The sequence below is a fragment of the Pseudomonas sp. CHM02 genome (genome assembly GCF_000612585.1).
Lineage (GTDB): Bacteria > Pseudomonadota > Gammaproteobacteria > Pseudomonadales > Pseudomonadaceae > Aquipseudomonas.
Genome location: NZ_JFCA01000048.1, coordinates 1 through 51,799, shown reverse-complemented (window position 1 = coordinate 51,799; position 51,799 = coordinate 1). Strand labels below are relative to the sequence as shown.

Sequence of the window (51,799 nt, the reverse complement as noted above, 5' to 3'; positions counted from 1 at the left end):
GCGCCAGGCGCCGACTGAGCCAGCTGGTCCAGCGCTATCGCCGGCAAGCCGGCTCCTACGGGTTTTGCGGCGCGAGTTACTGTTGGTTCTGGCCCAAGATCAGACGACCTTCTTTGTCGACAGGGATCTGGCTGCCAGGGTCACGCTCCATGCGCACAGTGCCTTCCTTGCCATCCAGGTTGTAACGCACGTCATAGCCGACCACCTTGTCGCTGATGTCGTTGACGGTGTTACAACGGGTTTGCGTGGTGGTATAGGTATCGCGGTTCTGCATGCCTTCCTGAACCTTGTTACCGGCATAACCACCACCGACCGCGCCGGCTACGGTAGCCAGCTTCTTGCCATTACCGCCACCGACCTGATTGCCCAGCAGGCCACCGGCCAGCGCCCCCACGACGGTACCGACGATCTGGTGTTGATCCTGAACCGGCTTCTGCCGGGTCACGGCGACGTCCTTGCAGACCTCGCGAGGCGTTTTGATCTGGGTTTTCACCGGCTGCACCGCCAGCACTTGCGCATACTCAGGGCCGCTTTTTACCAGGCTGTAGGTGGCAACAGCACCCCCGGCAGTCACACCGACAGCACCCAATACCGCACCAACCAGCAACGACTTGTTCACGTTGAACCTCCTGACCATCACAAGCGGACCGAAACGTCCGCGCTATACCCAGCCTTGGAGCAAAAAAAAAGGCGCGAGTTCAATACTCGCGCCTTTCTTGTCACAGCGATCAACAAGCGCCCATCAAGGGCGGTCGTCGACCTCCTTGCCGGTAGCGGCTGGAGGAATCAGGTCTTCGCTGTTGAGGTTCAGCCAGATCAGCACCACGTTGGCGATGTAGATCGACGAGTAGGTACCCGCCAGAACGCCGATGAACAGCGCCAGGGAGAAGCCCCACAGGTTGTCGCCACCGAAGATCATCAGCGCAGCAATCGCCAGCAAGGTGGAGATCGACGTTGCCATGGTCCGCAGCAGGGTCTGGGTGGTGGAGATGTTGATGTTCTCGATCAAGGTTGCCTTGCGCAGTACACGAAAGTTCTCGCGAACCCGGTCGAATACCACGATGGTGTCGTTGAGGGAGTAACCAATGATCGCCAGCACCGCCGCCAATACGGTCAGGTCGAAGGTCACCTGGAAGTACGCCAGGATACCCACGGTCACGATCACGTCGTGGATCAGCGAGACAATGGCGCCGACACCGAACTTCCACTGAAAGCGGAACGCCAGGTAGATCATGATGCCGACCAGCGCCATCAGCATGCCGAGGCCGCCCTGGTCGCGCAGCTCTTCACCGACCTGCGGGCCCACGAACTCGACGCGCTTGACCGACGCCGGGTTATCGCCGCCGACCTTCTGCAAGGCCTCGGCTACCTGGTGACCCAGTTGCGGGTCTTCGCCCGGCATACGCACCAGCAGGTCGGTCGTTGCACCGAAGCTTTGCACGATGGCTTCGTGATAGCCGGCCTTGACCAGCTCGTTGCGCACCAGGGTAACGTCGGCGGGCTTCTCGTAGGTCAGCTCGATGAGCGTACCGCCGGTGAAGTCCAGACCGTAGTTCAGGCCCTTATGGAACCAGCTGAACAACGCCAGAACGGTAAGGAGCACAGTGACGCCGAACGCAATGTTGCGAACGCCCATGAAGTTGATTGTACGTAACATGGCAGCCCCTTAAATCCACAACTTCTTGAAGTCACGTCCGCCAAAGATCAGGTTGACCATTGCGCGGGTCACCATGATGGCCGTGAACATCGAGGTAAAGATACCGAGGGACATGGTCACCGCAAAACCTTTGACCGGGCCGGTGCCCATGGCAAAGAGAATCCCGCCGACCAGCAGAGTGGTCAGGTTGGAATCGAGAATCGCAGTAAATGCCCGGCCGAAGCCTTCATTGATTGCACGCTGTACGGTCATGCCCGCCGCGATCTCTTCACGGATCCGCGAGAAGATCAGAACGTTGGCGTCTACCGCCATACCCATGGTGAGTACGATACCGGCGATACCTGGCAGGGTCAGCGTAGCGCCCAGCAGCGACATCAGGGCCAGCAGCATCACCATGTTGCCCGCCAGGGCCACGGTGGCGATGATGCCGAAGAAGCGATAGATGGCGATGATGAACAGGGACACGAACAGCATGCCCCACAAGGCCGCATCGATACCCTTGGTGATGTTGTCGGCACCCAGGCTCGGGCCGATGGTACGCTCTTCAGCGAAGTACATCGGTGCAGCCAGGCCACCGGCACGCAGCAGCAGGGCCAGTTCCGACGACTCGCCCTGGCCGTTCAGGCCGGTGATACGGAACTGGGCACCCAGCGGCGACTGGATGGTCGCCAGGCTGATGATCTTCTTCTCTTCCTTGAAGGTCTGGACCGGTACGTCTTTTTCGACGCCGTTGACCATCTGCTTGGTGTAGGTGGTGATCGGGCGTTGCTCGATGAAGATCACTGCCATGCTGCGACCGACGTTGCTGCGCGTGGCGCGGCTCATCAGTTCGCCACCATGACCATCCAGGCGGATGTTCACTTCAGGGGTACCATGCTCGCCGAAACCGGCCTTGGCGTCGGTGACCTGGTCACCGGTGATGATCAAGCCACGCTCGATCAGTGCAGGAGGACGGTTGCCTTCGCGGAACTCGAACTCTTCGGCAGTCGCGCGGGTAGCACCCGGCTCAGCCGCCAGGCGGAATTCCAGGTTGGCGGTCTTGCCCAGGATACGCTTGGCTTCAGCGGTGTCCTGCACGCCCGGCAGCTCAACCACGATGCGGTTGGCGCCCTGGCGCTGAACGATCGGCTCGGCCACACCCAGCTCGTTGACGCGGTTACGTACCGTGGTCAAGTTCTGCTTGATGGAGTATTCGCGGATTTCCGCCAGCTTGGCTGGGGTCATCGCCAGACGCAGTACAGCCTGGCCGTTGAGGTCAGCCGGTACGATGTCGAAATCGTTGAAGTTCTTGCGGATCAGTGCACGGGCCTGTTCGCGGGACGCTTCGTCAGAGAAGCCCAGCTGGATGGCACCGTTGAGCTGCGGCAGGCTGCGATAACGCAGGCGCTCTTTACGCAGCAGGCTCTTCACGTCGCCTTCGTAGACCTTCAGGCGGGCGTCGAGGGCTTTGTCCATGTCGACTTCCAGCAGGAAGTGCACACCACCGGACAAGTCCAGGCCCAGCTTCATCGGGTGCGCGCCGATCTTGCGCAGCCAGGTCGGCGTGGTCTGTGCCAGGTTGAGCGCGACCACGTAGTCGTCACCCATGGCCTTGCGCACGACATCTTTGGCCGGCAATTGGTCTTCTGCCTTGGTCAGGCGCAGCAAGCCGCCCTTCGCATCAGCCGCCAACGTTGCCGCCTTGACCTGGATACCCGCGTCAGTGAGCGCTTTGCTCGCGCGGTCCAGATCAGCCTGATTGACCTGCAGCGAAGTGCTGGCGCCCGTGATCTGGATCGCCGGGTCATCAGGATAGAGATTGGGAGCGGAATAAATAAAACCGATCGCCAGCACCGCCAGGATCAGTACGTATTTCCACAGAGGGTATTTGTTCAGCATCACGCCGCCCGCTTATAACGCGGGGCGCCTTGCGCGCCCCGTCGATTGGTAAAGGTTGTTACTCAGATCGCTTTGAGCGTGCCTTTTGGCAGCGTGGCGGCGATGGCGCCCTTCTGGAACTTCATTTCTACGGTGTCGGAGACTTCCAGTACCACGAAAGCGTCGGAAACCTTGGTGATCTTGCCAGCGATGCCGCCGGTGGTCACAACTTCGTCACCTTTTTGCAGGCTGCCGAGCAGGTTCTTCTGCTCTTTGGCGCGCTTGGCCTGTGGACGCCAGATCATCAGGTAGAAGATAACCAGGAAGCCGACCAGGAAAATCCACTCGAAACCACCGCCCATAGGACCGGCAGCGGCAGGCGCAGCGGCGTCAGCCATGGCGTTAGAGATAAAAAAGCTCATTTAGCACTCCAGTTGCAAATAGTGAATCTTAGGGTCGGAAAACTCAGTCCAAGGGCGGCACAGGGAGCCCGCGCTTGGCATAGAAGGCATCGACGAAGGCGGCCAATGTACCCTGTTGAATAGCCTCGCGCAAACCAGCCATCAGGACTTGGTAGTGACGCAAATTGTGGATGGTATTCAACATGCTACCCAGCATTTCCCCACACTTGTCCAGATGGTGCAGATAAGCACGGGAGAAGTTCTGGCAGGTGTAGCAGTCACAGGTGGGATCCAGCGGCGAATCATCATGGCGATGGAACGCGTTACGGATCTTCAGCACGCCTGTATCGATGAACAGATGCCCATTGCGGGCATTACGGGTTGGCATCACGCAATCGAACATGTCCACACCGCGGCGCACACCCTCTACGAGATCTTCCGGTTTGCCAACGCCCATAAGGTAACGAGGTTTGTCAGCCGGCATCAGGCCTGGCAGGTAATCCAGCACCTTGATCATTTCGTGCTTGGGCTCGCCCACCGACAAACCGCCGATGGCCAGGCCGTCAAAACCGATCTTGTCGAGGCCTTCCAGCGAGCGTTTGCGCAGGCTTTCGTGCATGCCGCCCTGGACGATACCGAACAGCGCCGCCGTGTTGTCGCCATGGGCATTTTTCGAACGCTGGGCCCAACGCAGGGACAACTCCATGGAAATCCGCGCGACGTCTCCGTCAGCCGGGTACGGCGTGCACTCGTCGAAAATCATCACGATGTCGGAGCCCAGGTCGCGCTGCACCTGCATCGACTCTTCCGGGCCCATGAACACTTTGGAACCGTCCACCGGCGAGGCGAAGGTCACGCCCTCCTCCTTGATCTTGCGCATGGCGCCCAGGCTGAACACCTGGAATCCACCCGAGTCGGTCAGGATCGGGCCTTGCCACTTCATGAAGTCATGCAGGTCGCCATGCTTCTTGATCACTTCCGTGCCAGGGCGCAGCCACAGGTGGAAAGTGTTGCCGAGGATGATCTCGGCGCCGGTGGCGACGATGTCACGCGGCAGCATGCCCTTGACGGTGCCGTAGGTGCCCACGGGCATGAACGCCGGGGTCTCGACGGTGCCGCGCGGAAAAGTCAGGCGACCACGACGGGCTTTGCCGTCGGTGGCGAGCAATTCAAACGACATACGACTCATAGTTGTTCCTCTGGGCCGCGTGGCGCCGGGTTACGGGTGATAAACATCGCATCACCGTAGCTGAAAAAACGGTACCCATTGTCGATGGCGGCTTGATAAGCGGCCATGGTCTCGGGATAACCGGCAAATGCCGACACCAGCATCAACAGCGTGGATTCCGGCAAATGGAAGTTGGTGACCAGGCAATCGACCACATGGAACGGCCGGCCTGGGTAGATAAAGATGTCCGTGTCGCCACTGAACGGCTTGAGCACACCATCACGCGCCGCACTCTCCAGCGAGCGCACGCTGGTGGTGCCCACCGCGATCACCCGCCCGCCGCGTGCCTTGCACGCTTGAACCGCGTCCACGACGTCCTGGCTGACTTCCAGCCACTCGCTGTGCATATGGTGGTCTTCGATGTTATCCACACGCACCGGCTGAAACGTGCCGGCCCCCACGTGCAGGGTCACATAAGCGGTCTCGACACCTTTGGCGGCAATCGCGTCCAGCAGCGGCTGGTCGAAATGCAGCCCGGCAGTCGGTGCAGCGACGGCGCCCAAGCGCTGGGAGTACACCGTCTGATAGCGCTCGCGGTCCGAGTCTTCGTCGGGGCGGTCTATATAAGGAGGCAACGGCATATGGCCGACACGCTCCAGCAACGGCAACACCTCTTCGGCGAACTTGAGCTCGAACAGCGCATCATGACGCGCCACCATCTCGGCTTCGCCACCGCCATCGATCAGGATGCTCGACCCCGGTTTCGGCGACTTGCTGGAGCGCACATGGGCCAGCACGCGGTGGCTGTCCAGCACCCGCTCCACCAGAATTTCCAGCTTGCCGCCGGAAGCTTTCTGGCCAAACAGCCGCGCCGGAATCACCCGGGTATTGTTGAACACCATCAGATCGCCTGGGCGCAAATGCTCAAGCAAATCAGTGAATTGACGGTGTGCGAGGGCACCACTCACCCCGTCCAGGGTCAGCAGTCGACTGGCGCGACGCTCGGCCAAAGGATGGCGAGCGATCAGCGAATCAGGGAGCTCAAAAGTAAAGTCAGCAACGCGCATGATGGGGTTCGTCTAGCAGGGCCGGGAAGTCTAGCGGAAATAGTCAAAATTGACCATGAAACGTGATTGACCAACGGTAATCACCTCTCTATACTTCGCCGCCATTGAGCCCTGATGGCGGAATTGGTAGACGCGGCGGATTCAAAATCCGTTTTCGAAAGGAGTGGGAGTTCGAGTCTCCCTCGGGGCACCATCTTAAAAAAGACCTTGAAATTCAAGGTCTTTTTTTTCGTCTTTAGAAAAGTGGGCGGTCAGCTGATTCCTCACTCACCGCCCATTACCACTTGGAATACGGTCCAATGTGGGAGCTGGCTTGCCTGCGATTACGCCAGCCCCAACACCCTCAAACCACCTGCCTACACACCAACCGAATCCCCCTCCTCTGTCACCCCATTCGGCAACATCCCATTCGCCAAATCATCCACCACCGCCTTCCCCATCTCTCCCAAATAATGCGCCGCCCAGGCATACCGATCCGCGCTGTTATCCATCGCTGCATCCAATGCCAGCATTTTTGAACAGTGGAGAAGATCGGATGCATGCTCCAGGGCATCACGGATGGGCACGCCGGAATTGACGCGGAATTGACGATGGAGGTCAGGCTGTTTGCCGCAGTTGGAGAAGGTGATGATGAAGCCTGACCGGGCGCCAGGCCCGACAGACAGGTGTCCCGCGATGACCAAATTGTATCGCGAGCCACATGCCCACTCAGAAACCGATCACCGATACAAAGGCAGTCCTTGCGCTGTGCGCCGCTACCGACGCTGCCACCCCCTCATTTCAAAACCAACAACCGATAAACCCCTGCCTCACTCTCAATCCCATGCGTGTCATGCGTAAATCCTGGGAAAGACTGGTCGAAGCTCTCAAGCGCCTTCAAATACGCCAACAGCGGCCCATCCGACGGCCCTGCGTTCTCCCCCGGCATCAGCAGTGGAATGCCTGGCGGATACGGCACGATGCCCGTTGCAGCTACGCGTCCGGCGGCCCCCTCCAATGTCACCTGCTCGACCTCGTTTCTCACCAGTTTTTCGTACGCCTCCACCGGGCTGAACTCCGCTTGTGGCAGTGTGCCGAACGCCTGGGCCATGGCTGCGGTGGTTCTGGTTTTTTTCATGGCTACGAAGATCTCTTCGGCCAGGTCCTTCAACCCCATTCCCGTGTAACGCTGCTGGTTGGCTGCGAGCAGATCTGGCAGGCACAGCTCCAGTTCCAGGTTGGTGTCGTAGTCACGCTTGAAGTCCAGCAGTGCGTTGACCAGCGTGCCCCACTTGCCTTTGGTGATGCCGATGGAGAACAGAAAGAGGATGGTGAAATCGGTGGTTTTCTCGACCACGATGCCCTGGCGTCCCAGGTACGCGCTGAGCACACAGGCCGGGATGCCGAAGTCGAGCAGGTTGCCGTCGTCGCCCATGCCGGGGCTCAGGATCGACACCTTGATCGGGTCGAGCATGCAGTAGCCGTCTTCGATGTCGCCGAAGCCGTGCCAGACCTCGTTCGGGTGCAGCACCCAGCAATTGGGGTCGGCCTTGAGTTTGGCGGGGTCGACCTCGTGGAACGGAATCGAAGTCGCGCCCACCGGCACTGACGGCGGCTGCCAGCAGGAGAAAAACCAGTCATCGTTGCTGAGCATGTCGCTCTGCATGCGCGAAATCACCTGCCGAAACGCGATGGCTTCTTCAATGGATTCGTTGGTCAAAATCTGCCCGCTGGGGGCTTCCATCATCGCTGAGCTGACGTCGCACGAGGCCATGATCGCGTAGTTGGGCGAGGTCGAGGCGTGCATCATGTACGACTCGTTGAAGCGTCCGTGGGGGATCGGGTTGCGCCCGTTGCGCACATGAATCATCGAGGCCTGAGACAGCGCCGCCAGCAGCTTGTGGGTCGATTGCGTGGCGAACACAGTGGGCTTGGACGGGTCATGATCGTCGGGGCTGCCGTGCATCGCGAAGCGATCCTTGTACAACGGGTTGAAGCGCGCGTAGCCGTACCAGGCCTCGTCAAAATGCAGGCGGTCGACGCTTTTCCCCAGCAGTTCTTCAACCCGTGTCACATTGTACGTCAGGCCATCGTAGGTGGAGTTAGTGATGATGGCGTGCACAGGCGTCGGGTCAATGTGGCCTTTCACCAGCGGGTTGTTGGCAATCGCCGCTTTCACGCTGTCGGCGCTTAAGGTCTGCGGCAGGATCGGGCCAATGATGCCGAAGCGATTGCGAGTGGGCACCAGGTAGGTCGGGATAGCCCCGGACAGCGTCATCGAGTGCTCGGCAGACTTGTGACAATTGCGGTCGCACAGGGCGATCTGGTCGCGGGTTACGCTGGCCATCAGGATCACGCGGTTGGACATCGACGAGCCGTTGGTCACGTAGTACGTGCGATGAGCGCCGAACACCTTCGCCGCATAGCGCTCGCCCTGGCCGATGGGGCCACTGTGGTCGAGCAACGAGCCCAGTTCGCCGACGGAAATCGACAGGTCGGAACGCAGCAGGTTCTCGCCAAAAAACTCGTAGAACGCCCGGCCTGCGGTGCTCTTCAAGAATGCCGTACCGCCGGCATGGCCTGGCGTGTGCCACGAGTACTCATAGCTGCGGGCGAACTTGAGCAGCGCGCCGAACATCGGCGGCAACACGGCCTGACGGTAGCGTTCGATGGCTGCCATGATCCGCCCGCTGAGGAAGCGGCTGGTGTCTTCCGGCAGCCAGATGAAGTCGTCGGCGTGCTGCATCACGATCAGCGGCACGCTCGATGCAGTGCTGCGATCGCTGATCAGGAACACCGGCACACGGGTGTTGCGTTCGCGCAGGGCAGTAAGCAGCCCGATGCATTCCTGATGATCGTCACTGTCGTCCATTTCCCAACTGAGCAGCACGCACTGGATCGCAGGGTCAGTGCTTAAGATCGACTTGGCGTCACTGAGGCTTTCCGAAGTCAGCACGCTGATGGAGCGGTCTTCTACATCGCTGATCAGCTGAATCAATGCCCGACCGAAAACGCTGCGTTTGTCGGGCTGCTTGCTGACCAATAGCGCCAGCATGCCGAGCAGGTGTTTGTTTTCCGTCATGGTTGTGTCTCCAAGGTGGCTTGGTTCACGCGATTGAGCGTCAGGTCGTTCACGGGAATGGGTTCGCCTACGATATGTTGAGCGGCGACAGTCTGCGTCGGAACGCTGTTATTCAGGGCCTCCAGTTTGATCAGGCGCGTGTTGACGAAGCCGAACAGCGTGTAGCCGATGATGGTCGCCACGCCGCCGAGCATCAGGGCCTGCTCCCCGGAGCTGTAAAGCGCCAGGTAGCTGTAGGCTGCGGCGATCCAGGCCACGATGTTGGTGATCAGTGCCTTGTTCGCTGGCACGTTGGACACTTTTTGCAGAGTCATCAGCGTGGCCATCGACAGGATGTACGGCACCAGGTTGGTCACCACTGCGAGGTTCACCAGGGTGTCAAATTGTTTGGCAAGATCGGGGCTGATGGTCATGAGAGCCATGACCGTCTGCATCGCCAGCAGGATCAGCATGCTGATGATCGGTACCCCGTGCTTGTTCGCCTTGGCGAAGATCGGCAGGAAATAGCCAGTGTCTGCAGAACTCTTGAACACCTGTGCGACCGTGAACTGCCAACCCAGCAGCGAACCGATGCACGCCAGTACCATCAGTCCCATGATGATGTTGCCGATCATGGGGTTGAACATCTTGGCAAACACCAGACCAAACGGCGCAGTGGACGCCACTAGCTCGGCGTTATCGACGATCCCGGCGATGACGTTGGTCGAAAGGATGTAGATCACCGCTGCGCCCAGGGTGCCGCCGAGTACCGCGATGGGTACGTTCTTCTCGGGATTTTCCACTGCGTCGCCGTTGGCGCACGCGGACTCAAGGCCGAGAAACGCCCACAACGTGATTGCCACCGACGCGCCGGCGGCTTCGTACCAGGTTTTGTCGTGAGGATTCCAACCTGCTGCGTACACGCTGCTGTCGAACCAAAACCAGCCGACAGTCGACACCAGCACCACCGGCGCAATAACACCCCAGACGGTCACGGCGCCGATCTTGCCGGTGATGCTTGCCCCACCGAAATTAGCGAAGGTGGTGATCCACAGCAACGCGATAGTAGCCAGACCGACTTCCAGCGAGCCAAGTTTTATGCCGAACAACGTTTGGATATAACCTACCGCGGTGATACTGATGGCGACGTTGGCGATCAGCAACGACAAACCGTATGTGTAGTTAGTGATGTAGTTACCGGACTTGCCGAAGGTGTATTCGGCGTACCCGCCCATGCCGCCGGTCTTGCGGCTGAGCATGCCGCAGCGCGCAAACGCATAGGCCAAGGCCAGCGACCCGGTTGCCGTGATAAGCCAGGAAAGGATGGAAATGCCGCCGACTTCGGCGAGTTTGGTAGGCAACAATACAATGCCGGAACCCAACATGTTGACGGCCGTCAACATCGTCAGTTGCCCCACACTCATCTTCTTCGCGTTCGACATGCAGGCGTCCTTTTATGGATGAAGTAAAAGTAATAGACGCAAACGTGGAAATGGCAAGGCAGCGAGATTGAGCGGTTTTTGCCACTCCCCTAGCTTCTCGTCAACAAATGCGAATGGGATGGCTCTCCAATTCAAACGGACACGTATGACCGATCTGCCAGTCATCTACCACGGCGATGACCTGCCGTGCTCATCATAAATAGCTCCTCCCAAGCCATTCATTGATGTAACAACCATTTGCCGTGTAACACGCATAGCGGCAAACCTGTCACAGCGGTGTAACGTCATAATAAGTAATTTAAAATCATTAACTTATCTAATCATGAAACATGAGTAACACCCGTAACATGGTTTTATCAGGGTATCCCCCTGGCGCCGTTAGTATTGCTCCTTCAGCGAAGCAAGGTGGGTCATCTCTTGGCTACGGTTCGATGGTAGGGCCCCTGGAGCATTCTTGAAGGTACGGGGTAGGAAATCCGCAGGATCGTGTGAGCGCAAAGTCACCCAGCTTAGTGAACAGATGAACCAGGTGAACTTCAGTTCACCTGTGCATTTGACCTACCGTTTGATCCCTTTGTGAGCACCATTACCAATCCGGTAACGATGCCCTCTTTTCTTCAAGATCCTTTCAATTTCAACGTTGAAATTTCAGTAAGCTGGAACCCACGAGTCTCCCTCGGGCACCATCTTAAAAAAAAACCTTGAAATTCAAGGTCTTTTTTTCGCCTGTAGAAAAGCGGGTGATCGGCAGAGTTACCGATCACCGCCTGCTCTGCCTTGAAACACAGTCTCCTTTGGGAGCCGGCTTACGAGTGCTCACGCCAGCCCCCTCCAATCAGAACGTGTACTTAGCCGTGACCGTAAAGTTACGTGGGTCACCATACACATCGTATGGGCTCCACGTGGAGTTACTGGCAATCCCTTGGTAATACTTTTTATCGAACAGGTTGTTGATGTTCAGCTGGGTGTCCAGGTGTTTACTGACCCGGTAGCCAGCCATCAGCCCCACCAACGCATAGGCCTCCTGTTCGATATGGTAGTCGCCGAAAACGTTGCGGCCTTTATTGAAGGTACTGCTCTGGCTGTAGAAGTTTGCACCGACACGCAGCTTGTTCAGATCACCCTGCAGATGGTACGTGGTGCTGGCCTTGAACATGTGACGAGGCACGTCAGTGTCGAACAGGGTGCCTTCCTTGGAACTGTCCGCATCCTTTTTGTACTTCGCCTGAGCGAAGGTGTAACCGGCGCCGACCTGCCAGTTTGGCGTCAGTGCACCGTTGATCTCCAACTCGATACCCTGGCTGCGAACTTTGCCGGCGGCTTCGTAACAGCCATAGGCGCCGACAGGGATAACCCGGCAGGTGCTGGCGTCTGCCACTTCCGCCGCGCGGTTCAGCTGGTCGATCTGGAACAGCGAGGCACTGGCGTTCAGCGCGCCACCGAAGTATTCGCCCTTGATACCCACTTCGTAGTTTTCGCCGGTGATGGGCTTGATCCCGGCGCCGTCGCTGTTCTTTTCGCTCTGGGGCTGGAAGATGTCGGTGTAGCTGGCGTAGACGGAGTGGTTGTCGTCCAGGTCGTAGATGACGCCGGCATAACGGGTGACGTGGCGCGTTTCCTTGGTTTTGCCCGAGGTGTAGTACTGGTCGTTGGTCTCGTTATAGATTGAGGTCGAGTCGTACCAGTCCAGACGCGCCCCGAGAATGACTTTCAGCGGGTCGGCGAGGTTCCAGCGCGTGGTGACGTACAGGCCCTCTTGATCGACCTTGTCGTTGATGGAGTAGATATCTGGAACGAACGGCCTGGGCGTATTCGGGTTGAAATGGTTGATGTCGATATTATTGATGAAGGTCGTGCCACCCACGGCCTCGGTCTTGAGTTGGCGCTTGCTGGCGCCGACTACCAACTCATGCTGGCGCCCCATCAGAGCGAAGGGGCCGCTGGCGAAGAAATCATAGGTGGACTGGTCGTAGTCACGCCCTTGGTTGAACACTCGTTGCCGGTAGGTCGCGTCGTTGTTACGTTCCAGGACCGCGCCCACCAACTTGAAGTCAGACCAGTTTTTCGAGGCCCCCACATGCAGGCGCCAGTCGTTGTCGAAACGCTGGTCCAGCTCGACAAACAGCGTTTTATTATCGATGTCCTGGTGCGACCAGCTATAGCCGAACGATTTGGAACGGGAGAAGCCCATGTGGCTACCGTTCGGGTTCACCGGCAAGCCGCCCCAGTTGATGTTGTTATTGTCGTTCTGATCGGATGCACCGACGGTCAGGGTAGTGCTGTCGGTCAGGTCAAACTCGGTGACGCCGTAGAACACGCCGCGCTCACGCCCTGCGTAATCCTGATAGCTGTCCTTGTCGTGGTAGGCACCCACAAAACGGCCACGCACGCTGCCGCTGTCAGTAACCGGGCCGGACACATCCAACTCACTGCGATAGTTGTCCCAACTGCCGGCACTGCCGGTGATACTGGCCTGGAACGCCTTGGTGGGACGCTTGCGCACCATGTTGATGGCTGCCGAAGGGTTGCCGGCGCCTTGCATCATGCCGGTGGCGCCACGGACCACTTCGACACGGTCGTAAGGCGCCAGGTCGGCAGTGGCGACCCAGTCGGCGTTGTAAGTGGTCGGCAGGCCATCGAACATAATGTTGGTGATAGGGAAGCCACGGGCGAAAAACTCGCTGTTGGCCGGGCGCGCAGCCGACATTCGCAGCCCAGGGGTGGCCTGGACGACATCATCGAGGCTGCGCATGGCCTGGTCATCCATGCGCTGGCGCGTGATCACCGTCACGGATTGCGGGGTCTCGCGCAGGGACAGCGGCAACTTGGTGGCGGTCTGCATGGCCCCTGTGGTGTAGGAACCACTGTCCTCGGTGGCGACCCCGAGGCTCAGGCCGTTGATGGTGGTAGCGCCCAATTCAAGGGCATTACTCTCTGGGGTGCGAGCAACCAGCAAATAGTTGCCGCTGGCGGTCCGAGTTACCGCCAGGCCACTGTCAACGAGCAGACGGTTGAGGCCTTCCTGTACGCCATAATCACCACGCAGCGCCGGTGCGCGTTTGCCTTGCACCAACTGCGGGTCAAAGGGAAGGCTGATACCGGCAACCTGGGCGAAGCGGTTGAGCGAGTCTTCAAGCGGCCCGCCGGCCAAATCGTAATGACGGCTGTCGATGTTTTCTGCTTGCACCGCAAAACTGGCCAAGGGCAGGCTGGTCACACCAGCCAGCAAAACACTACGCAGGGTAAGCGCAAGGGCACTGCGCTGAAGCGGCCGGGGGGGAGTAAAGGCAGGGGACATGGACGCTGAGCTCCTTTCGAATGACTGAATGTATTTCCTGTCTGTCGAAGGGCTCGGAGAAACCCGTAAATGTTTTTGCGATTTTTTCTCATCGCGTTTAACGGGCAACGATGCGGGTCCAGAGCGGGGTAAAACGTTCAACACGTACGGGCAACGAATCGCTCAATGCACTCAGGGCCCGGTCAATGTCATCGAGTTGGAAGACGCCGGATACTTCCAGTTGCGCAATATCCGGATCACAGCGCAGCCAGCCGTGACGATAACGCGCCAGTTCGGCGGCAAGGTCGCGCAGCAGCATGCGTTTAGCCACCAACTGGCCACGTGTCCACGCACTGGCGTTAATGCTGCTTACGTCGACACGGTGACTGCCATTGGCATCGATCACATATTCCTCGGCGGCAGCGATCAAGACCGGCTCGCCTTGGCCATGAATAGCCACCACACCGTCCTCGACACGCACTCGCGTGCCTTGATGGTCGTCACGCACGGCGAAAGCGGTACCGATGGCCTGCAAACGTGCGTGCGGGGTGCTGACCCAGAAGCTGCGGCGCCCGTCCGGCGCGGCGCTGTCTTTGCCGGTATCGATGAAAATTTCGCCACGGCGCAGTGCGATCAGTCGGCGTTGGGCGGTGAATTGAACGTCCACGACACTGGCGGTGTTCAATTGCAGGCGAGTGCCATCATTGAGCATGAACTGGCGCCGCTCGCCCACCCCAGTGGCATAGTCCGCTCCCCAGGGCACCCACGTGCTCTCACGCAACGACCAGCCGGCAACGCCACTGACCACAAGCCCCATCCCCAGCAACTTGATCGCGTGACGCCGGCTGTGGCGACCACTGTTCAGGCTTTGTAGCGTATCCAGCGCTACTGTGCCGGGCAGAGCGGCCAACCCCTGGAAGGTCGCATCGCTTTTGCGCAGCGCTTGCCAGGCGGCCTCATGCATGACATCGGCTTGACGCCAGCGTTGGCAGGCCTCCAGCAACTCTGGATTCGAGCCACCGGACTCGATTCTGACCAGCCAGCCGATGGCCTGGTCGAGCACAGAATCTGGAAGTTCGGGAAGAGCGTGAAGGCTCATTGTTGGGCCAGGTAGCAATGGCGAATGGCGCTGGCCATGTACTTCTCTACCGAACTGAGACTGACGGCCAGGCGCTCGGCGATTTCCTTGTAGCTGAGGCCCTCGAGGCGCGACATCAGGAAGGCCATGCGCACCTTGGGAGGCAGGCCCGTGAGTAATGCATCTACGCGAGACAGCGTCTCCAACAGAATCAACTGCGACTCGGGCGATGGCATCTCGGCTTCCGGAAGATGCGCAATGGCCTGCAAGTAAGCCCGTTCAATCCGCTGCCGGCGAACGCGATCCACCAATACGCCACGTGCCACAGTACTCAACCAGGCACGAGGCTGCCGCAGTTCCTGCAATTGTTCCGGCCTGCCGAGGATCTGCACAAAGATATCGTGGGCCAGGTCGGCAGCGTGGTCGCCATGGCGCATTCGCTTGCGCAACCAACCCAGCAGCCACGCGTGATGATTGACATACAAGGTGCGAACATCGACGTGAGGCACAGGGGGAGTGGATGGCGACGACACGGAAAGCCTCGGCCTGATAGATAGATGCATTTGAGAATTTATCTCATCCTAGTATCGGCGAGTTGCAGCCTTCAAGTAAAGAATGCGTTTATTCCTGTCTTTACGAGACTGCGCCGATATCAATGCCGCTGGCCCTATTCAGCCTTGTAGCCGACACCTGCACCCGGGTCTTTTTTTTCGACCACAGAACAGTGATCATCCCCTCCCCCACACCCCGAGGAACCGAAACCATGGAATTGACGCTGGAAGCGGTTGCGCTCTTTGCACTGAAACTCGCGCACGAGACGGACGGCGGCAGCCCGGTTTTGCGGGATGATCCGGTGATGGATGGGTATGAGCGGGAAGTATTTGGGTTGTTGGTGCGGCAGCGGGATTTGGCCGTTATTCAATCCAAACTCGCGGAATGTGTCGATCAAGCACTTGAGGCATTGGGCGGGGTCGATACGGTGATGGGCCGCGAGCTGCAACGGCTGGCAAGTGACGTGCAAAACGCTGCTCAGTTGGATGAACTGCGCGGGCCACTAACCAACCTGAAGGATTACCTCAAAGACATCCAGTAAGGCGCCCTACCGCCGCCCTTCCACCGCCATCCGCACCGCCAGCCCCATCAGCACCGACCCCATCAGCCAGCGCTGCACCACTTGCCAGCTGGGCCGGGTGACGAAAAACACCGCGATCGACCCCGCCATGGTGGCAATCGTCGCGTTGACGCTCACGCTGATGAAAATCTGCGTAAAGCCCAGCACCAGGGATTGCGCCAGCACACTGCCATGGCCGTTCGGGTCGATGAACTGGGGCAGCAACGACAAATACATCACTGCCACCTTGGGGTTGAGCAGGTTGGTCACCAGGCCCATGGTGAACAGCTTGCGCGGGCTGTCCTTGGGCAAGTCCCGCACCTGGAACGGCGAGCGCCCGCCCGGCCGTATGGCCTGCCAAGCCATGTAAGCCAGGTACAACGCACCGCCGAAGCGCAGCGCGTCATAGGCAAACGGCACCGCCATGACCAAGGCCGTGATTCCCAAGGCCGCGCACACCATGTAGACCAAAAAACCCAACGCCACGCCGCCCAGGGAAATCAGCCCGGCCGCGCGCCCCTGGCAAATCGAACGGGAGATGAGGTAGATCATGTTCGGCCCGGGCGTGAGCACCATGCCGAGTGAGATCAGCGCATAGGCCAACCAGTTGGACAGTTCGGGCATTGCTGGGCTCCTGGGGTGTTATTTTGTCGACGTGAAACATTTGGCCACGGTTGTCGGCTTGGCCCCCATGGTAGGGCGTTCAAAATGCGCGCGTTAGATACAGATCCGCGAGCAAAACGGCATACACCCAAGAGGCAGGACATGATCGACTTCAACAACAAAGGCTTCTTCAAGCTCAAGCAAAACAACGAATACGCCGAACGCGTCGCCGCCCTGCTGCTGGACGACGAAGAAGTGGTCGACGCCTACAAGGCCATGCGCGACGGCGTGGTGTTTACCACCAAGCGGATTATTGCGGTGAACGTTCAGGGGATTACCGGCAGCAAGAAGGACTTTACGTCGCTGCCGTATAAAAACATCGTGGCGTATTCGGTGGAGACGTCCGGCACGTTTGATTTGGACTCGGAGTTGGAGATTTACTTTTCGTCGTTGGGCAAGGTGAGGTTTGAGTTCACGGGGAAGACGTCGATTGTGGAAATCTCACGGTTGATTTCCAAGCATCTGCTGAGCTGATCGGCGGGCAAAAAGACCTTGGCGTCCGAGGTATTCTTTACTGCACACGCGCTATTGTTTTACGGGTTTTCAGGCCCAGTCACCCTCAGTCAAAGTCACACCTTCACATATAAAATTTATAGCATGACCTCATAAGGCCCAAGCAGCTTGCTCGTCTGCACCAACCCCTGCCGCATCAACATCTCAAGATAATTCCCCGCCTCCATCGGAGGACGCTTCAACGCCCTCCTCTGCTTCTGCGCCGCTCCCAGCACCGCCGCCTGATCCAGATCCCAAAGATCCGAAATAAAGTCATCTGGATACATCGGCTCAATGTCATAAGCAGACAGGATGTACGGCGGGAAGTCTTTCAAATTGAAGGTCACAATAACCTCAGCTTTACTCCGAATCGCCGCCGCCAGCACGTGACGATCATCAGGATCGGGCAGATCCAAGCTCGAACACAGATCCTCATATCCCGTAACCAAAGCGTCAGGTATAGCCTTGTCCATCAGCGCTGACGTGCAATTCACTTGCTCCGCCGTCAGATCGGGCCGGTTCTTGAGTACGTTGCGCTTCCACTCCTCATGAATCTGGCGGGTCCATCTCGCTCGATACAGCCCTGACAAGCCAAGCCACATCAGTAAATCCCGAAGCGCCGCCGGGTAGAGAACACAAGCATCGTATACAGCAGTAAAAGGCGAGCACCTCATCCGTCATACCCCATTCCCAGCTCCTGTGCTTGTTGTGCTAGCGCTTCCATCGCCACCTGACTTTCCTCATCACGCCGCTGCTTAAATGCCATTAAATCCGAAAACCGGACACGCCGATGCCGCCCCGTTTTTGTAAAAGGAATAGCCCCCTCCTCCAACATCTTCACCAAATGCGGCCGTGAAACGTTAAGCAGGTCAGCGGCCTCCTGCGAGGTCAATTCGGCGTGCACCGGGACGACCTTGACAGCATTGCCGATAGCCAACTCGCCCAGGATATCGACCAGCAAGCGCAGTGCTGAGGTGGGGAGTACCAGACTGTGAGGCTTGTCTTCTTTGTCGAAGATGTCGATGCGCTGGGTTTCAAATTTGGTCGACAGCAGCGAGGCCAACTCGCGCTGGCCTTGTACGGCGGCTTCGACTTCCTTTTCCAGCGGAGGAATGGTTTTAGGGAGGTGATTGGCGATCATGATGCAACTCCGGTGTCTCGACATTCAGTTGAGACCAAACCTAAACGAAACAAACGAAAATCGCAATATTCGAAAAATTACCATCGATCGATACCGGTTCAGCTCCTACTTCCGCTTGGTAAGCTCATCACCCCGCCGCCTTCGCAGAAGCCTGCGGTACCAACCCACCCCACCCGTCACCGTCCCTACAACAACCACCCCATTCCCCACCAGCCAAAGCCCAAAATTCCGACTCTGCTCCGCATCTCCCTCATAAAACGGCCCGAAATACGCCGATACCACCACTACAACCCCGTTAAACACCCCAAGTGCCACGGCAACCACCAGCACAACAAACACAACCCCCTTAACCACTTTCAGGCAACCTTCCAAAACCATATCTCCCTGGACTCGTGATAATCCGAGAACGTCCCTTCAATCGAAAATCCCAGCTGAATACGCGGATAGCTCAACCAGTCCGTCAACCGCCGCCCGTTCCATAGGTCGATGTGATCACCACTGCGATTACCAAACGTTTCGTTTCCCCGGCGCCAAAAGTCTTTGAAGAAGATGATGCCTTGATGCCCAGCCAACTCATCTTCGAAGTTTTCGGGTTTTATCTTCTTCACGCTTCGTAAACCGGGAATGATGCTGCGGCTTAATGCACTGGCCATTTCCTCTGCCGCCAGTATGTGCACCTCGCTTTTGGGATGCTGCCAACAATAGCGCACGCTGCTTAATCTGCTCAGGTCGACGCCAGATCTACGCAGTGCCACGCCAAGATTGATCGCGCATTGATCACTGAAATTCTTGGCGCCGTTGGTTCTGCATGGCGCGGCGTCGCCAAAGATTTCCGGGTGGTTTTTCCATAGGGTGTTGAATGTCAGCATTCGGCTTTTCCATCGCGTATTTTTTCCGCGACCGTAGCAAACGCCATGCAACTCAAGAGGACTCCAGAGCGAATCCAGAACGGTCCTACGCAAGACGTAGGTTTTGGTTGCAGGACAAAACGCACACGCCTGTCGCATGTGGATAAAAGAACTCAAACGCTCGCCTTCTACAGCGCTGACAACCTGTTGCCTTTTCCCACGCCAGCCATCGAACAATGCCAATACCTCCCATCGCTCCCCCCTCGTAGGCTCACCTCCTCGCACAAGGAAGTGAGCCGTCATGCCAGAACGCTTTTACCCACCCACCGAAGAAGAGTTACGCAAACGACGCATCCTGACGCCGCAGCCGTCGCGTGTGCCGTATTCGCCATCGGTTAATTTTTTAGAGCCATCTCCTGCCCCAGCCCCCACGCGAGCCAAACCTCCCGGCTGCGTCTTCATCAAGCCTTGCCAACTGCCTGATGGCATCACTCATTACTTCAACCCGGCCGGGTATGTGCCGTTGGAGCTGATCAGGGAGTACGGCCACTTAAGCCTGCTGGGTGGGCGTGAGGTGGATAGCAGGGGCGCGGTTGCCTTGCGCAAGATCGGCGGCAGCACATTGCCCGCTGGCTTGGGGCAGTTGGCGTTGCGGTCGGCAGTTTGGGAGTCGGCGGCGACTGCCGTTGGATCGGTCGCCGGTGGCCTGTTGACGGGGTTGGTGGCGCTGGCCTGGCCGTCGGAGCTGGGTGATAGCGCGCTCTACAGCGAGGAGCAGTTGCGTTCGATGCAACGGGCGCGGTCGCAGATGCGGTTGCATATCGAGCAACGCGAGGACGGCACGCTCAAGGGGTATGGGTTCTACACGGGCAACCATGCCGATTGGCAGATGATTGATGTGGTGCAGTTTCAACACCGTGACGATCAGTTTGTGGCGGATTTGGACGAGGGTGTGGAGCTGATCTGGACGCCCGCCGTTGATCCAAGTGACACGCTGGGTATTCCAGCCTTGGAGGCTGCGCCGCAAGCGCCGGTGATCTGGATTTATCCGCCGACGGAGAAGGCCGCGCAGATTCTGGTGAATCCGATTTATCCACCGGAGTATCGGGATTTTATTCTGGTGTTCCCGGTGGAGTCGGGGGTTCGGCCGCTGTATGTGGTCGTCAGTGTCAAGGCTGGGGATCACAAGTACCACAAGGCGCCTAATACCGAAAAAATAACTGGCTTTGCAGGCCTGATCAAAGCAAAACCCATGACTCCCAGACAGGGAGGCGCCGGGTTAAGAGAGCGTTGGATTGAGGAAAAAGGCCGGAGAATCTATGAGTGGGACTCTCAACATGGAGAGCTGGAAGTTTATCTAGCAAGTGATGGGAGCCATTTAGGTGCGTTCAGCCACGTAACCGGCGAGCAGCTAAAAGGACCGAAGAAAAAACGAAATATCAGAAGATACCTGTGAGGGCTACATGGGACTAAAAGTGAGATTGGAATGGTTCGACAGAACCACACAGCAGCTACGTGGCGCGGAGGACTCGGCAGATATGGGAGACGATTACTCCGCGATTTCCGAGCTTGGATTGTCGACAGCCGAAGATGTCAATAACGGGATGTTTGAGCTGCGGAGGGAGTGGCTACCACTGATACAGGCACGTTTTTCTCATGAAATTGCTCTTTTAGAAAGCGACTACTTCATCGCGTTTGATTACGAAGATGCAAACGAATAACACAAACTCCGAGAATTCAGCTTAATGCGCAGACTGTCACTCACAAACAAAAAACTCCGCAACATCCCCAGGCACCTCAGAGCTCTGACCCGCTGGGCAGACAGCTTCGAAGGCTGTTTTTACGAAGAGTTACCGCTGCGACCCGACTATATAAACCTAAAAATCCCAGTTATTGAAAACCTTGTTGAAGGCAATCAAACCACACCGGAAATTCTGGCGCATTGCGCTCAACAGATGATCAAGGTTGCAGGTCACTTGGTTGAAGCACGATCAGACGGTGACCCTGAGTGCTGGATTGTCGCCTGCATCATGGTCCCGGACATGTTCTCAAGCCGAGTCTGTGTCTACACCGACAAAGCCCGCCTTCTCGGCCACACTCAGCCCTTTGACTACGAGTACTTTCGCCAAACACGCATCATCGGCCGAAGCCTTGCCCGCGAATGGGGGTTGGTCGTTCCGCCGGGCCTCCACGAAGTTGGCTTTCACTTCATCCACGAGGACGAAGAAGGAACCGTCTTCGAGTCAGAGCATTGGTACTTCGGCGAAGTCAGCACGACCGATGAAGACCCTGGCGCAGAGCGCTGGAAGTATCAAACCTTCAGGTCCTTCCAAGCACAGCATCCACATTTGTTTGGTCCGTCCACTTAGCTCGCCTTCATCTCACTCCCCACCCCACCAATCAACACACGATTCCCCGGATCCGTAATATCAAACACCTGCAGCGCACACGCCGAAGGCTCCAGCTTGAACTGAAACTCCACCAGGTAGACCTTTGCCTTCTCCGGGCTGAAGGTGCTCATCACCGGCCCACAGCTGTAGTAAACCCCGTTGCCCCGGTTGTTCGCCGTGCTGGCGACGGTGAGTTGCTTGCCAGGATCGGCTTGGATTTCCAGCTGTGGAAAACGCTTGAACCCTGCACTGGCAACGGTTTGGTTGAGCTTGGCGATCCAGTTGAAGACGCGGCCTTCGCCCGTGTCCATCACGGTGCCGAGGGTTTCCATGCGTTGGTCGGGGTCGCCTTCGCGGCGGATCGAGAATTCCACGGGGGCGGTGCCGCCGTAGGCTTTCATGATGACTTTGGCGTGCTCTGCATCCACGGCCACGGTTTTCTGGCGAAGTTGGACGCCGTCCTTGAACAGGCTGGGCGATGAGTCGCGTTGGTTGGATTGGCAGGCGCATAGGGCGAGGGTAACGAGGGAGAACAGCGCGATTCGCTTCACGGGAGGATGTCCTTATCAAGGTGAGAGTGAGTGATGACTGGACCCGAGCTTGAACGGAATTTTCCGCAGTTTAAGCGCCGCTGCCGGGCTTGAGGAGGGCTGCGATGCTAGCGCTGCGGTATGGCAGGCCTCCCGAGGTAATCCCATCGCAGCCTCGCCGGGGCTCGACAGCTCCCACATTTGATCGGCGTCGCTTTGCGCTCCCCTTAGGGCGCGTTAAACACCAATCGCGCGCACAACCCACCCTGCTTGCGGTTATGCAGCGCCAACCGGCAGCCGATCTTGCCGACGATCATCTGCACGATCGCCAACCCCAACCCCGCACCATTGGCATTGCCCCTGCTGTAAAACCGCTCGAACAGGCGCTCCATGTGCATCTCATCAATCCCCGGGCCTTGGTCTTTCACGCTCAGGCAATGAGCGCCAATCACCACTTTTACTTCGCTGCCCACTGGGGAAAAGTTGAGGGCGTTGGTCACCAGGTTCTGGAACGCAATGGCCAGCGCCACCGGCTCGGTTTCGACCCAGCAATCTTCATTACCTTCGAGCACCAGTTCCACGCCTTTTTCCATGGCCAGTGGGGTCAGCTCGGCGAGTTCTTCGCGCACCAGCTCGGTCAGTTGCACACGCTCACACACGGGGTTGTTCAGTTGCGGCTCGATGCGCGCCATGGTCAGCAATTGACTGCCGATGCGGGTGGCGCGGTCGACGCCGCTGACCAAAAATTCCAACGCCTCGCGACGCTGCTCCTCGGTGACGGCCGTCTGCGCGTTCTGGGCATGAATGCGCAGGATCGCCAGGGGCGTGCGCAGTTCATGGGCGGCGTCGGCGATGAAGCGGCGTTCGCGTGCCAGCAGTTCATCGACTTGAACCAGCAGCCGGTTAAGCGCGGTTTGCATGGGTTCCAGGTCGGTAGGCAGAGGCTTGAGGTGCAGAGGCTGCAACGTGTCGGTGTTGCGCCCACGAATCGACAACACCATGGCGCGCAAGGGCTTGAGGCCCCAGCCGATGGTCAGCCAGATCAACAGCGCCAGCAGCGGCACGCCGATCAGCGTGGGCCAGAGGGTGTGGCGCATGATGCGCTGGATCACGTCCTGGCGAATGTCGTCACGTTCGCCCACCCAGATCAGCAGGCCCTGTTGCGGGTCGGCGAGAAGGAAGGCGCACCAGTCATTGCCGTTGTCCATCAGGTCGTGGGAACCGAGGGTCGTTGGCGGTGCCGCCAGCACCGGTGCTTCGGAGGAGCGCACGAGCAACTCACCCGCGCTGTTCCATACCTGGAAGGTCAGGCGGGTTTCATAGGGATGGGCCACGCCGTCCTCGCCCACGCGACTCATGGCATGGTCGAACGCCTGGTACAAACGCGCCCAATCCGCCTCCCCAGGATCACGTTGGCGCAGCACGCCTTGCAGCAAGCGCGCACTCTGGGCGAGTTGGGCGTCGTAGACTTCTTCGATTTCGTGGTGGCTGTCGCGCAGCACCAGCCAGCTGATCAAGGCATCACCCGCCAGGATCAGCAGTAATACGGGGATGAGGATGCGTGCACGAACCGAGGTCATGGCTTGAGCGCCAGCACATAGCCGACACCACGCACGGTGCGGATCAGTTCGGTGGATAACTTTTTACGCAAGTTGTGGATCAGCACTTCCAAGGTATTGCTCTCGACCCGATCCTGCCAGCCATACAACGCACGCGATAAACGTTCGCGGGTCACGACTTTGCCAGGACGGACCATCAGCTGATGCAACAGTTGGTATTCCATGGGGGTGACGATGATGTCGGCGTCCAGATAGCGCACTTGCTGGGTGGCCGGATCGAGGCTGACGCCGGCGTGTTCCAGCATCGGCTGGGCACGGCCTTGGCTGCGGCGCAACAAGGCACGCACGCGGGCCTTGAGTTCCTCCACATCGAAGGGTTTGATCAGGTAGTCGTCTGCGCCCGCATCCAAGCCGGCAATGCGTTCGGCGGTACCATCGCGGGCGGTGAGGATCAGCACCGGCACGTCGTGCTGGTCGGCACGCAGTTGCTGCAATACGTCGAGGCCATCGAGGCGCGGCAGGCCGAGGTCGAGCAGCAACAGGTCGAAGCTTTCCGTGCGCAGGGCATGCAGGGCCGCGAGGCCATCCTGCAACCAATCGAGGGTATAGCCTTCGGCGCCCAACGCCACGCGAATCCCCTGGCCGAGGGCACGGTCATCTTCGACGAGGAGTAGGCGCATAGCAGAATCTCTGTAGGAATCGGCGGCATCATGCCGGGTTCTGGCCCAGGCTATTTCGGCAAAGATGTTACGGCGCATTACCAACTAAGGTTGCGCTAAGGTTGGTTTTGCACTGTGAAACCTCCCACATCTGCTGAGAGCTTTTCCATGCGCAAAATTCTCCTGCTGTCCCTGATTCTCGCCAGCCCCATGGCCATCGCCGGCCCGCAGTGCACCACCGCGGAGCGCTCGCAATGGCAAGACGAAAAAGCCTTCCAGGACAAGCTCAAGGCCGAAGGCTACACCATCAGCAAGTTCAAGGTCACCGACGGCAACTGCTACGAAATCTATGGCTTCGACAAGGACAAGCGCAAGGTCGAGATCTACCACGACCCCGTCACCGGCAAAGCCGTGAAGACTGAGATCAAGGGCTGATGCCAGGCGAATCCCTGCGCCTGTGGGACCCGCTGGTGAGGCTGTTTCATCTGTCGATCGCCGGGGTCTTTGTCGCCAATTACTTCTTTAACGAAGCAGGCGATGACTGGCATGTCTGGCTGGGCTACTACGCCATGGCCTGGTTGCTGGTACGAGTGATATGGGGATTTGTCAGTCCGCACAGTGCCCGTTGGGCGGACTTCTGGCCGACGCCGAAACGCCTGAATGCCCACCTGCGCTCGCTGCTCAATGGTCGGCCGCAACACCGCCTGGGGCATTCGCCGATTGGCGCGCTGGTGATGCTGTTGATGTTGCTGGCGCTGCTGACCATCGGCACCAGCGGTTTCCTGATGCAGGAAGTCGACGCTCTATGGGGTGCCGATTGGCCGCTGCAAATTCACGAGACCGCCGCCAATGCGCTGCTGGGGCTGGTCTGCGTGCATGTGCTGGCCGCGATCTTTGAAAGCATCCAGGTGCGGGACAACCTGCCGTTATCCATGCTCACCGGTCGCAGGAAGCGCCTGCCGGATGAGCGTGCGCAGTAATCCTTTTTATCCACAGGTCCCCTATGCGCTCCGCCTTATTGATTTTCAGCCTGCTGGGGGTATTTTTTGCCGCCTGGCAGAGCCATCCGCCCCACGTATTGGCACCGTTTGCCCAGGCCAGCCCGAACACCGCAAAAGTGGCGGCGCCTGCGCAGTACAGCAGCCGGTTCGTGTCGACCCAGCTCACCGACTTCGTGCACTCCTCGTCCGTCACCGCCCTGCCTGGCGGCGACTTGATGGCGGTGTGGTTCGCCGGCTCGCGCGAAGGCGCGGCCGATGTGCAGGTACGCACCGCGCGCTTTGATGCAGGCAGCGGCGAATGGGGCGCCGAGCAGGTGCTGGCCACGCGTGAAAGCACCCGCGACGGCACCCAGCGCTATATCCGCAAGCTGGGCAACCCGGTGATCGCCCTGGGCCCGGATAAACGCCTATGGATGTTTTATGTGTCAGTGTCAGTCGGCGGCTGGGCCACCAGTGCGATCAATCTGATGGTGTCGGACGACATGGGCGCCAGTTGGTCGGCACCGAGGCAACTGGTCACCTCGCCATTCTTCAATATCAGCACCCTGGTGCGCGCCGCGCCGGTGTTCCATGCCGACGGCTCCATCGGCCTGCCGGTGTACCACGAGTTCATGGGCAAGTTTGCCGAATACCTGTATTTGAGCGCCGATGGAGCGGTGATCGATAAATTCCGCATCAGCCGCGGCAAGCACTCACTGCAGCCGACCATCGTGCCGCTGGATGGCAAGCGCGCCGTGGCGATGTTGCGCTATGCCGGCGACACCCATCACCGCGTGCTCGCCAGCCGCACCGAAGACGCCGGGCAAACCTGGAGCGAACCTTACCCGCTGGAGCCGGCCAATCCCAATTCCTCGCTGGCGGCGGTGGGCACGCAGGACGACGGCTTGCTGGTGGCCCTTAATGATCTGCAGGATGGCCGCTTCAAGCTCAGCCTCTACGGCACCGACGCCCAGCTCAGCCAATGGCGCACGGTGGCAGAGCTGGACCAGTCACCCGACCCGCTCGGCCAACCATTCTCGCCCGAGGCCTATAAAGAAATCATCGGCGAAGGCTTCCGCGCCTCCAGCGGCGCCAGGCGTCTGCCGCTGGAGCAACGCTTTCTCAGTAACCTCGATTACCGCGTGTGCAAACCCCAGGGCTGCGATTTCGAATACGAGTACCCGTATTTCAGCCGCAGCCCGGACGGCATGTACCACCTGGTGTACTCGTGGAATAACACCTTTATCAAACATGTCAGCTTCAACGAAGCCTGGCTGGCGGAGCGGCTGTGATGGCTTCTTTATGGCAGGCCCATTTGAGTTTTGTGCTGCTGGGGTTTGTGCTGTCGAGTGCGTTTCGATTCAGCGCACCCTGGCGCCCGTGGTGGTTACCGCTATTGGCCGCGGTGAGTTTTATCCCGGTCAATGAGCTGCCGCTGGCGGCGTATGTGCGCAGCTTTACCGATGACCTGGCGATCAGCACGTTGGTGTTGCTGGCGTGGGTCGCACTCGGTCGTTTGGGCGTGGTGCAGTCGATCAGCCGCCAACATCAGGTGCAGATGTTGCTGCTGTTTGGGGTGTTAAGCCTGGTGTTGTACCCGGCGACGCTGGGGCTGACTTATTTCGACCCCTATCGCTGGGGCTTCAACCCGCGACCGATGATTATGCTGGTAGGTGCCTTGGCGCTACTGATGGTATGGCTGCGCAATGGCTTGGCGGTGTGGATGCTTGCGGTCGGCACCCTGGCCTTCGCGCTGCGGCTCAAGGCGTCGGAAAACTACTGGGATTACCTGGTTGATCCGCTCTTGGCGGGCTACTGCGTGGTCGCTGGATTAATGCAATTCAAACTGTGGGAGCGGGCTTGCTCGCGAATGCGGAGTATCAGGCGGCATATCTGGCACTGAACCACCGCTTTCGCGAGCAAGCCCGCAGTTGATGTGTGGTGTTTTTGAGAATGGGGAAAATAATGGGTGCGTTGCAATCACGCCGCCTGCGCTACGGCGTGGGCGCGATCGGGTTGGTATTTGCCTTGCTGGCCGCGCTGCGGCTGGTATTTGTGCTGGGCTTTTCCGGCCTTGATTTGAGCACCCCGGCACTGCTGGAAACCCTCGGCATCGGCCTGCGTTTCGACCTGCGCCTGGCGGTGCTGCTCCTGCTGCCGCTGGCGCTGCTCGCCTGGATTCCACGCTGGAACCTGACAACACGCCCCGCCCTGCGCTGGCTGGCCCGAACCTATCTGATGGTCGCACTGGCCGTGGTCGGCCTGGTGTACATCATCGACTTCGGCCACTACGCCTACCTCGGTGTGCGCATCAATGCGACCGTGCTGCGTTACCTGCAAGACGCGCAGATTTCACAACAGATGGTGTGGGAAACCTATCCGGTGCTGTGGATAACCGCGTGCTGGCTGGGAGCGGTGGCCTTATGGGTGTGGGCGTTGATTTGCCTTGAGCGGTTGACGCTGGACCGCGCCCCCAGCACCAGCAGCAAATGGTCACTGGCGGCTGTTTCTGTCATCGGCGTGGTCGGCGTACTGCTGGCCCTGCTCGGCCGCGTCGCCAACCTCAACCTGGAGAACCCGGTGCCTCTGCGCTGGAGCGACGCGTTCTTTTCCGGCAACCCGCAGGTGGCCGCCGTGGGCCTGAACCCGGTGCTGTTTATGTACGACACACTCAAGGTCGGCCAATCGCAGTTCGATGAGGCCCAGGTGCGTGAGCATTACCCTCAGGTCGCCCAGTACCTGGGGGTCGACCAGCCCGATGCCGAGCAACTGAACTTCATCCGCGAACAAGGCGTGCAGCCCTATCGGCTGGCCGGCGGGCGCCCGCCGAATGTGATCTTCGTGATGCTCGAATCCCTCGGCACCAGCGCCGTGGGAGCCTATGGAAATCCACTCAATCCCACGCCAAACCTGGACAAGCTGGCCACGCAAAGCTGGTTCTTCAAACACTTTTACGTGCCCGTCACCGGTACCGCCAAGACCGTGTGGGCGAGCATCACCGGCGTACCGGATGTCACCCGCCAGGAAACCGCGACGCGTAACCCGTTGATCACCCGGCAACACACGCTGATCAACGCCTTCGAGGGTTACCGGAAGTTCTACATGATCGGTGGCAATGCCGGCTGGGCGAATATCAATGCCCTGATCCGCCAGAGCATCGACGGCGTGCAGCTGTTTGAAGAGAGCCACTGGCGCTCGCCACGGGTGGACGTGTGGGGCATTTCCGACCTGGACCTATTCAAGGAAGGTGACGCATTGCTGCGCGCGGTCCCGAACGACCAACCCTTCTTTGCTTACCTGCAAACCTCCGGCAATCACCGTCCATTCACCATCCCCAAGCACAACGATGGCTTCCAGGTCAGCAACGTGACGCTGGAGCAGGCCCAGGCCGCCGGCTCGCGCAGCGTCGAGCAATACAATGCGGTGCGCCTGCTGGACTACAATATCGGTCGGCTGATGGAAATCGCCAAGGCGGACGGTTACTACGACAACAGCATCTTTGTGTTCTTCGGCGACCACAACACGCGCATCAGCCAGATCCCGCACATGGCACCGGCCTTCGAACAGTTGGGGCTTGAAAGTAACAACGTGCCTTTGCTGATCCACGCGCCCGGCCTGCAACCTCGGGTGATCGAAGAAGCTGTCGGCCTGGCGGACTTGCTACCCACCGTGGCCGGCATGGCGGGCGTGCCGTTCACCAATGGCGCCATGGGCCGGGATATCCAGCAGCCGGCACCGGAAGGCGAGCGCATGGTGCCGTTGGTACTGCGGGAAGGTACCTTCCCGATCATCGGAGGCGTGACCAAGGACTTCCTGCTGCAGATGCAGCACGACGGTACCTCACCGACTCTGCATGACCTGGCGTCGCCTACCCCGCGAGACGACGTGGCCGCACAGCATCCCGAGGAGTTCCAGCGTTTGCAGGACCTGACCCGGGGGCTGCACGAGAGTGCGCGGTTGATGCTGTTCAGGAACGTGCGGGAATGATTATTTCGACTGGAACGTCTCAAGGTACGCCAGGATGTTTTCAATCTTCTCCTGGTCACTGATGCCCCAGAAAATCATCCGCGTACCACTCACCACCTTCTTCGGCGCCTCGATATAGGCGGCGAGTTTGTCGCGGGTCCAGACCACGCCGGAGTTTTTCATCGCATCGGAATACTGATAGTCCGTGGTCGTCCCCGCAGGTCGCCCGATGATGCCGTTGAGTTCCGGACCAAAGCCGCCGCGTGCGCCTTCGCCGATGCTGTGGCAGCCGCCGCAGGTTTTGGCGAACAGCTTGCCGCCCGCTTCGGCGTCACCGGCGGCGACGGCCGGACCGGTGTTGAGGATCAGGGCAAGGGTGAACAAAGCGTACTTCATCAAGGGCTCCACAGCGGGCAACGGTGGATTGATTATGCCTGTATCAACGTCACTCTGCCGCTTCTGACAACAACCCGGGAAGCGCTCTAAAACGACCACCCATCGCCCCACACACATCCAATCGAACCTATTTCAATCCACCCCACTCCACCTTACTGAATCCCTGATGGAGGAGTAAGGATCATGGCTCAGCCATCGATTTTGGTACTGGAAGACGACGAAATCATTCGCGCGTTAATGGTCGATGTACTGGAGGACTTCGGCGCAGTCGTTACGTCGTTTCCTTCGGCGGATGAGGGGATGATTTACCTGGAGCGAGGCGATGATCCGGTCGACCTGATTGTCAGCGATATCCAGATGCCGGGTTTGCTCAATGGCTATGACTTGAGCAAGGTGGTGGCCCACCGTTGGCCTACGGTGCCGGTGGTGCTGACCTCGGGAAATACCAAGCTGGCGGCGCAACTGGGTGGCTCGGTGCGGTTTTTGCCCAAGCCATGGAGTACTGAGCATCTGATCGAGTGCGTGCAAACGGCGCTGAACCCACAAGGTTCGTCCATGCACTGATAGCGTCGCAATATCACTTAAGCGAACTTCGCGCAGGCCTTTAGGGTCACTATGGGAGCAAGGAGCGACTTTTGCTGATCCGCCGGTCAACCTTTTCGCTTTGTGCGTTCAGATGATGGCCGTGAGTTGTGTAGAATCGTCGCCCATTTCCACGCGTCATTCATGGCCGAGAGGCCCACAGTTCGAGCTTATTGAATGCATTCACAGGCCCCTGACGTTGGTGCGCCCTCATTGCTGGAGTCGTTGCGCGCAGGCACAGCCCGGCTGCACGTAGCGTTGGAAAAACGCCTGCCGTTTTTCTCCGAGCGCCTGGATGCCGACTGGTACCGACGCTTGCTCCGGGCGTATTACGGCTTTTATGCGCCGATGGAAGCCGCCTTGTACGAAAGTGATTTGATCCCTGAGGGCTTTGACCGGGTCATGCGTGTGAAAACGCCCACCCTGATGAACGACCTTCACGCCCTAGGCCTGAATGCCCCCGCCATTAACGCGCTGCCCCGCTGCGCCAACCTGCCCCCGCTGGCTACCCCCACTGCCTGCCTCGGTGCGCTGTATGTACTGGAGGGTGCGACCCTGGGCGGCCAGGTGTTGCGTCGGGAAATGGCCCAGCGACTGGGCCTGGACGCCGACAACGGCGGTGCGTTCCTCAACGTGTATGGCACCGAGACCGGCCGTCGCTGGAAGGATTTTCTCGATTACCTGGCCCGCATGCCGCTGGACGCACCCGCCAGACAAGACGCGGTGGATGCAGCCCGTTCGACGTTCAGCTGCTTTGAGCAATGGCTCGACAGCCAGGAGGTACTGCTATGAAAACCGAAGATTTTGAAGAGCTGCTTGCCAACTGTGCCGACGAGCCCATCCGCTTTCCGGGGGCGATCCAACCCCACGGCGTGCTGCTGACGTTATCGGAGCCGGCGCTGAAGATCATCCAGGTCAGTGCCAACATCGGCACCCTGTTCGGGCATGCGCCCGAGACGCTGCTCGACCAGCCATTGCACACCCTGGTGGGTGCCGAGCACGCCCGGGCCGTTGCCGTCATGGCCGAGAACAACACGTTTTTCGATGCTCCACCTTTGCACGTCACCTTTAACGGCGCGGAGTTCGAAGGCCTGCTGCACCGCCATCAAGATGTGCTGGTGCTGGAATTCGAACCGCTGCTCAAAGACTTCCGCCCACGGGCACTGAACGGTCGCACCAGCGACCTGGGCAAGATGCTGCAGCGTTTACAGTCGGCGAAAACCCTGCAAGCGCTGTACGAAATCAGCGTGAATGAAATCCAGGCCATGACCGGCTACGACCGCGTGCTGATCTATCGTTTCGAAGAGGAAGGCCACGGGCAAGTGATCGCCGAAGCGTCGGCGCCGTCCATGGAACTGTTCAACGGGTTGTTTTTCCCGGCGTCCGACATCCCTGAACAAGCCCGCGAGTTGTATCGCACCAACTGGCTGCGCATCATCCCGAATGCGGCCTACGAGCCGGTGCCGCTGCTGCCCAAGCTACGCCCGGACACCGGCCAGCCGCTGGACTTGAGCTTTGCCACGCTGCGCAGTGTCTCGCCGATTCATTGCCAGTACATGCAGAACATGGGCGTGTTGTCGTCCATGAGCATCTCGCTGATGAAGGGCGACAAACTCTGGGGCCTGATCAGTTGCGGCAACCGCGAACCCCTGCTGGTGCCGAACGACCTGCGCACCGCCTGCCAGACCATCGGCCAGGTGCTTTCTCTGCAGATCAGCGCCATGGAAGCCCTGGACCTCAGCCGTCAGCGCGACGAGAAAGTCGAGACCCTGGCCCGGCTGGATCAGGCCATGAAAGCCTCGCAAGAAAACGTGTTCGACGGCCTGGCCCGGCAACCGCAATTGCTGATGGACCTGACCCTGTCCGGTGGCGTGGCGATTATCGAAGACAAGCAACTGCACCGCTACGGCAACTGCCCGGAGCCGGCGCAGATCCGCGCGCTGCACAAGTGGTTGCAAGAAGGTGGCGAGCCGGTGTTTTCCAGCCATAACCTGGCCTCGGTATACCCGCCGGCGACGGAGTTCCAGCAGGTGGCCAGCGGCGTATTGGCCATGAGCCTGCCCAAGCCTGTGGATAACGGTGTGCTGTGGTTCCGTCCGGAAGTGAAAGAGAACATCAACTGGAGTGGCGACCCGAAAAAGCCGCTGGACCTGGAAAATTCCGACGCTGGCCTGCGCCTTCGCCCACGTACGTCGTTTGAAATCTGGAAAGTGGAAATGGCCGGCATTTCCACCAAGTGGAGCCATGGCGACCGTTTCGCCGCCAACGACTTGCGTCGCTCCGCGCTGGAAAACGACCTGGCGCGCCAGGTGCTGCGCGAACAACAAGCCGTGCGCGCCCGTGATGAGCTGGTAGCGGTGGTGTCCCACGACCTGCGCAACCCGATGACGGTGATTTCCATGCTGTGCGGCATGATGCAGAAGGCCTTCAGTTCCGATGGTCCACATACTTCGCGGCGGATTTCTTCGGCCATCGATACGATGCAACAGGCTGCCGGGCGCATGAACGTGCTGCTGGAAGACCTGCTCGATACCTCGAAAATCGAGGCCGGACGCTATGTGGTCAAGCCAGTGGCACTCGACGTGAGCCAAATGTTTGATGAAGCCTACTCACTGCTGGCACCTCTGGCGATGGAGAAAGGTATCGATCTGTCGTTCAATGCCGAGCCTGGCCTGCAGATCAATGCCGACCCCGAGCGTCTGTTCCAGGTGCTGTCGAACCTGATCGGCAACGCTATCAAGTTCACCCCGCGCCAGGGCAATATCGGCATCAGCGCCATGAGCAATGGCGAGGAAATCGTTTTCTCGGTGCGCGACTCCGGCGAAGGTATTGCGCCAGAACAACTGCCGCACGTATTTGATCGCTATTGGACCCAGGCGGAAAACAACCCCACCGGCAGCGGCCTGGGGCTGTATATCACTCAAGGCATCGTTCAGGCGCATGGCGGCAAGATCATCGCCGAGAGTGAAGTGGGGCGCGGCAGTGAGTTCCGCTTTACCGTGCCGAAGGTCATCGAAGACTCGCATACCTGATGCGCCAAGACCGTGTGGCAGGTGTGGGAGCCGGGCTTGCCTCATACGGGCAACACCACCACCGCCTCCAACCCACCGCCCTGGCGTTCTGTCAGGGTCAACGTACCACCGTGCTCCAGCACGATCGCCCGCGCGGTAGAAAGTCCCAGCCCGACACCGCCGGTGCTTTTGTTGCGTGACCCTTCAAGGCGATAGAACGGCAGGAACACCCGTTCCCGATGTTCGGCGGGAATGCCCGGGCCACGATCGAGCACACGAATCACCACCGCTCCCGGCTTCTGCTGCAGCTCGATCTGCGGCGCCACGCCGTAGTGGATGGCGTTGTCCATCAGGTTGGTCATCACCCTTTTCAGGCCCAGGGGCCGGCCGAAGTACACCAGGCGTGGCGGGCCGCTGAACGTGAGGTCAATGGCCTGGTCGCGGTAGTCGTCGATCAGGGTTTGCAGCAATTCCGCCAGGTCCAGTTGGGTCGCCTGCTCCAGGCGTGCGTCGTCGCGGAAGAACTCCAGGGCGGTGTTGATCATGGCCTGCATTTCATCGACATCGCGAAACAACCGTTGCTGCTGGTCAGCATCTTCGATGAACTCACCGCGCAGGCGCAGGCGGGTCAGCGGCGCGCGCAAATCATGGGAGATCGCCGCGAGCATTTGGGTGCGATCCTGGATGAAGTGCCGCAACTGCGCCTGCATGCTGTTGAAGGCGAGGATCGCCTGGCGGATTTCGTGAGGACCCACCGGCTCTATGGGCGGTGCGCGAAAGTCGGCACCGAAGCGCCGTGCGCCTTGGGCGAAGTGTTGCAGCGGACGGGCCAGGCGGCGGGTCGCGACCAGGGTGACCAACGCGGTGGAAACCAGCAACAACAGCACCACGATCAGGCTGCGCGCCCCATCATTCAGCCCCCAACTGCGCGCCCGCGCACTGAACATCAGCCAGGACTGATCAGTCAATTGCATCAACAGCACATAGTGGCCGTTGCCGTCCGGCCAGTCGGACGGTTCGTAGGCTTCCATGGGCCGGGTCGGGCCCTGGAGCAGGTGCTTGAACACCTGCTCGCCCGAGTGGAAATCCGGGTCGTCGAGCACCGGCAAGTCAAACGCCACGCGCTGCGCGGCCCACGTCACGCTGAACGACTCATCCCCCACCACCTGGACAAGACGCGGTCGCTGCGCCGGCTCGGACGCTTCCACCACGCGCACCACCACGGCTATCTTTTCCAGCAAGCCGGTTTCGGTCAACGGTGGCCGTGCCCATACGCCTGCCAACTGCACGAACAAGGCGTTGAACGCCAGCGCGGTGAACATCGCAATCAGGATGGTCAGGGCAATCCAGCGGGCCACCGTGTCGCGCGGGCGGCGACTCATGAGCGGGTCACGCTGGCGGTGAACTGGTAGCCACCATTGCGCACCGTGCGAATCATCGCCGGACGTTTGGTATCGAATTCCAGCTTGCGGCGCAATCGGCTCACTTGCACATCGATGCTGCGGTCGAAGGCATCATGGCTGTGGCCCCGTGCCAGGTTGAGCAGTTGCTCGCGGGTCAGCACACGCTGGGGGTGTTCGGCAAACACCAGCAGCAGGTCGAATTCGCCGGACGAGAGCGGGATCATCACCTGGTCGGGCGAACGCAATTCACGCCGCGTGAGGTCCAGTTGCCAGCCGGCAAAACGGATCAACGGGCGCGCGACCTCCCCCATCGGCGGGCGACTTTCACCCGCCCGGCGCAAAACCGCGCGCACCCGCGCCAGCAACTCGCGAGCGTCGAAGGGCTTGCTCAAATAGTCGTCGGCGCCCATTTCGAGGCCCACCACGCGGTCGCTGAGTTCGCCCATGGCCGTCAGCATGATCACGGGCGTGGCGTATTGCTGGCGCAGGCGCTGGCACAGCAGCAGGCCGTTATCACCGGGCAGCATCAGGTCGAGGATGATCAAGTCGGCCGGCTGGCGCTCCATGGCCGCCCACAGTTCGGCACCACTGGCAGCGGTCTCGACCACGTAGCCGTGTTGCAGGAAAAATTTCTTCAGCAGCGCGAGGACTTCAAGGTCATCGTCCACGATCAACAGGTTGCTCACCGGCGTCTTCACTGGGTTGGGTCGAGGTGCCATCTAAAACCATTCGGCACGGCCCGTCATATATTTCAATCGTGCAATAAAGCGTCAATGGCGCAATAAACCAGACATCTTTGCGCAAGGCGCGAATGCCAGCATCGGCCTCCCTTTTGCGGAGACTGTGCCCATGCGCTCGCTGACATCCCCCCAGCATCTGGCCCGCCAGGCCGTGCTGCTACTGACTGTGTCTTATCTGACCGGCTGCGCAAGCCCGGCGCCTGTGACACCCACCACCCGTTGCGCGCAGGTGGATTACCCGGTGTATGACCCGGCCGAACCCATCAACCGTGGTGTGTTTGCGTTTAACCGCGCAGTGGATGACTACGCCCTGGCGCCGGTGGCGCGGGGTTACCGATACCTGCCGGATTTCTTCCAACAGGGTGTGCATAACTTCGCGAGCAACTTCAGCGAGCCAAAGGTGTTTATCAATGACCTGCTGCAGGGCAACCCGCGACGCTCGGTCAACACCCTGGGCCGTTTCGCTGTGAATACGACGGTGGGCGTGGTGGGGCTGTTCGATGTGTCGGATCGCCTGGGCATCCCGCGCCACAAGGCCGACTTCGGCCAGACATTCGGTGTGTGGGGCGTGGGCAATGGACCGATTGTGGAGTTGCCCTTGCTGGGTACCAGCAACAGCCGGGATGCGGCAGGCAAAGTACTGGGCTTCCTGGTTTCGCCGCTGGGGGACAGCGATACGGTGCAGACCCTGGGCACCGTCAACCTCGTAGGCGGCACGGTCGATACGCGGGCATCGCTGTTGCCGCTCACCGACAGCCTGCAAAAACTGCCGGATTACTACAGCGCGTTACGCAACGTGGTGGCACAAAATCGTACGGCGTTTGTGCTGGAAGGCAAGGAGGGTGCGACGTCACCGCAGGCAGGCGATTGCACAAAAGGCGCGAGCGACGACTTCTAAGTCAACCGCGAGGTGCAGTCATATCTTGCAGCAGGGCGTTTATAGCCGGGCGGGTTTGACCTCTATAAGTTTGGCGTCGCTTCGCCCCAAACAGCGAAGCATCCTCTACTGACTAGAAGGAAACGCCTATGCTTGGCGCAATCAACCACACACTGGGCAACGTTCAATACCCCACGCAGCAGGATGATGCAGGGCCCCAGCGCAAGAAGCGCAGCATTGAGGACACACACACGCAATTGAACGCCGATTATTCTGCAAGCACAGAGGACAATGACCGACGACGCAAAACCGGAGGTGGGCTAGATAGCCTGGGTCAAGGCAATCTGCTTTAAAACGCATTATACGAAGGGCTGTGCACAGCTCTTCGTATTCCCGTTAACAAAACACTGACATTCACTGCGATAACCTTGCCGGTTCAATCCAGCCTGGAATCGTTGCCTGCATGCCGTACCTCGACACACTGCCCGCTGTATTGGCCGGCCCACTGCTGCGACGCCTTGAACCTCGGCGCCTGGTGTTGTGGCTGGTAGGCAGTCGAGCACTGGCGTTGACACTGAAGCTGCACCTGCCCGCGCAAACGCGGGAGATCACACTCGACCAGTGCCAGGTCGTACCCGTGGGCCGCCAGGCATTTATCCACCTGATCGATGTGTCGCTGGACGACGCCTTGCCCCTGGACGTGGAGATCAGCTACGACCTGTTGTGTGACAACACTGGCATCGCTGACTGGGCGCCGCACCTGCTGTACACCAATGCCCAACTGCCGAGCTTCGTCTTGCACAGCCGTATCCATCAGTTGGTACACGGCTCATGCCGCAAACCCCATCACAGCGCCGACGAAGGCCTGCTGTGCGTCGACCGCCTGCTGGCTGACGCGCCCACCCCAGCCGAACGCCCCGCCCTGCTGATGATGAGCGGCGACCAGGTGTACGCCGACGATGTCGCCGGGCCAATGCTGCGGGCGATTCATGCGCTGATCGAACGCCTGGGCCTGTTCGACGAATACCTGGAGGGCGCCGTGGTAGACGACAGCGCCAGTCTCTATGGGCATCGCGCCAGTTACTACCATCGCGCCGACTTGCTGCCAGCACTGGAGAGCAACGAAACCCTGCGCGAACGCTTCTTTGGGGGAGTGAAAAAGCCCATTTTCACCAGCAGTACCGCCGACAATCACCTGGTGACCTTCGCTGAAGTCATCGCGATGTATGTGCTGGTGTGGTCGCCCACGCCCTGGACGCTGATCACGCCCAAAGCGCCGCAACTGAGTCCGGAAGAACAGCAACGTTATGCCCGCGAGCAGGTGCAGATCGACCGATTCCGCGACGGCCTGCCAGGCGCCGCGCGGGTTTTCGCCCATCTGTCCACCTTGATGATCTTTGATGATCACGACATCACCGACGACTGGAACCTCAGCGCCCAGTGGGAAGAAACCGCCTACGGCCACCCGTTCTCCAAACGCATCATCGGCAACGCCTTGATGGCCTACCTGCTGTGCCAGGGCTGGGGCAACCAGCCGGATGCATTTGGCGAACTGGTGGGCCAAATCCAAGCGCTCACCCACCGAGCCCACGCCAACCACATGGGGGCCGCCGCCCAGGATGAATTGATCGAAGCGCTGCTCAAATTCCAGCAATGGCATTACGTGCTGCCCACCACCCCCGCCCTGGTGGTGCTCGACACCCGTACCCGCCGCTGGCGCAGCGAGTTCACCCTCAAGCAACCCTCCGGCCTGCTGGACTGGGAAGCCTTGAGTGAACTGCAACAGGAACTGCTCGACCACCCCTCGGCCATCATCGTCTCGCCCGCGCCGATCTTTGGCGTCAAGCTGATCGAGACAGTGCAGAAAATCTTCAGCTGGTGCGGGCACCCGTTGCTGGTGGACGCGGAAAACTGGATGGCCCATCGCGGCGCAGCCCAGGTGATCCTCAATATATTCCGTCACTCGCGCACACCGGGTAATTACGTGATTCTCTCGGGGGATGTGCACTACTCCTTCGTCTACGAAGTGCTGATCCGCCATCGCAACGCCGGCCCCAGGATCTGGCAGATCACCAGCAGTGGCATCAAGAATGAATTTCCGCCGCGCCTGCTGGAATGGTTCGACCGCCTCAATCGCTGGCTCTATTCACCCCGCTCGCCCCTCAACTGGTTCACCCGGAGGCGCACCATGCAAGTGGTGCCGCATATACCGGAACATGCCGAAGCCGGCGAACGGCTATGGAATTCGGCGGGAATGGGCCAGGTATTTTTCAACGAGCAGGGCCAGCCTGAGGCGATTTACCAGCACAACGCGGATGGCAAGGCGCGAACGAAGATGGTAGCTCCGCGCAAATAGCCAATAGCCACTGTCCGCTAGCCATTCACCTGCCCTATTCAAAGCCGCCAAGCCCCGTTGTACAGTAGCGCCAGCCACGGAGTATCGGCGTCAACATCGGCTGGTCTTGGATACCAGCCCAGGCAAGGAATGCGAAGATGGACGATACCTCCGACAACAATCCGTTGAAGCAAGATTTCTCTCACTTCAACGCCGACATGCTGCACACCGTTCTGGAGTTGGTCAGCGACGGGATCTGGGATTGGAACGCCAATACCGGGTTCGTGTATCGCAGCCCAGGCTGGTATGAAATGCTTGGCTATCACCGGCATGCACTGGAGAACAGCGTGTTCACCTGGGAGAACGTGATTCACCCGGACGATTATCCCCAGGTGATGAAGCGGTTCGACGACTACATCCACCGTCGCGCCCCGCACTACCAAGCCGAGTACCGTTGCCGCAAGAAAGACGGCAGCTACCTGTGGATAGAAGACCGCGGCTACGTGATCGCACGCAATACCGACGGCTCAGTGGCGCGCATGGTGGGTGCCCACCGCGATATTCATCTGCGCAAATGCTCCGTCGAACAACTGCAACGACGCAATCAATCCCTCGAGGCGCTGGTGGCTGAACGCACGCACGAACTGTCGCGGGTCAACCAACAGTTGCAACGTCAGTTGGATGAAAACCGCGCCCTGGCCGAACGGGATGCGCTCACCCTGGTCGCCAATCGCTACCGCCTGGAAAAAGTCTTGCTGGAAGAGTGCGACCGTGCCCAACGTTTTCGCCTGCCGTTGGCGTTGATCGCGATGGACATCGATGACTTCAAGCCGATCAATGACCGTTACGGCCATGGCGTGGGCGACCAGACGCTGGTGCACGTCGTCGAATGCCTGGAGCGCTGTATTCGTCCTCATGACCTGCTGGCCCGATGGGGTGGCGACGAGTTTGTGCTGATCCTGCCCAAGACCTCGCTGGAGGTCGCAACGGCACTGGCGCAGAGCCTGCGCCAGTCGTTGAGGAACACTGCGCACAGTGGCAACTTCAAGGTCACCCTGAGCCTGGGCGTTGCCGAGCGTCAACCGGATGAAGACCCCGCAGCCCTGATGGCGCGGGCCGACCAGGCGTTGTATCGCGCCAAGGCTGGGGGGAAGGATGGGGTGTCGACATGACCCCCCCAGCGTGTTATCGAACCGGCGGCGCGTACTGGATACCGCCGTTGTTCCAGAGCGCATTGAGCCCGCGCTTGATCTTCAGCACGCTGCCCTGGCCGATATTGCGTTCGAACACTTCGCCGTAGTTGCCCACCTGCTTGACGATCTGCACCACCCAGTCCTTGCGCAGTTTCAGGTCCTTGCCATATTCGCCATCGGCACCCAGCAAACGCGCAATATCCGGGTTCCTGGTGGTCTTGGCCTGCTCTTCGACGTTCTGCGAGGTAATACCCATTTCCTCGGCATTGAGCATGGCGAACAGGGTCCACTTGACGATGCTGAACCATTCGTCATCGCCTTTGCGCACCAGCGGCCCCAGCGGTTCCTTGGAGATCACTTCCGGCAGCACCACGAACTCGTCCGGGTGGGCCATCTTGATGCGCTGGGCATACAGGCCCGACTGGTCGGTGGTCAGCACGTCGCAACGCCCGGCTTCCAGGCCCTTGGCACTTTCGTCGGCGGTGTCGAAGGTGATCGGCGTGTACTTCATGCCGTTGGTGCGGAAGTAATCGGAGACGTTGAGTTCGGTGGTGGTACCCGCCTGAATGCACACCGTCGCGCCGTCCAGTTGCTTGGCACCGGTGACGCCCAACTTGTTATTCACCAGAAAGCCGATGCCGTCGTAGTAAGTCACGCCGGTGAAGACCAGGCCCATGCCCGAGTCACGAGAGCTGGTCCAGGTGGTGTTGCGTGAGATCACGTCGATTTCACCCGACTGCAGCGCGGTGAAGCGTTCCTTGGCGGTCAACTGGGTGAACTTCACTTTCGACGCATCGCCGAATACCGCTGCCGCCACCGCGTGGCACACGTCCACATCGATACCGGTCATCTTGCCCTTGCTGTCCGGTACGCCGAAGCCCGGCAGCCCATCACTGACGCCGCACTGGATGAAGCCTTTTTTCTGGATGGCATCCAGGGTCACGCCCGCATGCGCGGAACTCGCCAGGCCAAGCACGGCGGTGGCGCCCATCGCGGCCAAAGTCGTTTTGAATGGGTTCATGCAAAGCTCTCCCTGTCATTCCTTATTATTCGGCGCCGCACAGCCCGCGCCGGTTTATAGTGCTGCCGGGCAGTATCAACGGCTTTGCACCGCTGCCACAAACGACCTTTAGGCAAAGGCTCCTTCCGATTTGGAATGAACTGCATGATTTCAAAACGCTTGACCCCTTCGATGACGGCCCTGCAATGCTTCGAAGCCGCCGCCCGCCATTTGAGTTTCACCCGCGCCGCCGAAGAGCTGCACCTGACCCAGAGTGCAGTGAGCAAGCAGGTGGCGCAGTTGGAAGAGATGCTTTGCCACAACCTGTTCGAACGGGTGCGCCAGCGCTTGTACCTGTCGCCAGCGGGGTCGTTGTACCTGGCCGAAGTGCACAAGATCCTCACCCAGGTGGACATCTCCAGCCGCTACATCCTTACCTACGGCGGCGAAACCGAAGTGCTGCGCATCGCCACTCAACCGACCTTCGGCGACCGTTGGCTGGTGCCCAAGCTCAAGGATTTCGCGGCGAAACACCCCAATATCCACCTGGATGTGCGCAACGAACTGGAGCCCTTCGATGTGCTGCAGGCCAAGGCCGATATCGCGTTTTTCTTCGGCCAGGGCTCATGGCCGGGGGCGACCTGCATCGAGCTGTTCCGTGAAGCGGTAGTGCCGGTGTGCGCGCTGGGCTTCGTCGCCGAGGGCAGCGATGCTTCGTCACGCCACACCTTGCTGCAATGCACGTCGCGTCCGCAAGCCTGGCACGAATGGTTCCTGGAACAGGGCCTGCACTCGCAGAACAGTTATCACGGACCGCGTTTCGACACGTTCTACATGTGCATTCGTGCCGCGCAGTCAGGCTATGGCGTGGCCTTGGTGCCGCAGTACCTGGTGGCCGAAGAACTGGCCCAGGGCAGCCTGATGATTCCGTGGGATTACGCGATGCCCAGCAGCGGCGCGCACTTTATCGCCCATGCCGAACATGCGGGCGAGATCCCCAAGGTCAAGGCATTCCTGAGCTGGATGGTGGAGTACATCCGCGCACATCCCGACTTTTAATAATGACTCGGCGACTTTATTTCGTTTGCGGCAAGGGCGGGCGCCCGGCTTAGATAAAAACAAGTCCGTCACTGCCGAGTCCCCGATTCATGAGCCGCGAAACCATCAGCCAATCGATCTCCATCGTTCACCCCATCAGCCTCAGCCACGGTAAAAACGCCGAGGTCTGGGACACCTCGGGCAAACGCTACATCGATTTTGTCGGCGGCATTGGCGTGCTCAACCTCGGCCATTGCCACCCCGGCGTGGTCGAGGCCATTCGTGAGCAAGCCACCCAACTGACGCACTACGCGTTCAACGCCGCCCCGCACGCCCCCTACATCGAGCTGATGGACCGTCTGACCGCGTTTATCCCGGTGGACTACCCGGTCAGCGGCATGCTGACCAACAGCGGCGCGGAAGCAGCGGAAAACGCGCTGAAGATTGCGCGCGGGGCCACAGGCCGTACGGCGGTGATCGCCTTTGACGGTGCCTTCCACGGCCGTACCCTGGCCACGCTCAACCTCAACGGCAAGGTGGCGCCCTACAAACAAAAGGTCGGTGTACTACCGGGCCCGGTGTATCACTTGCCCTACCCCAGCGCCGACAACGGCGTGACCTGTGGCGAAGCGCTGAAGGCCATGGACCGTCTGTTCAGCGTGGAAATCGACGTCAACGATGTAGCCTGTTTCATCATCGAACCGGTGCAGGGCGAAGGTGGCTTTCTCGCGCTGGATGTCGAGTTCGCCCAGGCCCTGCGCCGCTTTTGCGATGAGAACAACATTCTGCTGATTGCCGATGAAATCCAATCGGGTTTTGGCCGTACCGGCCAGCGTTTTGCCTTCTCGCGCCTGGGGATCGAACCGGACCTGATCCTGCTGGGCAAAAGCATCGCCGGGGGCGTGCCGCTGGGCGCCGTCGTCGGACGCAAGGCGCTGATGGACAACCTGCCCAAAGGCGGCCTTGGCGGAACGTATTCCGGCAACCCCATCGCGTGTGCGGCGGCGTTGGCTACGCTGGAGGCCATGACTGATGAGCACCTGAACGCCTGGGGCGCACAACAGGAAGAAGCCATCCTCAGCCGTTATGACGCCTGGCGCGCACAACGCCTGACGCCCTACCTAGGCCGCCTGACTGGCGTGGGGGCGATGCGCGGCATCGAGTTGGCCAACGCCGACGGCACACCCGCACCGAAGCAACTGGCTCAATTACTGAGCCTGGCGCGGGAGGCTGGTTTGTTGCTGATGCCCAGCGGCAAGTCGCGGCACATCATCCGTTTGCTGGCGCCGCTGACCATCGAGCCCGCGGTGCTGGAGGAAGGCCTGGATATCCTCGAAGCCTGCCTCAAGCAGTTGGACCAGTAACACGCATCGACGGGTTTTGCCGTCCTGCCCAGCAGGAATTTCTCGTGAAAGCCCGTCGACAAACCGCCGGCCATCGCCTTGCCTTGCTCGGCGATATGGCTGGCAATGCAGTCGCCCGAACCCCGAGGGCATTGTGCTGCCTTGACCTGACCTCCCTCCCCGCTGAAAATGCCCGACGCTTTTTTGTCCTCGTTTACTGAAGTAGTGAAATTTCAATGTCCGATTCTTACACCGAAAAATCCGCCACCGAAGAATCCGTAGTCGCGTTGCAATCCAAAGCCGAATACGAAAACGCCATCAATCTTTCACAGCATCTGCCAGCGGCCAAGATCATCAGCGAGATGGTGCTGGACGCTTTCCACACGTCCAAAGAGAGCGACCAGATCCGTGAACTGCGCGTGGCCATCCGCCAGGCCCACGATGCCTTCGACGACGACAAGGCTTACGACCTGATGGGCCAGCTCAAGCAATTGAAGGACGCCGAGGCTGCCGATAACGCTGCGCTGGAAAACCTCAGCAGCCAGTTTTCGATCAGCCGCATCCTGTCCAGTTTCAAGGACGACCCAGAGTTCCAGGAACTGGTCTACGGCCTGGCATTGAAAGTGCTGAACCAGAGCCACCAGGCCATCAGCAACCCAAGCGCCGGCAAGAGCAAGGCCTCTCGGCCCAAGAAAGAAGCCGAGGTGTTTGTGATCAGCAAGGATGGCATCAGCGTCACCCTGCCCCTGCGCACACCACGCTCGAAGCTGAACGTCGACCGCGAGGCGTTCGAGTTCCTGGGTTTCAGCTTTGTGGGTGAAGGCGATGAAGCGGAGCTGGAAGCAGAGAGCTTTGTGGATAACTCAGGCGCGGAACAACCGCTGAGCCGCAAGAGCGTGATCACTGCGTTGCAGCAGCAGACGGCGTTTGATGGGTACAGCATCGCGCAGCAGTAACCCACATTGCAGGAGCCGGCTTGCCGGCGATCGCATCACCTCGGTAGCCATGACACACCGAGGTGCCTGCATCGCCGGCAAGCCGGCTCCTACAATTGTTTCGTGGTGTCAAATTGCGCAAACACCTCCCGGAACCGCGCCATCTCCCGCTTGTTCCCCACCGTCACCCGCACCCACTGTGGCCAGTTTTTCCACACCCGGCCGATCAGCACGCCTTGCGCCGCCAGTGTCTCGACTACCTGCTCCGCCGGTTGTTTCACGTCGATCATGAAACAGTTGGCCTGTGACGCCGTGCAGGTGAACCCACGCCCCTTCAGCCAGGCCACGGTCTCATCGCGCAGTTGTTGATTGAGTGCCTTGCGTTGCGGCAGCAGCTTCACGTCTTCCAGGCTGGCGAGGCCGCCGAGCAAGGTGGTGGCTGCCGGGACGTTATCGCCGCCAAACACGGCCAGCCGCTCCAGCAGCGTCGGGTGGCCGATCGCCAAGCCCAGGCGGGCGCCGGCCATACCGTAGACTTTCGAGAAGGTGCGCAGCACCAGCAGGTCGTCGTGGTCCTTGACCCAACTGACGACGCTGGGCACGTCAGCGAAGTCGATATAGGCCTCGTCCACCACCAGCACGCTGCCTTTGGGTTTGTTCGCCAATGCCTGGCGGACAGCGTCGATGGGCGTGATGGTACCGGTGGGGTTGTTGGGGTTGCACAGGTACAACATGCCAGCATTGGAGTCGGCGGCGAGCATGGCCGGGATATCGTGGCCGTGGTCGGCATTGAGGTCCACTTCACGCACCGGTGCCTTGTTCGACTCCGCCGCCTGGCGCGGCACTTCGTAGGACGGCGTGGCCATCACCAGCCCGCGGGTTTCGCTGGTGAATGCCAGGACGGCATAGCGCAGGGCCGCCATGGAGCCCGAAAACACCGCCACCTGCTCTTCCGATAAGCCCTGCTGCTGGGCAAACAGCGCCGCCAGGGCGTACATGTGTTTGTAGGGATAACGCCCGGACGTGGCGATGCCCTGTTGCATCGCCTCACGGGCGGCCTGTGAGGGCCCGTAGGGGCTTTCGTTGTAGTTGAGCAGCACCTTGTCAGTCTCGGTCAGCGGCGGGCTGGCGACGGCCCAATCGAGGCGCCCCAGCAATGGCAGGGCTGCGCCCAGGGCGATAAGGGACCGACGACTAACGCTGACCATGTGGCAACTCCTTGTTGGCGGGGGATGGATTCGCACGGCACGTACAGAGGGGTATGACGAGAAATGCGTCCGCGAATTTAAACCCGCGCCCAAGAAAAAGCCCCGCGCTTCTCTCGAAGGCGGGGCTTTTTCACTGCGGGACCACTCAGTGAGCGTAGGTCAGCAACAGCTCTTTCGGCACTTGGAAATCCAGGGACATCATCACGCTGAGCGCGGTGATAGTGAAGATCGAGAACACGAACAGCTTGCGCGCCCAGACGGTGTCGTCCACCGCCTTGTAGCCGGTCCAGGCCATGTACAACCAGTACATGCCCATGGCCGCGGCGACGGCAAGGTAGCTCATGCCGGCGTAACCACTGAAGGTCAACATCAAGGTCGCCACGAGGAAGGCCAGGATGTACAGCAGGATGTGTTTCTTGGCGACCTGGATGCCACGTTTTACCGGCAGGACCGGAATCGAAGCAGCCAGGTAGTCATTGAAGCGAAAAATCGCGATGGCGTACGAATGCGGCATCTGCCACAGGCTGAACATCACCAGTAGCGTCAGCGCGGCCATGTCGAAGCTATTGGTCACAGCCACATAACCAATCACCGGCGGCATCGCCCCCGACAGACTGCCCACCAGCGTGCCGTGAACCGACTTGCGCTTGAGGTACAGGCTGTAGAGGCCGACATAGATGACAAAGCCGATCACGGCAAACAGCGCCGCCAGCGGGTTGGCCACCTTGTACAACAACGCCACGCCGGCAACACCGAGGACGGTCGCGTAGATCAGTGCCAGCTTCAGGGAGATGAGGCCCTGGACCAGCACACGATTCTTGGTGCGCTCCATCTTGATATCGATGTCACGGTCGATGCAGTTGTTGAACACACAACCGGAAGCTACCACCAGGGATGTGCCGATCATTGCAGCCAGGAAGATGGCCAGATCGACATGTCCCTTGGAGGCCAGGAAGAAACCGCCCGCCACAGAAAGCACGTTACCGAAAATGATCCCCGGTTTGGTGATTTGGATAAAGTGCTTAAGCGACATCGGGTCTTACCTCACTTCGCCATCATGAACGTATGGATGCTGAACATGATCCATATCGACAGGCCAACCAGCAGCAGGATCACAAGACCTGCGAACACGAACGCAATCACGTTGTCGCGCTGCTCTTTAGAGCGGTCCAGGTGCAGGAAGTACACCAGGTGAACCAGAACCTGAATCACCGCGAACGCCAGCACGATCATCAAGGTGATCGACTTCGGCAGGGTCGGGTACATCACCAGACCGAACGGGATGAGCGTCAGGATTACCGACAGGATGAAGCCGATGGCATACGACTTAACGCTGCCGTGGCTCGCATCGTGGCTGTCATGGTCATGGGAGTGTGCGTTAGCCATTACAGAGTCCCCATCAGGTAAACAACGGTGAAGACGCAGATCCAGACCACGTCCAGGAAGTGCCAGAACAGGCTCAGGCAGCTCAGGCGAGTCTTGTTGGTGTTGGTCAGGCCGTGTTTATTGACCTGATACATCATCACCGCCATCCACAGCAGGCCGGCAGTTACGTGCAGACCGTGGGTGCCTACCAGCGTGAAGAACGCAGACAGGAAGCCGGAACGGTGCGGGCCGTAGCCTTCGGAGATCAGCAGGTGGAACTCGTTGATCTCCATGCCGATGAAGCCCAGGCCGAACAGGAAGGTCAGTGCCAACCAGCTCAGTACGCCTTTCTTGTTGCCCTTGTAGAAGGCCAACATGGCGAAGCCGTAGGTGATCGAACTGAACAACAGCAAGGCGGTTTCGCCGAGCACGTAAGGCAGTTCGAAGATGTCGTGGCCCGACGGGCCACCCGCTACGTTGTTTACCAGTACCGCGTACACCGCGAAGATCGACGCAAACAAGATGCAGTCGGTCATCAGGTAGAGCCAGAAACCGAAAACGGTCATCGGCCCCGAGTCGTGGTGATGGTCATCGTGCCCATGGTCATCGACATGGGCGTGTCCAGCATTGGTCACTAAGTTCGACATGGTTTAAGCCTGTTCCAACGAGGTTTCTACACGGTTGGCCGGGATTTTCTTCTCGGCGACCAGGCGAGCGTGTTGCTCGGCTTCGATGCGTTCGATCGTCTCGACCGGCACCATGTAGCCTTGATCATCACGTGCAGCGTGGACAATGAAGTAGCCGATGGTGCCCACCAGGCTCACGATTGCCAGCCACCAGATGTGCCAGATCATCGCGAAACCGAACACGGTCAACAGCGCACCCATCACCACGCCAGTGGCGGTGTTGTTTGGCATGTGGATCGGTTCGTAATGCTTAGGTCGCTGGTACGCAGTACCGTCTTCCTTGGCTTCGGTGAACGCATCAATGGTGTTCGCAGTAGGGATCACGGCGAAGTTGTAGAACGGTGGTGGCGACGAAGTCGACCATTCCAGGGTGTGGCCATTCCATGGGTCACCGGATTCGCAAGCGTTCTGCTTACGGTCACGGACACTCACGTACAGCTGGATCAGCTGGCAGGCGATACCCACAGCGATCATCACCGCACCGAACATGGCGACGTACAGGTACGGCACCCACTCAGGGTTGGTAGTGGCGTTCAGACGACGGGTCATGCCCATGAAGCCCAGTGCGTAGAGCGGCATGAACGCGACGAAGAAGCCCGAGATCCAGAACCAGAATGCAGCCTTGCCCCAACCTTCGTGCAGCTTGAAGCCGAACGCTTTCGGGAAGTAGAAGCTGAAACCAGCGATGTAACCGAATACAGCACCACCGATGATCACGTTGTGGAAGTGAGCGATCACGAACAGGCTGTTGTGCAGTACGAAGTCAGCACCCGGGATGGCCAGCAGTACGCCGGTCATGCCGCCGATGGCGAAGGTCACCATGAAGCCCAGGGTCCACAGGACCTGGCTGGTGATACGCAGACGGCCGTGGTAGATGGTGAACAGCCAGTTGAATAGCTTCACCCCCGTCGGGATGGAAATCAGCATCGTCGCCAGGCCGAAGAAGGCGTTGACGCTGGCCCCCGAACCCATGGTGAAGAAGTGGTGCAGCCACACCATGAAGCCCAGTACGGAGATTGCGCCCGATGCATAAACCATCGAGTGGTGACCGAACAGGCGCTTGCCGGTAAAGGTCGAGATCACTTCGGAGAAGATACCGAACGCTGGCAGGATCAGGATGTACACCTCAGGGTGACCCCATGCCCAGAACAGGTTCACGTACATCATTGGATTGCCACCAAGTTCGTTGGTGAAAATGTGGAAATCCAGGTAACGGTCAAGCGACAGCAGCGCCATGGTAGCGGCCAGGATCGGGAACGAAGCCACGATCAGGACGTTTGCCCAGGTGCAGGTCCAGGTGAAGATCGGCATGTCCATCAGTTTCATGCCAGGGGCGCGCATTTTCAGGACGGTGGCCAGGAAGTTGACCCCCGTCAATGTCGTCCCGAGCCCTGATAACTGTAGCGCCCAGATGTAGTAGTCCACACCCACGCCAGGGCTGTACTGGATGCCCGACAATGGCGGATACGCAACCCAACCGGTCTTGGCGAATTCGCCGACGCCCAGGGAAACGTTGATCAGCACCACGCCGGAAACCAGCAGCCAGAAGCTCAGGGAGTTCAGGAACGGGTAGGCAACGTCACGGGCACCAATCTGCAGAGGCAAGGCAAGGTTCATCAGGCCGGTGAAGAATGGCATCGCCATGAAGATGATCATGATCACACCGTGGGCGGTGAAGATCTGGTCATAGTGTTCAGGTGGCAGGTAGCCAGGCGAACCCTCGGTGGCCATGGCCAACTGGGTACGCATCATGATGGCGTCGGCAAAACCACGCAGCAGCATGACCATGGCAACGATGACGTACATGACGCCGATTTTCTTGTGGTCGACCGAAGTCAGCCACTCGGTCCACAGGTAGGACCACTTCTTGAAATAGGTGATACCCGCTACGAGTGCCAGACCACCCAGCGCGATCATGGCGATGGTCACCATTACGATCGGCTCGTGGAACGGGACCGCATCCCAACTTAATTTACCAAACATCGTTTACTCCTCTGCCCCAGCAGTTGAATGCGAGCCCGTGTCAGAACCTTCAACCGCGGCCACTTCTTTCTTCTCGTGCTTGACCGGCTTGCCTGGCTTCATACCTTCGTACTTGTCGACGATTTTCTGAAACAGGTTCGGCTCATACGTGGAGTACAGGGCGACTGGGTTGTTCTGGCTTGGTTTGGTCAGGGCATCGTATTCAGCTTGATCAAGCTGTTTAGGTGCGGCCTTGACTTCGGCTACCCAGGCGTTGAAATCTTCCTGGCTCGTCGAGATCGCTTTGAATTTCATGCCGGTGAAGCCAGCGCCGCTGTAGTTCGCGGAGATGCCTTCCATTTCAGCTTTTTCGTTGGCGATCAGGTGCAGTCGGGTCTGCATGCCTGCCATCGCGTAGATCTGACCGCCCAGGGCTGGGATGAAGAACGAGTTCATCACGGCGTCGGAGGTGATCCGGAAGTTAAGCGGAGTGTTCTCCGGGAACTTGATCTCGTTGACAGTGGCGATACCCTGGTCCGGGTAGATGAACAGCCACTTCCAGTCCAGCGCGACCACTTCGATGTTGATCGGCTTGACGTCGGACTCCAGCGGACGGTACGGGTCCAGCTCGTGGGTCGACTTATAGGTGATGTAACCCAGGGCGATGATGATGAGGATCGGAACCAGCCACACCGCGATTTCGATCTTGGTGGAGTGCGACCACTTCGGCGCGTAGGTCGCGCTGGTGTTCGACGCGCGGTATTTCCAGGCGAAGGCGAAGGTCATGATGATCACAGGGACCACGACCAGCAGCATCAGCAGGGTGGCAGTGATGATCAGGTTTCGTTGATCCAGACCGATCTGTCCTTTCGGGTCCATCAAGGTCCACTTGCAGCCTCCCAGCATTAACATCATGCCAAGCAGCGGCAAAAAGCCTAGTAATCGGGGGTACCTGTTTTTACTCATCTCACGACCTCTAAAGCAGCTTGCGCAATGCAGTTGGGTTTTGATCGCCAACACTTCACCCTGCCAAGGGTTGGCATTTCTCTTCGATTGAATAAGAGCCTGCCCATCACGCCATAAAGGGGCGTTTCACGGACCTGCGGTGAGTTCTTATTCGATTTCGTGGTTAAAGGCCTTGTTACAGACCAATTCCATTTGGTGCGGATAGTTGAAAGGCTGCCGGAACCTTGGGGTCGCACAGAGCCATCCATCTGCCCCTCGACCGCTCCAGTGCTCAAATATTGAACAGCACCGGACATTCAGTGCGGGCGATTGTAGTTAGCTAGCGATGTATAAACCATGTCTGATAAAGAAATAATTTTTATCGATTACAGCAATAATCCTTCACCATTATTGCAACGGTTCGCGATCTTATCGCGTTCGATTCTCAACAAAAACCACAAAAATTGCCGTGCTATTGGGCAATCCATGGCCGACCTTACAGCGCGTAAGGGCATGCCAAACCGATGCAACCCCCCATAAAACAAGGCATTCGGACATCACGGAATCGCTGGCGCGGCGTGTGGTTTGCGAGATCGCCAGCACCACGAACTGACAGCACATCTTGACCGTTTTATGCAAATTCAAGCGGCGTTTTGGCGGGTCAGAAACGTCCTGCGACAGCTTCCGTGTGACAACATGTCGCACGCTGCGCGCACCCGAAATTGTCCGACGTCACGTTCCGTTCACAAATCCCTACCTGCAAAAACGCCCCGCTCTTGCAGGAGCGCGCTTGCTCGTGCCTACAGGAGGTGGGGGCGGGTTTCAGGCTTTGGGATGGCGATTGCGGTAGATGCCCAGTGGCACCAGGATCACCGTCAACACGAAGGCGACCAGCGCCCACTGTGCCAGGGACAGGCCGAGTATCGGTGGGTACGGGGTGCTGCAGAAGCCGTCGACCTGGAAACCCAGGGGGAACACCTTGGCCAGGGGCAGGTCGTCGACGATGGGTTGCAGCACGTCGATGCCGCAGCTGACCTGGGGGAAGAACTGGGTGTACACATGATGGCCGGCTGCCGCGACCCCGCCGAGGGCGCTGAGTATCACCAGGCCTTCAAACAGCGTGAGGGCGCCTCTGGTGCGCATGGCCGCGCCAATGAACGCGAAGATCGCGATCAACAACAAGGCGTAGCGTTGCAGGATGCACAGCGGGCATGGCGCCTCGCCCAGCACCACCTGCATGTACAGCGCACCGCCGATCAGCGCCAGGCAGATGATGCCCAGCAACACCAGAAAGCGCCGCTCCCTGCCTAAACGCAATTCGTCACTCATCTCCGTTTCCCTTTGTTTGGTTGTGCCAATGGCCGCAAGTTTACACACAGGCCATGGTTTAAACAGAGGGGGGTTAACAGGAGATTAATCTGGGGAAATGTTGTGTCTGGACCGGCGCCATCGCG

Annotated in this window: 49 protein-coding genes and 1 tRNA gene; 20 read left to right on the top strand and 30 right to left on the bottom strand. The window is 59.3% G+C overall.

Translation table 11 applies throughout. The annotated features are described in order from the left end of the window. Positions 1 to 76: 76 nt before the first annotated feature. The 6 genes from BM70_RS0124790 to queA form a co-directional block, all read right to left on the bottom strand. Entirely contained in the window at positions 77 to 619 is a 543-nt protein-coding gene (locus BM70_RS0124790; RefSeq protein ID WP_025858533.1) for a glycine zipper 2TM domain-containing protein, read from the bottom strand. A 123-nt stretch (positions 620 to 742) separates the two neighbouring features. After that, complete coding sequence (gene secF, locus BM70_RS0124785) at positions 743 to 1,657, bottom strand: protein translocase subunit SecF (RefSeq protein WP_025858532.1); 915 nt, start codon at positions 1,655 to 1,657, stop codon at positions 743 to 745. Positions 1,658 to 1,666: 9 nt separating this feature from the next. After that, a complete protein-coding gene (secD, locus tag BM70_RS0124780) occupies positions 1,667 to 3,535 on the bottom strand; it encodes a protein translocase subunit SecD (protein WP_025858531.1) in 1,869 nt (622 codons plus the stop codon). Between the two features lie 62 nt (positions 3,536 to 3,597). Next, positions 3,598 to 3,936, bottom strand: coding sequence for a preprotein translocase subunit YajC (yajC, locus tag BM70_RS0124775; protein WP_003175975.1), 339 nt, complete (start codon positions 3,934 to 3,936; stop codon positions 3,598 to 3,600). A 43-nt stretch (positions 3,937 to 3,979) separates the two neighbouring features. Then, positions 3,980 to 5,095 carry a tRNA guanosine(34) transglycosylase Tgt gene (gene tgt / locus BM70_RS0124770; RefSeq protein WP_043274365.1) on the bottom strand — a complete coding sequence of 372 codons (1,116 nt, stop codon included), beginning with the start codon at positions 5,093 to 5,095 and terminating at the stop codon, positions 3,980 to 3,982. Between the two features lie 5 nt (positions 5,096 to 5,100). After that, on the bottom strand, positions 5,101 to 6,150 hold the full coding sequence (gene queA / locus BM70_RS0124765) for a tRNA preQ1(34) S-adenosylmethionine ribosyltransferase-isomerase QueA (protein ID WP_025858529.1): 1,050 nt from the start codon (positions 6,148 to 6,150) through the stop codon (positions 5,101 to 5,103). Positions 6,151 to 6,258: 108 nt separating this feature from the next. On the opposite strand from queA, the gene BM70_RS0124760 reads away from it, so the two are divergent. Then, positions 6,259 to 6,343, top strand: a tRNA-Leu gene (locus BM70_RS0124760). A gap of 163 nt (positions 6,344 to 6,506) precedes the next feature. Here the strand turns inward: BM70_RS0124760 and BM70_RS0124755 are convergent. The 6 genes from BM70_RS0124755 to BM70_RS0124730 form a co-directional block, all read right to left on the bottom strand. Beyond that, a complete protein-coding gene (locus tag BM70_RS0124755; protein ID WP_371262179.1) occupies positions 6,507 to 6,827 on the bottom strand; it encodes a DUF3077 domain-containing protein in 321 nt (106 codons plus the stop codon). Positions 6,828 to 6,925: 98 nt separating this feature from the next. Further along, a complete protein-coding gene (locus BM70_RS0124750; protein WP_025858527.1) occupies positions 6,926 to 9,211 on the bottom strand; it encodes an Orn/Lys/Arg decarboxylase N-terminal domain-containing protein in 2,286 nt (761 codons plus the stop codon). Next, positions 9,208 to 10,632 carry a putrescine-ornithine antiporter gene (gene potE, locus BM70_RS0124745; RefSeq protein WP_025858526.1) on the bottom strand — a complete coding sequence of 475 codons (1,425 nt, stop codon included), beginning with the start codon at positions 10,630 to 10,632 and terminating at the stop codon, positions 9,208 to 9,210. The genes BM70_RS0124750 and potE overlap by 4 nt, the downstream gene beginning before the upstream one ends. Positions 10,633 to 11,467: 835 nt before the next feature. Further along, positions 11,468 to 13,930, bottom strand: a complete 2,463-nt coding sequence (locus BM70_RS0124740; RefSeq protein ID WP_025858525.1) for a TonB-dependent siderophore receptor — start codon at positions 13,928 to 13,930, stop codon at positions 11,468 to 11,470. 97 nt (positions 13,931 to 14,027) lie between these two features. Beyond that, positions 14,028 to 15,008, bottom strand: coding sequence for a FecR family protein (locus tag BM70_RS0124735; RefSeq protein ID WP_025858524.1), 981 nt, complete (start codon positions 15,006 to 15,008; stop codon positions 14,028 to 14,030). Next, on the bottom strand, positions 15,005 to 15,520 hold the full coding sequence (locus BM70_RS0124730; protein WP_025858523.1) for a sigma-70 family RNA polymerase sigma factor: 516 nt from the start codon (positions 15,518 to 15,520) through the stop codon (positions 15,005 to 15,007). Before BM70_RS0124730 ends, BM70_RS0124735 begins: the two co-directional genes overlap by 4 nt. Before the next feature lie 230 nt (positions 15,521 to 15,750). Here BM70_RS0124730 and BM70_RS0124720 point away from each other — a divergent pair, with 230 nt between their 5' ends. Beyond that, positions 15,751 to 16,080 (top strand): hypothetical protein, encoded by a 330-nt coding sequence (locus BM70_RS0124720; protein WP_025858522.1) that lies wholly within the window; start codon positions 15,751 to 15,753, stop codon positions 16,078 to 16,080. Positions 16,081 to 16,086: 6 nt separating this feature from the next. On the opposite strand, the gene BM70_RS0124715 is transcribed toward BM70_RS0124720, so the two are convergent. Further along, the gene (locus BM70_RS0124715; RefSeq protein WP_025858521.1) at positions 16,087 to 16,722 is read right to left on the bottom strand and encodes a LysE family translocator; all 636 of its coding nucleotides are present in this window, start codon (positions 16,720 to 16,722) and stop codon (positions 16,087 to 16,089) included. A 141-nt stretch (positions 16,723 to 16,863) separates the two neighbouring features. On the opposite strand from BM70_RS0124715, the gene BM70_RS0124710 reads away from it, so the two are divergent. Beyond that, positions 16,864 to 17,235 (top strand): PH domain-containing protein, encoded by a 372-nt coding sequence (locus tag BM70_RS0124710; RefSeq protein WP_025858520.1) that lies wholly within the window; start codon positions 16,864 to 16,866, stop codon positions 17,233 to 17,235. Between the two features lie 116 nt (positions 17,236 to 17,351). Here the strand turns inward: BM70_RS0124710 and BM70_RS0124705 are convergent, their stop codons facing one another. From BM70_RS0124705 to BM70_RS0124690, 3 genes are all read right to left on the bottom strand, one after another. Continuing rightward, the gene (locus tag BM70_RS0124705) at positions 17,352 to 17,927 is read right to left on the bottom strand and encodes a PIN domain-containing protein (protein WP_025858519.1); all 576 of its coding nucleotides are present in this window, start codon (positions 17,925 to 17,927) and stop codon (positions 17,352 to 17,354) included. Then, a complete protein-coding gene (locus BM70_RS0124700) occupies positions 17,924 to 18,394 on the bottom strand; it encodes a helix-turn-helix domain-containing protein (RefSeq protein ID WP_025858518.1) in 471 nt (156 codons plus the stop codon). The genes BM70_RS0124705 and BM70_RS0124700 overlap by 4 nt, the downstream gene beginning before the upstream one ends. A gap of 356 nt (positions 18,395 to 18,750) precedes the next feature. After that, entirely contained in the window at positions 18,751 to 19,263 is a 513-nt protein-coding gene (locus tag BM70_RS0124690) for a type VI secretion system amidase effector protein Tae4 (protein ID WP_025858516.1), read from the bottom strand. A 280-nt stretch (positions 19,264 to 19,543) separates the two neighbouring features. Here BM70_RS0124690 and BM70_RS0124685 point away from each other — a divergent pair, with 280 nt between their 5' ends. From BM70_RS0124685 to BM70_RS0124675, 3 genes are read left to right on the top strand one after another with little or no spacing between them, the layout of a single operon-like run. Next, on the top strand, positions 19,544 to 20,698 hold the full coding sequence (locus BM70_RS0124685; RefSeq protein WP_025858515.1) for an S-type pyocin domain-containing protein: 1,155 nt from the start codon (positions 19,544 to 19,546) through the stop codon (positions 20,696 to 20,698). A 7-nt stretch (positions 20,699 to 20,705) separates the two neighbouring features. After that, positions 20,706 to 20,963, top strand: a complete 258-nt coding sequence (locus BM70_RS0124680) for a colicin E3-like toxin immunity protein (RefSeq protein WP_025858514.1) — start codon at positions 20,706 to 20,708, stop codon at positions 20,961 to 20,963. A 24-nt stretch (positions 20,964 to 20,987) separates the two neighbouring features. Continuing rightward, the gene (locus tag BM70_RS0124675; protein WP_025858513.1) at positions 20,988 to 21,611 is read left to right on the top strand and encodes a DUF3916 domain-containing protein; all 624 of its coding nucleotides are present in this window, start codon (positions 20,988 to 20,990) and stop codon (positions 21,609 to 21,611) included. On the opposite strand, the gene BM70_RS0124670 is transcribed toward BM70_RS0124675, so the two are convergent. The 3 genes from BM70_RS0124670 to BM70_RS0124660 form a co-directional block, all read right to left on the bottom strand. Further along, positions 21,608 to 22,183 carry a membrane protein gene (locus BM70_RS0124670; RefSeq protein ID WP_025858512.1) on the bottom strand — a complete coding sequence of 192 codons (576 nt, stop codon included), beginning with the start codon at positions 22,181 to 22,183 and terminating at the stop codon, positions 21,608 to 21,610. The two genes, BM70_RS0124675 and BM70_RS0124670, sit on opposite strands and share 4 nt — an antisense overlap. A gap of 206 nt (positions 22,184 to 22,389) precedes the next feature. Beyond that, complete coding sequence (locus BM70_RS0124665) at positions 22,390 to 23,742, bottom strand: ATP-binding protein (RefSeq protein WP_025858511.1); 1,353 nt, start codon at positions 23,740 to 23,742, stop codon at positions 22,390 to 22,392. After that, positions 23,739 to 24,401 (bottom strand): response regulator, encoded by a 663-nt coding sequence (locus BM70_RS0124660; RefSeq protein WP_025858510.1) that lies wholly within the window; start codon positions 24,399 to 24,401, stop codon positions 23,739 to 23,741. The genes BM70_RS0124665 and BM70_RS0124660 overlap by 4 nt, the downstream gene beginning before the upstream one ends. A gap of 147 nt (positions 24,402 to 24,548) precedes the next feature. Between BM70_RS0124660 and BM70_RS0124655 the strand changes: the two genes are divergently transcribed. The 5 genes from BM70_RS0124655 to BM70_RS0124635 all read left to right on the top strand — a co-directional run bounded on the left by BM70_RS0124655 (position 24,549) and on the right by BM70_RS0124635 (position 29,347). Then, positions 24,549 to 24,815: a PepSY domain-containing protein gene (locus BM70_RS0124655; RefSeq protein WP_025858509.1), complete on the top strand. Its 267-nt coding sequence runs from the start codon at positions 24,549 to 24,551 to the stop codon at positions 24,813 to 24,815. Continuing rightward, entirely contained in the window at positions 24,815 to 25,360 is a 546-nt protein-coding gene (locus BM70_RS0124650) for a cytochrome b/b6 domain-containing protein (protein WP_025858508.1), read from the top strand. Before BM70_RS0124655 ends, BM70_RS0124650 begins: the two co-directional genes overlap by 1 nt. A gap of 23 nt (positions 25,361 to 25,383) precedes the next feature. Next, positions 25,384 to 26,652 (top strand): exo-alpha-sialidase, encoded by a 1,269-nt coding sequence (locus tag BM70_RS0124645; RefSeq protein ID WP_025858507.1) that lies wholly within the window; start codon positions 25,384 to 25,386, stop codon positions 26,650 to 26,652. After that, positions 26,652 to 27,263 carry a membrane protein gene (locus tag BM70_RS0124640; RefSeq protein ID WP_025858506.1) on the top strand — a complete coding sequence of 204 codons (612 nt, stop codon included), beginning with the start codon at positions 26,652 to 26,654 and terminating at the stop codon, positions 27,261 to 27,263. The genes BM70_RS0124645 and BM70_RS0124640 overlap by 1 nt, the downstream gene beginning before the upstream one ends. A 62-nt stretch (positions 27,264 to 27,325) precedes the next feature. Beyond that, positions 27,326 to 29,347, top strand: a complete 2,022-nt coding sequence (locus BM70_RS0124635) for an LTA synthase family protein (protein WP_025858505.1) — start codon at positions 27,326 to 27,328, stop codon at positions 29,345 to 29,347. Here the strand turns inward: BM70_RS0124635 and BM70_RS0124630 are convergent, their stop codons facing one another. Further along, on the bottom strand, positions 29,348 to 29,722 hold the full coding sequence (locus BM70_RS0124630) for a cytochrome c family protein (RefSeq protein WP_025858504.1): 375 nt from the start codon (positions 29,720 to 29,722) through the stop codon (positions 29,348 to 29,350). Between the two features lie 183 nt (positions 29,723 to 29,905). Here BM70_RS0124630 and BM70_RS0124625 point away from each other — a divergent pair, with 183 nt between their 5' ends. The 3 genes from BM70_RS0124625 (at position 29,906) to BM70_RS0124615 (ending at position 33,336) form a co-directional block, all read left to right on the top strand. Next, a complete protein-coding gene (locus tag BM70_RS0124625) occupies positions 29,906 to 30,286 on the top strand; it encodes a response regulator (RefSeq protein ID WP_025858503.1) in 381 nt (126 codons plus the stop codon). Positions 30,287 to 30,481: 195 nt separating this feature from the next. Then, positions 30,482 to 31,096 carry a biliverdin-producing heme oxygenase gene (locus BM70_RS0124620; RefSeq protein ID WP_025858502.1) on the top strand — a complete coding sequence of 205 codons (615 nt, stop codon included), beginning with the start codon at positions 30,482 to 30,484 and terminating at the stop codon, positions 31,094 to 31,096. After that, positions 31,093 to 33,336 carry an ATP-binding protein gene (locus tag BM70_RS0124615; protein WP_025858501.1) on the top strand — a complete coding sequence of 748 codons (2,244 nt, stop codon included), beginning with the start codon at positions 31,093 to 31,095 and terminating at the stop codon, positions 33,334 to 33,336. The genes BM70_RS0124620 and BM70_RS0124615 overlap by 4 nt, the downstream gene beginning before the upstream one ends. Before the next feature lie 41 nt (positions 33,337 to 33,377). Here BM70_RS0124615 and BM70_RS0124610 read toward each other — a convergent pair whose 3' ends face one another. Together BM70_RS0124610 and BM70_RS0124605 are read right to left on the bottom strand one after the other, a co-directional pair. After that, a complete protein-coding gene (locus BM70_RS0124610; RefSeq protein ID WP_025858500.1) occupies positions 33,378 to 34,697 on the bottom strand; it encodes an ATP-binding protein in 1,320 nt (439 codons plus the stop codon). Further along, positions 34,694 to 35,404 carry a response regulator gene (locus BM70_RS0124605; RefSeq protein ID WP_025858499.1) on the bottom strand — a complete coding sequence of 237 codons (711 nt, stop codon included), beginning with the start codon at positions 35,402 to 35,404 and terminating at the stop codon, positions 34,694 to 34,696. Before BM70_RS0124605 ends, BM70_RS0124610 begins: the two co-directional genes overlap by 4 nt. 163 nt (positions 35,405 to 35,567) lie before the next feature. Here BM70_RS0124605 and BM70_RS0124600 point away from each other — a divergent pair, with 163 nt between their 5' ends. The 3 genes from BM70_RS0124600 (at position 35,568) to BM70_RS0124585 (ending at position 39,842) form a co-directional block, all read left to right on the top strand. Then, positions 35,568 to 36,356, top strand: coding sequence for a VacJ family lipoprotein (locus tag BM70_RS0124600; RefSeq protein ID WP_025858498.1), 789 nt, complete (start codon positions 35,568 to 35,570; stop codon positions 36,354 to 36,356). A 442-nt stretch (positions 36,357 to 36,798) separates the two neighbouring features. After that, positions 36,799 to 38,691, top strand: coding sequence for an alkaline phosphatase D family protein (locus BM70_RS0124590; RefSeq protein WP_025858496.1), 1,893 nt, complete (start codon positions 36,799 to 36,801; stop codon positions 38,689 to 38,691). A gap of 137 nt (positions 38,692 to 38,828) precedes the next feature. Continuing rightward, positions 38,829 to 39,842, top strand: a complete 1,014-nt coding sequence (locus tag BM70_RS0124585; protein WP_025858495.1) for a sensor domain-containing diguanylate cyclase — start codon at positions 38,829 to 38,831, stop codon at positions 39,840 to 39,842. Positions 39,843 to 39,855: 13 nt separating this feature from the next. On the opposite strand, the gene BM70_RS0124580 is transcribed toward BM70_RS0124585, so the two are convergent. Next, on the bottom strand, positions 39,856 to 40,884 hold the full coding sequence (locus tag BM70_RS0124580; RefSeq protein WP_025858494.1) for an amino acid ABC transporter substrate-binding protein: 1,029 nt from the start codon (positions 40,882 to 40,884) through the stop codon (positions 39,856 to 39,858). Positions 40,885 to 41,028: 144 nt separating this feature from the next. Here BM70_RS0124580 and BM70_RS0124575 point away from each other — a divergent pair, with 144 nt between their 5' ends. The 3 genes from BM70_RS0124575 (at position 41,029) to BM70_RS0124565 (ending at position 44,200) form a co-directional block, all read left to right on the top strand. Continuing rightward, entirely contained in the window at positions 41,029 to 41,922 is an 894-nt protein-coding gene (locus BM70_RS0124575) for a LysR substrate-binding domain-containing protein (protein ID WP_043274362.1), read from the top strand. 89 nt (positions 41,923 to 42,011) lie between these two features. Further along, positions 42,012 to 43,265: an aspartate aminotransferase family protein gene (locus BM70_RS0124570; RefSeq protein WP_025858492.1), complete on the top strand. Its 1,254-nt coding sequence runs from the start codon at positions 42,012 to 42,014 to the stop codon at positions 43,263 to 43,265. A 215-nt stretch (positions 43,266 to 43,480) separates the two neighbouring features. After that, complete coding sequence (locus BM70_RS0124565) at positions 43,481 to 44,200, top strand: hypothetical protein (RefSeq protein WP_025858491.1); 720 nt, start codon at positions 43,481 to 43,483, stop codon at positions 44,198 to 44,200. An 89-nt stretch (positions 44,201 to 44,289) separates the two neighbouring features. Here the strand turns inward: BM70_RS0124565 and BM70_RS0124560 are convergent, their stop codons facing one another. From BM70_RS0124560 to BM70_RS0124530, 7 genes are all read right to left on the bottom strand, one after another. Then, on the bottom strand, positions 44,290 to 45,387 hold the full coding sequence (locus BM70_RS0124560) for a pyridoxal phosphate-dependent aminotransferase (protein ID WP_025858490.1): 1,098 nt from the start codon (positions 45,385 to 45,387) through the stop codon (positions 44,290 to 44,292). Positions 45,388 to 45,532: 145 nt separating this feature from the next. Then, positions 45,533 to 46,420 carry a heme o synthase gene (gene cyoE, locus BM70_RS0124555; RefSeq protein ID WP_003194050.1) on the bottom strand — a complete coding sequence of 296 codons (888 nt, stop codon included), beginning with the start codon at positions 46,418 to 46,420 and terminating at the stop codon, positions 45,533 to 45,535. A gap of 11 nt (positions 46,421 to 46,431) precedes the next feature. After that, positions 46,432 to 46,773, bottom strand: coding sequence for a cytochrome o ubiquinol oxidase subunit IV (cyoD, locus tag BM70_RS0124550; RefSeq protein WP_010206434.1), 342 nt, complete (start codon positions 46,771 to 46,773; stop codon positions 46,432 to 46,434). Beyond that, positions 46,773 to 47,399 carry a cytochrome o ubiquinol oxidase subunit III gene (locus BM70_RS0124545; RefSeq protein WP_010206435.1) on the bottom strand — a complete coding sequence of 209 codons (627 nt, stop codon included), beginning with the start codon at positions 47,397 to 47,399 and terminating at the stop codon, positions 46,773 to 46,775. Before BM70_RS0124545 ends, cyoD begins: the two co-directional genes overlap by 1 nt. Positions 47,400 to 47,402: 3 nt before the next feature. Then, positions 47,403 to 49,421, bottom strand: a complete 2,019-nt coding sequence (cyoB, locus tag BM70_RS0124540; protein WP_025858489.1) for a cytochrome o ubiquinol oxidase subunit I — start codon at positions 49,419 to 49,421, stop codon at positions 47,403 to 47,405. A gap of 3 nt (positions 49,422 to 49,424) precedes the next feature. Beyond that, a complete protein-coding gene (cyoA, locus tag BM70_RS0124535; RefSeq protein WP_025858488.1) occupies positions 49,425 to 50,366 on the bottom strand; it encodes a ubiquinol oxidase subunit II in 942 nt (313 codons plus the stop codon). 801 nt (positions 50,367 to 51,167) lie between these two features. After that, on the bottom strand, positions 51,168 to 51,674 hold the full coding sequence (locus BM70_RS0124530; protein ID WP_025858487.1) for a disulfide bond formation protein B: 507 nt from the start codon (positions 51,672 to 51,674) through the stop codon (positions 51,168 to 51,170). Positions 51,675 to 51,799 lie beyond the last annotated feature (125 nt).

Excerpts from the sequence above, each read along its gene's own strand:
- secF (WP_025858532.1), bottom strand. The coding sequence starts at position 1,657 with ATGTTACGTACAATCAACTTCATGGGCGTTCGCAACATTGCGTTCGGC.
- secD (WP_025858531.1), bottom strand. The coding sequence starts at position 3,535 with ATGCTGAACAAATACCCTCTGTGGAAATACGTACTGATCCTGGCGGTG.
- yajC (WP_003175975.1), bottom strand. The coding sequence starts at position 3,936 with ATGAGCTTTTTTATCTCTAACGCCATGGCTGACGCCGCTGCGCCTGCC.
- tgt (WP_043274365.1), bottom strand. The coding sequence starts at position 5,095 with ATGTCGTTTGAATTGCTCGCCACCGACGGCAAAGCCCGTCGTGGTCGC.
- queA (WP_025858529.1), bottom strand. The coding sequence starts at position 6,150 with ATGCGCGTTGCTGACTTTACTTTTGAGCTCCCTGATTCGCTGATCGCT.
- BM70_RS0124750 (WP_025858527.1), bottom strand. The coding sequence starts at position 9,211 with ATGACGGAAAACAAACACCTGCTCGGCATGCTGGCGCTATTGGTCAGC.
- potE (WP_025858526.1), bottom strand. The coding sequence starts at position 10,632 with ATGTCGAACGCGAAGAAGATGAGTGTGGGGCAACTGACGATGTTGACG.
- BM70_RS0124740 (WP_025858525.1), bottom strand. The coding sequence starts at position 13,930 with ATGTCCCCTGCCTTTACTCCCCCCCGGCCGCTTCAGCGCAGTGCCCTT.
- BM70_RS0124735 (WP_025858524.1), bottom strand. The coding sequence starts at position 15,008 with ATGAGCCTTCACGCTCTTCCCGAACTTCCAGATTCTGTGCTCGACCAG.
- BM70_RS0124720 (WP_025858522.1), top strand. The coding sequence starts at position 15,751 with ATGGAATTGACGCTGGAAGCGGTTGCGCTCTTTGCACTGAAACTCGCG.
- BM70_RS0124715 (WP_025858521.1), bottom strand. The coding sequence starts at position 16,722 with ATGCCCGAACTGTCCAACTGGTTGGCCTATGCGCTGATCTCACTCGGC.
- BM70_RS0124710 (WP_025858520.1), top strand. The coding sequence starts at position 16,864 with ATGATCGACTTCAACAACAAAGGCTTCTTCAAGCTCAAGCAAAACAAC.
- BM70_RS0124705 (WP_025858519.1), bottom strand. The coding sequence starts at position 17,927 with ATGAGGTGCTCGCCTTTTACTGCTGTATACGATGCTTGTGTTCTCTAC.
- BM70_RS0124700 (WP_025858518.1), bottom strand. The coding sequence starts at position 18,394 with ATGATCGCCAATCACCTCCCTAAAACCATTCCTCCGCTGGAAAAGGAA.
- BM70_RS0124690 (WP_025858516.1), bottom strand. The coding sequence starts at position 19,263 with ATGCTGACATTCAACACCCTATGGAAAAACCACCCGGAAATCTTTGGC.
- BM70_RS0124685 (WP_025858515.1), top strand. The coding sequence starts at position 19,544 with ATGCCAGAACGCTTTTACCCACCCACCGAAGAAGAGTTACGCAAACGA.
- BM70_RS0124680 (WP_025858514.1), top strand. The coding sequence starts at position 20,706 with ATGGGACTAAAAGTGAGATTGGAATGGTTCGACAGAACCACACAGCAG.
- BM70_RS0124675 (WP_025858513.1), top strand. The coding sequence starts at position 20,988 with ATGCGCAGACTGTCACTCACAAACAAAAAACTCCGCAACATCCCCAGG.
- BM70_RS0124665 (WP_025858511.1), bottom strand. The coding sequence starts at position 23,742 with ATGACCTCGGTTCGTGCACGCATCCTCATCCCCGTATTACTGCTGATC.
- BM70_RS0124660 (WP_025858510.1), bottom strand. The coding sequence starts at position 24,401 with ATGCGCCTACTCCTCGTCGAAGATGACCGTGCCCTCGGCCAGGGGATT.
- BM70_RS0124655 (WP_025858509.1), top strand. The coding sequence starts at position 24,549 with ATGCGCAAAATTCTCCTGCTGTCCCTGATTCTCGCCAGCCCCATGGCC.
- BM70_RS0124650 (WP_025858508.1), top strand. The coding sequence starts at position 24,815 with ATGCCAGGCGAATCCCTGCGCCTGTGGGACCCGCTGGTGAGGCTGTTT.
- BM70_RS0124645 (WP_025858507.1), top strand. The coding sequence starts at position 25,384 with ATGCGCTCCGCCTTATTGATTTTCAGCCTGCTGGGGGTATTTTTTGCC.
- BM70_RS0124640 (WP_025858506.1), top strand. The coding sequence starts at position 26,652 with ATGGCTTCTTTATGGCAGGCCCATTTGAGTTTTGTGCTGCTGGGGTTT.
- BM70_RS0124635 (WP_025858505.1), top strand. The coding sequence starts at position 27,326 with ATGGGTGCGTTGCAATCACGCCGCCTGCGCTACGGCGTGGGCGCGATC.
- BM70_RS0124630 (WP_025858504.1), bottom strand. The coding sequence starts at position 29,722 with ATGAAGTACGCTTTGTTCACCCTTGCCCTGATCCTCAACACCGGTCCG.
- BM70_RS0124625 (WP_025858503.1), top strand. The coding sequence starts at position 29,906 with ATGGCTCAGCCATCGATTTTGGTACTGGAAGACGACGAAATCATTCGC.
- BM70_RS0124620 (WP_025858502.1), top strand. The coding sequence starts at position 30,482 with ATGCATTCACAGGCCCCTGACGTTGGTGCGCCCTCATTGCTGGAGTCG.
- BM70_RS0124615 (WP_025858501.1), top strand. The coding sequence starts at position 31,093 with ATGAAAACCGAAGATTTTGAAGAGCTGCTTGCCAACTGTGCCGACGAG.
- BM70_RS0124610 (WP_025858500.1), bottom strand. The coding sequence starts at position 34,697 with ATGAGTCGCCGCCCGCGCGACACGGTGGCCCGCTGGATTGCCCTGACC.
- BM70_RS0124600 (WP_025858498.1), top strand. The coding sequence starts at position 35,568 with ATGCGCTCGCTGACATCCCCCCAGCATCTGGCCCGCCAGGCCGTGCTG.
- BM70_RS0124590 (WP_025858496.1), top strand. The coding sequence starts at position 36,799 with ATGCCGTACCTCGACACACTGCCCGCTGTATTGGCCGGCCCACTGCTG.
- BM70_RS0124585 (WP_025858495.1), top strand. The coding sequence starts at position 38,829 with ATGGACGATACCTCCGACAACAATCCGTTGAAGCAAGATTTCTCTCAC.
- BM70_RS0124580 (WP_025858494.1), bottom strand. The coding sequence starts at position 40,884 with ATGAACCCATTCAAAACGACTTTGGCCGCGATGGGCGCCACCGCCGTG.
- BM70_RS0124575 (WP_043274362.1), top strand. The coding sequence starts at position 41,029 with ATGATTTCAAAACGCTTGACCCCTTCGATGACGGCCCTGCAATGCTTC.
- BM70_RS0124570 (WP_025858492.1), top strand. The coding sequence starts at position 42,012 with ATGAGCCGCGAAACCATCAGCCAATCGATCTCCATCGTTCACCCCATC.
- BM70_RS0124565 (WP_025858491.1), top strand. The coding sequence starts at position 43,481 with ATGTCCGATTCTTACACCGAAAAATCCGCCACCGAAGAATCCGTAGTC.
- BM70_RS0124560 (WP_025858490.1), bottom strand. The coding sequence starts at position 45,387 with ATGGTCAGCGTTAGTCGTCGGTCCCTTATCGCCCTGGGCGCAGCCCTG.
- cyoE (WP_003194050.1), bottom strand. The coding sequence starts at position 46,420 with ATGTCGCTTAAGCACTTTATCCAAATCACCAAACCGGGGATCATTTTC.
- cyoD (WP_010206434.1), bottom strand. The coding sequence starts at position 46,773 with ATGGCTAACGCACACTCCCATGACCATGACAGCCACGATGCGAGCCAC.
- BM70_RS0124545 (WP_010206435.1), bottom strand. The coding sequence starts at position 47,399 with ATGTCGAACTTAGTGACCAATGCTGGACACGCCCATGTCGATGACCAT.
- cyoB (WP_025858489.1), bottom strand. The coding sequence starts at position 49,421 with ATGTTTGGTAAATTAAGTTGGGATGCGGTCCCGTTCCACGAGCCGATC.
- cyoA (WP_025858488.1), bottom strand. The coding sequence starts at position 50,366 with ATGAGTAAAAACAGGTACCCCCGATTACTAGGCTTTTTGCCGCTGCTT.
- BM70_RS0124530 (WP_025858487.1), bottom strand. The coding sequence starts at position 51,674 with ATGAGTGACGAATTGCGTTTAGGCAGGGAGCGGCGCTTTCTGGTGTTG.